Source organism: Francisella sp. AG1, assembly GCF_057683165.1.
Genome location: NZ_CM173135.1, coordinates 1,785,842 through 1,843,512, shown reverse-complemented (window position 1 = coordinate 1,843,512; position 57,671 = coordinate 1,785,842). Strand labels below are relative to the sequence as shown.

The window sequence follows — 57,671 nt, the reverse complement described above, 5'->3', positions numbered from 1 at the left end:
ATAATAATTACGATATTATAATAATTGGAGGAGGAGCAACTGGTTTTGGTTGTGCTATTGAAGCCGTTTCAAGAGGTTATAAAACCTTGCTTTTGGAGGCTTATGATTTTGGTAAAGGAACTTCTTCGAAATCTACGAAGCTTATTCATGGTGGTTTGAGATATCTTGAGAATTTTGATTTCGCTTTAGTTAAGGAAGGGCTTGAAGAAAGATTCTCTTTTTTACATAATGCTCCGCACATTACAAATAAGCAATCGTATCTTATTCCAACACGTAGTTATTTAGAAACTATTAAATATACTATTGGTGTGAAGCTGTATGAATTTTTATCAGGTAAATACAAGATAGGAAAAAGCTACAATTTAAATAAAAAGCAAACTCTAGCAACATTACCAAATATTGAAGATTCAAAACTTATTAAAAGTTTGGTTTATTATGATGGTCAATTTGATGATACGAGACTTTTGATATCATTGATGAAAACTTTTGAATCAAAGGGGGGTGTTGCACTTAATTACCATAAGGTTGATAGAATTTTTAGTTCGAATAATTGCAAGTTAGATACTGTAAAAGTTATCGATAGTTTAAGTGCTCAAGAGAAAGAATTTACAGCTAAACATATAATTAATGCTACTGGGACATTTAGTGATAAAACTATAGATCTTGCTAATCAGAATGATTTACATAAGTATGTGTCAGTTGCTCAAGGTACTCATATTGTGTTTGATAGAAAAAAATTTCCAACTGAGCATGCAATATTAATTCCTGAAACAGAAGATGGTAGAGTTTTGTTTATTCTTCCTTGGCATGATCATTTAATAGTTGGAACAACTGACATTAAAAAAGAGATTCCTAGTCTTGAGCCTAGGGCAGAAAAACAAGAGATAGATTTTATTTTAGAAACATTTAATCAATATGCTAAAAATAAAGCTACTATTGCAGATATTAGATCTGTATATTGTGGTCAGAGGCCTCTAGTTACGCCAAAAAAAGCTAAAAACTCTGCAAAAATATCACGCAAGCATGAAATTGTTGAATCAGAAGATGGTTTAATTACAATTGTTGGCGGTAAGTGGACTATATTTAGACGTATGGGGCAAGATGTACTTGATTATATTGAGAGTGGCAAGATTGCTCAAAAAATTTCTAAAACTTCTGATGAACTTTTGGTGGATGCTGTAGTTAGTGATGAAACCTATCCGCTTAGGGTTTATGGTAAAGATGTAAGAGTTGTTAAAAATATTCAACATGAATTGGATGATAGTAGTTTATTGCATCCTGATTTACCATATTACCAAGCAGAAGTTGTATATCATGTAAGGTATGAAAAAGCTCGTTGTGTAGAGGATATTTTAGCTCGTCGTACACGAGCAGCATTTTTAGATATTAAGGCTAGTATTGAGTGCGCACCTAAGGTGGCTGAACTTATGGCAAAAGAGCTTGGTAAAAATAAAAGCTGGGAAAGTAAGCAGGTGGAGAATTTTATGGAGTTCTCTAAGAATTTTGATGTAAAAGAATTATATAAATAAGAGTTTGTTATGATAGAAGCGTGTATTGCCGAGCTTATTGGCACAATGATTTTAATCCTTCTTGGGAATGGGGTTGTTGCAGGGGTTGTTTTAAATAAGACAAAATCTCATAATGGTGGTTGGATGGTTATTACTTTTGCTTGGGGTTTGGCAGTTTTTTTAGGGGTGCTTGTTGCTGGGCCAATTAGTGGAGCTCATTTAAATCCTGCTGTTACATTGGCTTTAGCTTTGGCTGGAAAATTTTCATGGGCTTGGGTTGTACCGTTTATTGTTTCTCAAGTTATAGGCGCCATGCTTGGCCAGTTTTTAGTTTGGATGATTTATTATCCGCATTATTCAGCAACTGCAAGTACTGATCTAAAGTTAGTTACTCACTGTACAGCTCCAGCTATTAAGCATTTACCATCAAATTTTATTAGTGAGGTTGTGGGGACTTTTGTGCTTATATTGGCGATTTTAGCTATGCATGGAGTTGTTGTTCAGGCAAATGACTCAAGCATGGTTACGGCTTACCCTATTGATATGGGCGCGCTTGGAGGGATTCCTGTGGCATTTGCAGTTATGGCAATTGGTTTATCACTTGGTGGTACTACAGGCTATGCTATAAACCCAGCTAGAGATTTTGGACCGAGGTTATTTCATGCTATTATGCCGATACAGGGTAAAGGATCTTCACAGTGGAATTATGCTTGGATTCCTGTTGTAGGACCTGTTGTAGGTAGTGTGTTAGCTACTGCTTTATATTTGTTTTTAAGGGCAAAAGGGGTTTTTTAAAATAATGTGCGAGTCATTTTTTGTTCCACTCTTAGCTGATGACCTTTTGAGACTGTTTACTTCTTTTATTCTGCTGATATGCTGCATTATTTTGAGTTATATTTTTGCTAAAAAGAAGCCTTGGGATGTAATTTTTTGGTTATGCTTTGCAATGTTTTTATTTAGCTTAGCTAGCTATGGTCATGTTATGCACCATATTTATTTAGCAAATACCTTTTCATATGATGGTTTTATTTCAGGGGCATCATTTATAACTATTTGTGGTCTTTTATTTTCAAGGCGAAGGTATATGGCTTTTTCAAATAGTTTTTTTAATAAAAAAACTCCTTTATTAATTGCTACATTTTTAATTTTTACTTTTATATATCTTTTGACTTTAAAATTTAAGAATAACTGTTACGTGTCTCTATATGATTTGTTTGTTAATATTTTACAAGTTGAGATATATCCTTTACTATTGTTATTAGGTATATCTATGTTTTTATATAGGTTCTCTATGTGTTTATCTGTATTTGCTGTAAGTATGGCGTTATTTTTGGTGCAGAACTTGACTTTTATAGCTAGTGCTTTTGTCGAAAATTCGGAGTATCAAGTGTTTGTTGAGGAGATAATCTGTGCGACATTATCAGCGATTTGTAGTGCAGTTGCTATTTATGTCTTAATTAAAGCGAAAAGAATTTATAAGGAGAGTTTGGATGATTGAGCAGGTAGAAGCTAGTTCATTTTTGCTGAATTTTTTTATTGCTGTTGCAATATTAATTGTTGGTTTTGGTATTTCAAAATATATTAAATCCTTTATATATCAAATGTTGAAAGGTTATGATAAAACTGTATCACAGTTTTTGGCTAGTTTAGTTTATGTGATTTTTTTAGTATTGGTTATAGTGGTAGCCTTGGCAAAGCTTGGTGTGCCTATTTCTCCTATTACTGGAGTTCTAACAGGTGTGGTATTTGGTGTGTCTCTTTCTTTGAAAACTTCATATAATGTCATTGCATCGGGAATTATATTAGCTTTTAGTAAACCTTTTGAGGTGGGTGAAAAAGTTGATTTGGGTGGCGTAGAGGGGACTGTTAAATCGATAGGGTTTCTATATACTAAGCTGGATAGTGAGTCTGGCAATGAGATAGTTCTTTCAAATAGTATTATTATGTCAAGAGTTATTACCAAGTTTGCAATAGATAAGTAATGCAAAAAAATCTTCTTTCATCTGATAAATCTTTATACCTATCTAATGGTCAAAAAATCATCCTTAATGATCAACAATTAGAGGTGGTTGCATTAATTAAAAAGTTTTTAAAAAATAAAGAAACCTATTTTTTACTTTCAGGTTTTGCTGGTACTGGTAAAACTACCGTTGTTAAAAAAATATTGGATGAATATTCTAAAAGATCGATAGTTTCTGCACCAACACGTAAGGCAAATGCTGTTATATCTCAGGCAACGATGTCTCAAGGCTATACTATTCATTCACTATTAGGTTTACAGCCGGATCTGAATTTGGAAGATTTTAATCCTAATGATCCAGTGTTTGGCCAGATTAAGAAAGCCACAATCCAGCGTTATAACTTAGTAGTTATTGATGAGGCTAGTATGATCAATAATGCTCTTTTTGAACTTATTGACTTAGAGATTAAGAAATCAGTGCAGACAAAAATATTATTTTTGGGAGATCAAGCACAGATTCCACCTGTTGGTGGGGATCTAAGCCCAATCTTTGAGTTAGAAAATAGCTACAAATTAACGACTCTGATGCGTCAAGCAAAAGATAATCCTTTAGCAAGTTTAAGTCAACAATTAAGAGAGGTTAATGAAGATTTACCAGTTTTTTTGTCTAAGAAAGAAACTATCTTGAGTGATTTGCTTGAGGGTGTAAAATTTGCTAGCTCGAATGAAGAGTTTCGTCAAGAATTAGAGAGTGTTTTTAAATCTTCTAATGCAAAAACTGATGCTGATTATGCAAAGCTCATAGCTTGGAGAAATAAAACCGTAATGCAATCAAACCGCATTATTAGAACTATAGTGTTTGGCGGTGATGCTATGCTTATTGAGAAAGGAGATGTTTTAACCGGATATAGAGCTATAAAAGCAAATTTAAAAGAATCTTTTCTAATTAATAATTGTATGGATTACAAAGTCATAAAAGTTTCTCGAAAACAGAAAAACTTAAACAATATATATGGTTATACGGTTAGGATTTTAGAAAAATCTAAAATTTTTAAAGGTTTTGATGAAAAAGATATATTTATTATAGATTCTGAAGATGTAGATAATTTACATAGCTATGCAAAAATACATGATGATTTATTAGCTATCGCAAGAGCTGATAGGCTGTGGAATGTTTATTATGAATTTCGTAAAAATAATCTCTTAATGATAGATATAGATACTTATAGTGATGGTGCTAACCGATCTAAAGGTGATGTAATTAAGAAAGATTTGGATTATGGCTTTGCTGTTACAGCGCATAAGGCTCAAGGATCAACCTATAAGAAAGTGTTTGTGTTGTTAAAAGATATTGTACTTAATAGAAATTTAGTAGAGAGAAATCAGATACTTTATGTTGCTATGACTCGAGCGCAAAAGCTATGTATAGTTTTATAAAAAAAGAGTTTATAGGCTTTACATTTGCTGCGGCGCATAGTAACATAGGCCTTAGTTTTTTATAGAAAAAATTTTTTATAAAAAAACACCCCGAGAATTAAGTGTAAAAAAGCTTGATTTTTAGTCAAAGAAACTTTATAGTTATCTAAAAGTTTTAGGGGAGGGATTCCCGAGCGGCCAAAGGGATCAGACTGTAAATCTGACGGCTCAGCCTTCGCAGGTTCGAATCCTGCTCCCTCCACCATGCGGGTGTAGTTCAATGGTAGAACTTCGGCCTTCCAAGCCGATAGTGTGGGTTCGATTCCCATCACCCGCTCCAACCTAAATCTAGTTTTTATAATATGTGCAAGTATAGCTCGCATGGCTCAGTTGGTAGAGCACTTCCTTGGTAAGGGAGAGGTCACCAGTTCAAGTCTGGTTGTGAGCACCAAGTTTTAATTTTTTGTTGAAAAAAAATGGAGTAAAAAAATGGCTAAAGCTAAATTTGAACGTTTAAAGCCGCATGTGAACGTAGGTACAATTGGTCACGTTGACCATGGTAAAACTACTCTTACTGCTGCTATTACTAAAGTTATGGCTGAGAAAAATGGTTCAGAGGTTAGAGATTTTGCTGAAATCGATAATGCACCAGAGGAAAAAGCTCGTGGTATAACTATTAACACTTCTCACGTTGAGTATGAGTCTCCTAATAGACACTATGCTCACGTTGATTGTCCAGGTCACGCAGATTACGTTAAAAATATGATTACTGGTGCTGCTCAGATGGATGGCGCTATTTTGGTATGTTCTGCTGCTGATGGGCCTATGCCTCAAACACGTGAGCATATTCTATTATCTCGCCAAGTTGGTGTACCATATATCGTTGTTTTCTTAAACAAGTGTGATATGGTTGATGACGAAGAGCTTTTAGAATTAGTTGAAATGGAAGTTCGTGAACTTCTTGATCAGTACGAATTCCCTGGTGATGATACTCCTATCATTACGGGTTCTGCTCTTAAAGCACTTGAAGGCGAAGAAGAGTATGTAAACAAAATTGTTGATCTTGTACAAGCTATGGATGATTACTTCCCAGAGCCTGAGCGTGATACTGATAAGCCATTTATTCTTCCAATTGAAGATGTATTCTCAATTTCAGGTCGTGGTACTGTTGTTACTGGCCGTGTTGAGCGTGGTGTAGTAAACGTTGGTGATGAAGTGGAAGTTGTTGGTATTCGTCCAACTCAAAAAACTACTGTAACTGGTGTTGAAATGTTCCGTAAGCTTCTTGATCGTGGAGAGGCTGGTGATAACGTTGGTGTACTAGTTCGTGGTCTTAAGAGAGATGATGTTGAGCGTGGTCAAGTATTATGTAAGCCAGGTTCAATTACTCCACATACTAAGTTCGAAGCTGAAGTATATGTATTATCTAAAGAAGAGGGTGGTAGACATACTCCATTCTTCAAAGGTTATAGACCTCAATTCTACTTCCGTACAACGGATGTAACTGGTGCTTGTGAGTTACCAGAAGGTGTTGAAATGGTTATGCCTGGTGATAATATCAAAATGGAAGTAACACTAATCAACTCTATTGCAATGGAAGAAGGTCTTCGTTTTGCAATCCGTGAAGGCGGAAGAACGGTTGGTGCTGGTGTTGTTGCTAAAATTATCGAATAATTGATAGTTTTTATTACAAAAGGTCAGTAGTTCAATTGGTAGAGCAGCGGTCTCCAAAACCGCAAGTTGGGGGTTCGAGTCCCTCCTGGCCTGCCATATAAAAGGCGGTGTTGTAATTTTACAGTGCCGCCTTTTTTATTCCTTGATATTATAATTATCATATGTTATTTTATAGCCTACGTTTATAAGTTTCCTGAGTGTAGTTCACTCTTTTTAAAGGATTATTTTGTGAAAAAGAATCAAAGTTTTAATAATAATAAAGTTTGGATAAGTGGAGCTACTAAATCCACTGAGGTTAAGAAGATTTCTAAGTCTAATAGTATATTGTTGTGGTTAATTGCTACAGCTATAATTATTCTTGGTGTTGTTGTTACAATGTATGCTGATGTTTTGGGGGCTGACTATAGTTCTTATGACTCTTCATTGGCTGTCGTAGTTGTTTTATTAGCTTTGGTTGTAGCAAGGTTTACTAATCAGGGCCGAAGTTTTTGGAGCTTTTTTCAAGCAGCTAAGTTAGAGTTGGCAAAAGTGGTTTGGCCTACTCGTAAGGAAACAATGACAATTACCGCGATGGTTATTGCAGTGGTTATAGTTTTTGCATTAATAATATCTTTGTTTGGTATTATATTTGAAAATCTTATTCAGTATTTTCTGAGTTAATATAAGGAAGTAAGTATGCTTTGGTATGTTGTGCAGGTGCACTCTGGTTATGAGAAGAGGGTGAAAACTCAGCTTGAAGAGAATATAGAGATTTCTGGCCTACAAAATAGTTTTGGTAGAATTCTGGTGCCGACTGAAAATGTTGTTGAAATGAGGGCTGGTCAAAAACGTAAGAGTGAGAGAAAATATTTCCCTGGTTATGTTTTGATTGAAGCTGATTTAACTACAGAGGCATGGGATGTGATAAAGGCTGTGCCTAGAGTGCTTACTGTTGTAGGTTCTCGTGGTAAACCAATTCCTCTTAGTAAGCCAGAAATAGAGAGAATACTCGGCTTTATGGAAAGTGGCGAGGATAAGGTCGAACCAAGATTGAGAAAATCATATCAAGTTGGTGAGGTTGTTAGGGTTCTTGAGGGGCCGTTTAATGACTTTACTGGAGTGGTAGAAGAAGTTAACTATGAGAAGTCAAGATTAAGGGTGGCAGTGTCTATATTTGGTAGATCTACCCCTGTTGAGCTTGAGTTTTCACAAGTTGAAAAAGAGTCTTAATTTACTTAAGACATAGGGAGCTTATATTAAGTTATAAGTGTTATTGACCTACATTTGGAGAAAATAAAATGGCTAAGAAAAAAATAGAAGCTATTATTAAGTTACAGGTTGCTGCTGGTAAAGCGAACCCTAGTCCACCAATTGGTCCTGCTCTGGGTCAACATGGTGTAAATATTATGGGATTCTGTAAAGAGTTTAATGCTAAAACTCAAGGTATGGAGCCAGGTGCTCCAGTACCAGTAGAGATTTCTGTTTATAGTGATAGAAGCTTTACATTTGAGATGAAAACTCCACCAGCTTCATTCTTAATTAAGAAAGCTGTTAAGGTTAAGTCTGGATCTTCTAACCCTTCTAAAGATTGGATTGGAACTATTACGCGTGAGCAATTGGAAGAGATTGCTAAGGTAAAAGATCCTGATTTAACGGCTGCGGACATAGATGCGGCTGTAAGAATTATCGCAGGTTCTGCTCGTAGTATGGGTGTAAAAGTAGAGGGAGTTGAATAATGGCTAAAGTTTCAAAAAGAATGAAAGCTATCGTTGCTAGGTTAGATGCTGAAAAGAAGTATCCAACTTCAGAGGCGTTTGATATTTTAAGAGAAGTTTCATCAGTTAAGTTTGTAGAAGCTGTAGATGTTTCTGTGGCTTTAGGTGTAGATCCACGTAAATCTGACCAGGTGGTAAGAGGGGCTTCTGTGCTTCCTAATGGTACAGGTAATACAGTTAGGGTAGCAGTATTTGCAAAAGGACCTGCTGCTGAAGCTGCTAAAGAAGCTGGTGCTGATATAGTTGGTATGGAAGACTTAGCGGACGAAGTTAAGAAAGGCAATATGGATTTTGATGTTGTGGTTGCTTCACCTGACGCTATGAGAGTTGTTGGTCAGCTAGGTCAGATATTAGGTCCTAAAGGGCTTATGCCTAACCCTAAGGTTGGTACTGTGACTATGGATGTTGCTAAAGCAGTTACTAATGCTAAAGCAGGTCAGGTTAGATATCGTGTTGACAAAGCTGGTATTATCCATACTACAATTGGTAAAGTTAACTTTACAACTGAAGCATTAAAGCAAAATTTAGAACAACTATTAGTTGATCTAAAAAAAGCAAAACCTGCAGTATCTAAAGGGATTTATCTGAAAAAAGTATCTGTATCCAGTACAATGGGTCCAGGAATAAGTCTTGACTTTTCAGATTTAACTATATAAAATACTGCTTTGCATTTCTTTGGGTTGTATGAAAATACAACGCTCAAAGACCGTAGGAGCCAAGCTAGCTTGGCTTAATATTTATCCTACGCAGACGATGTTGACAACCTTTTGGTCTAAATATCGTGTTAATTAAATAAAGTGTAGACAATAAATAAGGAGTCGATCATGGCACTTAGAATAGAGGACAAAAAAGCAATTGTCGCTGAAGTTGCTGAAAATGTATCCTCAGCGTTGTCTGCAGCAGTTGCAGATTACCGTGGCTTGACTGTTAATGAAATGACTTCATTAAGAAAACAAGCGCGTGAGTCTGGAGTTTATTTAAGAGTTGTTCGTAACAACTTAGCACGTTTAGCAATTAAAGGATCTGATTTTGAGTGTCTTAGTGATGTTCTTAAGGGTCCACTTGTTCTTGCTCTTTCTAAGGATGAGCCAGGTGCAGCAGCTAAGCTATTTAAAAACTTTCAAAAAGACCATAAGGCTTTTGAAGTTAAAAATTTAGCTATGTCTGGTGAACTATTTGGTTCGGAAAAATTAGAAGACTTTGCTAAGCTTCCTACTAGGGAAGAGGCACTTGCTACATTACTTAATGTTATGCAAGCACCAGTTACTAAGTTTGTACGTACTCTTAATGAAGTTCCATCTCAGGCTGTAAGAGTGTTCGCTGCTGTTGGAGATAGTAAATAATTGCTTGGGTAAAACCTAGAAAGCGTAAAATAAGAAATAATTGTTAAATAAATAGGAGTTAAATAATGTCTATTTCAAAAGAAGATATCCTAAATGCTGTTGCTGATATGAGCGTAATGGATGTATGTGATTTAGTTAAATTGATGGAAGAGAAGTTTGGTGTATCTGCTGCGGCTGCTGTTGCTGTTGCTGGTCCTGCTGCTAGCGAAGTTGCTGCTGTAGAAGAAAAAACTGACTTTGATGTGGTTTTAACTGAAGCTGGTTCTAACAAAATTGCTGCTATTAAAGCAGTAAGAGCTGTAACTGGTTTAGGTCTTAAAGAAGCTAAAGCTGCTGTAGAAGGAACTCCTTTCACAGTTAAAGAAGGTGCTGCTAAAGAAGAAGCTGAAGAGCTTAAGAAGCAACTTGAAGAAGCTGGCGCTAAAGTTGAGCTTAAATAATAATATTCTAAAAACTAGTTTTTAGAACTAAAAATATAGACTAGTGGTCAATTATTGGCCTCTAGTCTTTCTAGTATTGAAAGATACATAGATATTGGTGCAAATATACTCATATTTGCTTTTTGTTTTGTGTAAACAAAATCTTAGGGATGTTTTTGATGTCTTACTCATACGCTGAGAAAAAAAGAATTCGTAAAGAGTTTGGGGTTTTACCTCATATCTTAGATGTACCATATTTACTTTCTATTCAGACAGAGTCTTACAAGAAATTTTTGAATGCTAATGAAGCTAAAGGTAAGCTTCACTCTGGTCTTGAATTAGTGCTTAAACAGTCTTTCCCTGTAGAAAGCAAAAATGGTCAATATGAACTTCACTATGTTGATTACCAAGTAGGCGAACCAACTTTTGATGAAACAGAGTGTCAAGTACGAGGTGCTACTTATGATGCTCCATTAAACGTAAAGCTGAGGCTTGTTGTATATAACAAAGAAGCTCTTCCAAATGAAAAAGTAGTAGAAGATATTCGAGAAGAATATGTTTATATGGGAGATATCCCATTGATGACAACAAACGGTACCTTTATTATAAATGGTACAGAAAGAGTTGTTGTATCTCAGCTTCATAGATCACCTGGTGTGTTCTTTAGTAAAGATGACTCCGAAGACGGAGCATTTTCAGCACGTATTATTCCATATAGAGGTTCATGGCTTGATTTTGAGTTTGACTCAAAAGGTATTGTGTGGGCTAGAATAGATAGGAAAAGAAAATTCTGTGCAACAGTTATTTTAAAGGCTTTAGGCTTTACTCAAGAAGAAATATTAGAAGATTTTTCTGACAGTAAGACAATAACTTTTAATGAAAAAGGTTTTGGGCTTAAGCTTGATAATCTTTCAAAGATGAAAGGTGAGCTTCTAAAGTTTGATGTTGTAGATAGTCAAGGCCAAACGGTGGTTAAAAAAAATAAAAAATTAACTACTAGAGATATTAAAAAAATTAAAGAAGCAAAAATTGATTCAGTTGCGATAGACTTTGATTTAGTAAGTACCCTTAGAGTTGCGAAGGATATCGTGAATGAGGTTACTGGAGAAGTTATAGCTAGCGCTAATGATGATGTTACAGAAAGCTTGTTAGAGGCATGTGTAGGAATTGGCATGTTAGAGCTAGAGGTTCTAGACTTTATAACTACTGAAAGAGGTAGGTATATATCTGATACTTTAAAATATGATCTTACAAGAAATACAGATGAAGCTTTAGTTGAGATTTATAAGGTTTTAAGACCGGGCGATCCTCCAGCAGCAGCATCAGTTAAAGCATTGTTTGAAGGCTTATTTTTTATTGAGAGTAGATATAGTTTATCTGATATTGGTAGAATGAAGTTAAATGCTAGACTAGGTTCTGATAAGGTTTCTAAAGATACTTGTATTTTAGAGAATAGTGATATTGTTGGTGTACTAGCAGAGCTTATTAATATTCGTGATGGTAAGGGTAAGGTAGATGACATCGACCATCTAGGAAATAGACGTGTTAGATCTGTAGGTGAGATGGTTGAGAACCAATTTAGAATTGGTCTGTATCGTGTAGAAAAAGGTATTCGTGAGAGTATGTCTTTAATACATAAAGATAAACTTATGCCAAAAGATATTGTAAATTCTAAGCCAATTACTGCGGCTATCAAGGAGTTCTTTACATCTGGCGCACTATCACAGTTTATGGATCAGGATAATCCATTATCAGAGGTTACTCATAAGAGAAGAATCTCTGCATTAGGTCCCGGAGGACTATCAAGAGATAGAGCAGGTTTTGAAGTTCGTGATGTTCACGCTACACACTACGGTAGATTGTGTCCAATTGAGACTCCTGAGGGTCCAAATATTGGTCTTATTAACTCATTGGCAAGTTATGCTAGAGTTAATGATTATGGTTTCCTAGAGGCTCCATATAGGAAAGTAATTGGTGGCAGAGTTACTGATGATATTGAGTATTTATCAGCTATTGATGAAGATAATTATGTAATTGCACAGGCATCAACAGAGCTTGATAAAAATAATCATTTTGTTGAAGATCTTATTCAGTGTCGTTCTGGTGGTGAAGCTATATTTACGGAATCTAGTAGAGTTCAATATATGGATGTTTCTGCTAAACAGATGGTTTCAGCAGCTGCAGCACTTATTCCATTTTTGGAGCATGATGATGCTAACAGGGTATTGATGGGTGCAAACATGCAACGTCAAGCAGTACCTACTCTTAAATCTGATAAGCCACTTGTTGGTACCGGTATGGAGAAAATTGTTGCTAGAGATTCTGGTAACTGTATCGTAGCTAGAGATTCTGGTGAGGTTGCAGAAGTAGACTCAAATAGAATTGTAATAAAAGTAAATACTAAAAAATCAAAAACTAATAAGTTAGTTGATATTTATAGTCTTACGAAATTCAAGCGTTCTAATAAAAACACTTGTATTAATCAAAGACCAATTGTTAATGTCGGCGATAATATTGAAGCTGGAGATATTTTAGCAGATGGTTTTGCTACAGATTTTGGTGAACTTTCTTTAGGACATAACCTGATGGTAGCTTTCATGCCATGGAATGGTTATAACTTTGAGGATTCAATCTTATTATCAGAAAGAATTGTTAAAGATGATAAGTATACGAGTATCCATATTGAAGAGTTTACCTGTGTTGCTCGTGATACTAAGTTAGGCCCAGAAGAAGTTACAGCTGATATTCCTAATGTTAGCGAATCAAGTCTTTCTAAGCTTGATGAGTCTGGTATTGTGCATATTGGTGCTAATGTTGAGGCTGGAGATATTCTTGTAGCTAAAATCACTCCTAAAGCTGAGCAACAGCTGACTCCAGAAGAAAGACTTCTTAGGGCTATTTTTAATGAGAAAGCTTCAAATGTTGCTGATAGTTCATTAAGAATGCCAAGTGGAACTTCTGGTACCGTTATTAATGTTCAAGTGTTTGAAAATGATAAGGGTGGTAAGAGTCAAAGAGCTCTTCAAATTGATAAAGAGCTTATAAATAAGGCTCGTAAAGATTTTGATGAAGAGTTTGCTGTAATTGAGTCAGTTGTAAGATCATCAATAGAAAAAGATATAATTGGTGCTAAAATCCAAAAGGCTAAAGGGCTTAAAAAAGGCGCATTATTAACCAAGGAATTTTTAGAAAAATTCCCATTTGCAAAATGGTTAGAGATATCTTTTGAAGATGAGGAACTTAATGAAAAAATCGAGAAAGCTAAAGAATATTATGATGAAGCAAAAATTGCTATCGATGGTAAGTTCGAGATCAAGAAAAAATCTATAACTCAAAGTAATGAGCTGTCTCCAGGTGTCCTACAAACTGTTAAAGTTTTTGTAGCTATTAAAAAGCGTATTCAACCTGGTGATAAAATGGCGGGGCGTCATGGTAATAAGGGTGTTGTTTCACGAGTTTTACCAATAGAAGATATGCCTTATATGGAAGATGGTACACCAGTTGATGTGTGCTTGAATCCACTTGGTATACCATCTCGTATGAATATTGGTCAGATTCTTGAGGCTCATATGGGTCTGGCTTCTTACGGTTTAGGTAAACGTGTAGAAGAAGCGCTAGAGCAGACAAGAAAAGCCTCTGAATTGAGAGAAACCCTTGAAGAAGTTTATAATAGTGTAGGCGATAAGAAAGTAGATCTTAAAGCTTTAAGTGATGATGAGGTATTAACTCTTTGTGAAAACCTTAAAGAAGGGGTGCCTATTGCAACCCCTGTATTTGATGGGGCAAAAGAGGAAGATATTAAAGAACTTCTTAAGATTGGCGGTTTTGCCAGTAATGGTCAGATGAAATTATTTGATGGTCGAACTGGCCTGGCATTTGATAGACATGTAACCGTTGGTTACATGTATATGCTTAAGTTAGACCACTTGGTTGATGATAAAATGCATGCTAGATCAACTGGGTCTTATAGTCTTGTTACACAGCAGCCATTAGGTGGTAAAGCACAGTTCGGTGGCCAGAGGTTCGGTGAGATGGAGGTTTGGGCATTACAAGCATATGGTGCAGCTTATACTTTAAGAGAGATGTTAACAGTGAAGTCTGATGATATCGCTGGTAGATCTAAGATGTATAAGAATATAGTTGATGGTAAGTTGACAATGAGTGTTGATGTTCCAGAATCGTTTAACGTTTTAAGAAATGAAGTTAGAGCGTTGGGTATCGACATGGATTTCGATCATTCATCTGAGGAAGAATAAGACCTTAAAAAGTCACTTATTTTTGTTATTAAATAATAAAAAAATAGGAGAGTTACCAGTGAATAACGGTATCCTACATCAAAATTACAATAGTAAAAAATTTGATATTATTAAAATATCATTAGCATCTCCTGAGGTTGTTCGTTCATGGTCTCATGGTGAAGTAAAAAAACCAGAAACCATTAATTATAGAACATTTAAACCAGAAAGAGACGGTCTGTTCTGTGCTAAGATCTTTGGTCCTGTAAAAGACTACGAGTGCTTATGCGGTAAGTATAAAAGACTTAAGCATCGTGGCGTAGTATGTGAGCGTTGCGGTGTAGAAGTAGAGCAAGCTAAAGTAAGAAGAGAAAGAATGGGACATATTGATTTGGTATGTCCTGTTGTTCATATTTGGTATTTAAAGTCACTACCTTCTAGAATAGGCTTGTTTTTGGATATGCCACTAAAGAATGTAGAGAAAGTTTTGTATTTTGAATCGTACATTGTTACAGATCCAGGTATGACTCCTTTGGAGAAAAAACAGCTTCTTACTGATGATGAATATGCAGAAGCGCTAGAAAATTATGGTTATGAGTTTGAAGCATCAATGGGTGCTGAGGCTATCAGGGATCTATTGTCAGATACTGATATTGAATCAGAAATTGAGCGTTTACAGACTGAGTACGCAGAGAGTAAATCTACAGCTAAAAAAGAAAAAGCTATTAAAAGATTAAGGCTTCTTGAAACTTTCCAAGCTTCTGGGAATAAACCAGAATGGATGGTGATGACTGTGTTACCAGTACTTCCACCAGACTTGCGACCTCTTGTTCCTATCGAAGGTGGTAGATTTGCAACTTCTGATCTTAATGATTTATATCGTAGAGTAATAAATAGAAATAATAGGCTTAAAAAGCTATTGGATTTAAATGCTCCAGATATCATTGTTAGAAATGAAAAAAGAATGTTGCAAGAGTCAGTTGATGCATTACTTGATAATGGTAGACGTGGTAGAGCTGTAACAGGTTCTAATAAACGTCCTCTTAAATCATTAGCAGACATGATTAAAGGTAAGCAAGGTCGTTTCCGTCAAAACTTACTAGGTAAGCGTGTTGACTATTCAGGTCGTTCTGTGATTACAGTAGGCCCATCGTTAAGACTACATGAATGTGGTTTACCTAAGAAAATGGCTTTAGAGTTATTTAAACCTTTTGTATACTCTAAGCTGAGACTTGGTGGTCATGCTACTACGATCAAGCAAGCAAAGAGAATGGTTGAGCTTGAAGAAGCAGCAGTATGGGATATCTTAGAGATTGTTATTAATGAGCATCCTGTACTTTTAAACCGTGCTCCTACGTTGCATAGACTAGGTATACAAGCATTTGAGCCTAAATTAATTGAAGGTAAAGCAATTCAGCTTCATCCTCTGGTTTGTGCGGCATTTAATGCCGATTTTGATGGTGACCAAATGGCTGTTCACGTCCCCTTAACAGTTGAGTCTCAATTAGAGGCTAGAGTGTTAATGATGTCTACAAATAACATTTTATCGCCAGCATCAGGTCAGCCTATTATAACTCCTACTCAAGATATTGTATTAGGTTTATACTATATTACTAGAGAGAAAGAGGGTGCTAAAGGCGATGGAAAATTATACTCAGGATATGATGATGTAAGCAGAGCTTATAACTCAGGTACTGTTGATATTCATGCTAAAATAAAATTAAGAATAGATAGGCAAGTATTTGATACTAAAGGTAATACTTATAATGAAAAAGGAGTTGTAAATACTACAGTAGGTAGAGCTCTTCTTCTTAATATTTTGCCAGAAGGCTTGTCTTTCTCTTTAATTAACAAAGTTTTAATTAAAAAAGCCATTTCTAAGATTATTAATCAAGCATTTAGAGTCTTGGGTGGTAAAGCAACAGTAGTTTTGGCTGATAAATTAATGTACGCAGGTTTTAAATATTCGACGTTATCAGGTGTGTCTGTAGGTGTTGATGATATGACTATTCCTGATATAAAAGAAGCTAAAGTTGAAGAAGCAGAAAAAGAAATTAAACAAATAACAGAGCAGTATCAATCATCACTGATAACTGAAAATGAAAGATATAATAATATCATCAATATATGGAGCAAAACTTCAGATGAAGTTGGAGCTTCAATGATGGATGCTATATCTAAAGACACAATTATAGTTGATGGTAAAACAAAAGAGATTGAAGCATTTAACTCTGTTTATATGATGGCCAAATCTGGAGCGAGAGGTTCTTATAACCAGATGCGTCAGCTTGCAGGTATGCGTGGTCTTATGGCTAAGCCTGATGGTACGATGATCGAGACAGCTATTACTGCAAACTTTAGAGAAGGTTTGTCAGTACTTCAATACTTTACGTCAACGCATGGTGCTCGTAAAGGTCTTGCAGATACGGCGCTTAAAACAGCAAATGCTGGTTATTTAACACGTAGATTGGTTGATGTTGCTCAAGATTTAGTTGTAATTGAGGAAGATTGTGGTACTGATGATGGCTTGATGTTCTCAGCTATTGTTGAAGATGGCGAGGTAAAAGTACCTCTTGTTGAAAGAGCATTGGGCAGAACATTAGCTGCCGATGTTGTTACTGAAAAAGGTATGGTACTATTAGAAGAAGGGACTTTACTTGATGAGAATCTTGTTGAGCTACTTGATGATAATGGTATTGATATGATCAAACTTAGATCGCCATTAAGCTGTAAAACTCGTAGAGGATTATGTGCTAAGTGTTATGGTAGAGATCTAGCTCGTGAACGACAAGTTAATGTTGGTGAGTCTGTTGGTGTAATAGCTGCTCAATCGATCGGGGAGCCAGGTACACAGCTTACAATGAGAACTTTCCATACAGGTGGTGCAGCATCACTAGGTGTAACTATTTCTGATATTAAAGTTAAAACAGCTGGTAAAATTAAATTTAAAAATATCAGAACTGTGACTAACAAAGATGAGCAAAATGTGGTTATTTCTCGTGCTGGTGAGATTATTGTTTCAGATACGATGGGTAGGGTTAGAGAACAACATAAGATCCCAATGGGTGCGATTGTCCCATTAAATACAGGTAAAACTGTAGAAATTGGAGATGTTATTGCCACTTGGGATCCACATGCGCAACCATTGATCACTGATGTTGCTGGTAAGGTGGTATTAGAAGATGTTATAGATGGTATAACATCTAAACATACTTATGATGATCTAACTGGTCAGCAGACAATAGAAATAACATCTGTATCTCAAAGAACTACAGCTAAGAGTTTAAAACCGATTGTTAAAATTGTTGATGAAAAAGGAACTGAACTTAAATCAATATCTTTAGCAGTTGGTGCAGTTTTAAATGTTTCTGATGATACACAGCTAGAATTAGGTGATGTTGTTGCTAAAATTCCTTTGGAAGGTTCTAAAAACAAGGATATTACAGGTGGTCTTCCTCGTGTTGCTGAGTTGTTTGAAGCAAGACGTCCTAAAGAAGCTGCAGTTCTTTCTCCTTGTGACGGTATGGTAAGGCTTGGAAATAGAGATACTAAAGAGAAGCAGCGAATAGAAATTTTGGATAAAAGTGGTCACATTATTGAAGAGATTTTACTGCCTAAATCTCGTCATTTGGTTGTTTTTGATGGTGAAAATGTTTCTAAGGGTGATGTGCTTGCAGATGGCCCAACTGATCCACACGATCTTCTTAAATATAGAGGGTTAGAAGTTTTTGCTGATTATATTCTTGTTGAGGCCCAATCTGTATATCGTATGCAAGGTGTTGTGATCAATGACAAGCATATTGAGACAATTGTAAGACAAATGTTGAGAAAAGCTATTGTTATTGAAGAAGGTGATAGTAAGTTTGTTAAGAATGAAAGTGTTGAGTTAGTAAGGATATTGGAAGAGAATGATAAATTGCGTTCTGAAGATAAAAAAGAGGTGGTTTTTGATCCTGTATTAATGGGTATTACAAGAGCTTCTTTATCTACAGAGTCATTCTTATCCGCTGCTTCCTTCCAGGAAACAACTAGAGTACTTACAGAAGCATCAATACATTCTCAAGCTGATCAATTAAGAGGTCTTAAAGAGAATGTACTAATCGGTAGATTGATACCAACTGGTACAGGCCTAGCTGTAAGAAAAGAGTCTACTAAGATTGATAAGATGAGAGAAGAGTTGGGTGTTGGTGATAATGTAATGTTTAATAATGCATCATCTTTTAATACAGCTGATACTTCTTTTGAAAATACTCAAGTTGAAGAAGAAAAAGATATTAATGAAGATATTGAGGAGTCATTAAGAAGTGCTCTTGAATCTTTAGATTTTTAATACTATTCTTTCTTTCTAAAATAAAATTTCATTATTCTATTAATTTCAACTATAATATTTATCATATAATTTTATTAAATTTGTGGTAAATGTTTAGTATGTTAGCAAAGCTTTTTTGGCAAATATTTTTTGGTATAGTAATAATTCTTATAGTTATATTATCAATATTGAACACTGATAGAGTTAATTTCGATTATATTTTTGGTACGACTAAGTTACCGTTGATTGTTTTAATGTCAATAGCTTTTGTTTTAGGTCTTTTATTTGGTTCATTCATAACTAAATTCATCCAAATAACTAAAACAAGTGGTGGAGCAAAAAAATAATGCTTGTTCTTGGTATTGAAAGCTCTTGTGATGAGACTGGGCTTGCTATCTATGATTCTAGTTCCAATGTTTTGTTAGCAGATGCATTATATAGCCAAATTGATCTTCATCAAAAGTATGGGGGTGTGGTTCCAGAGTTAGCGTCACGTGAACATATAGCTAAGCTTAATGTTTTAGCCAAGCAAATACTCGAAGAATCGAACCTTAGCTTTCAAGATATTGATTGTATTGCATATACTGCTATGCCAGGGTTGGTTGGAGCATTGATGGTAGGGGCTACATTTGCTAAAACTTTAGGGTTTATTCATGATATTGAGACAGTTGCGATACATCATTTAGAGGGCCATCTTCTTTCTCCTTTTTTGGATGTTGATAGTAATATAGAATATCCATTTATTGCCTTATTAGTTTCTGGTGGACATACACAATTGTTTGAAGTTAAAGGTTTTGGTGAATATAGTTTGTTGGGAGAGTCAATCGATGATGCTGTTGGTGAGGCCTTCGATAAAACAGCAAAACTTTTGGGGATGAACTACCCTGGTGGAGTGGAAGTTGCAAGTTTAGCGGATCAGGCTCTTGATAAGAGTAAGTATTTGTTGCCACGGCCTATGAAACATAAACCTAATTTTGATTTTAGTTTTAGTGGGCTTAAAACTGCAGTTTTAAATGCTTGGTATAATGAGTCAGATCAATCTCAGAATAATAAAGCAAACTTATGTGCATCATTTCAAGAGGCAGCGGTAGATGTTTTGGTCTTTAAATGTGATAAAGCATTGCAGAAAACAAAGCATAAAAGATTAGTGGTATCTGGAGGTGTTAGTGCTAATAAACTGTTGCGAGAGCAATTGAATTCCTTATCGGAAAAGAGGGGGGTTGAAGTGTTTTTTCCACCGCTAAAATATTGTACAGATAATGGTGCTATGATTGCTTTGGCAGGCACTTATAGGTACTCTAAAGGGTTCAAAGACTCCTCTTTAGAGATAAATGTTAAACCCCGAGCTGCAGTCTAAGGATCTATAAATCCCTATTAAAAAAACAACTTATATGTTATCATAATGGCGTGGATATAGTTCCATATTTGCTCAAACAGTAAATTTAATTAAAAAAGGGCTTAAAAGGTTACGAATGAATAATAAAAAAGAAATCTACCAAATTAATCAAACAATCGAAAATGAAGGTAGCATTGTTTGGAAAAGTGTTTTTGGACTGTTGTTATTGCCAGTGGTTGCTCTGATAGCAATTCCTTGGTATGCAATGACTTATGGATTTTCAACATCTGATTATGTGTGCTTGTTTGTGTTCTATTGTTTTACTGGCCTTGCTATTACAATGGGCTATCATAGGCTCTGGTCACACAAGACTTATAAGGCTAATAAAATAGTTAGCTATGTTCTTTTGATATTTGGAACAGCAGCTTTACAAAACAGTGTGATTCAATGGGCTTCAGATCATAGAAAACATCATAAAGATGTCGATGATCCTGTCAAAGATCCATATGCGGCAACGAGAGGTTTTTGGTTCTCACACTTTGGTTGGTTGCTAAAGCATAATAATGCAGATGTTCAGGAGATACGTGGAGTGAATGATCTTCTAAAGGATAAATCATTGGTTTTTCAGCATAAGCATTATACTATTTTAGCAATTTTGTCGTGTTTTGGCTTACCTGCTTTGATAGGTTTTATGTTTGGTCTTTTGAGTGGCCATACTCTTACAGCTGCATGGCAATGTGCTTTAAGTTTTTTCCTTCTAGGAGGATTGCTTAGGGTTATATTAGTTCACCATGCTACTTTTTGCATTAATTCTTTAGCTCATACGATAGGAAGAAGGCCATACTCTACTAAAAATACAGCTAGAGATAGTTTTGTCACGGCTATGGTTACTGGTGGAGAGGGTTATCATAACTACCATCATGCATTTGCTGGAGATTATAGGAATGGTATTAGATGGTTTGATTTTGATCCATCTAAGTGGCTTATTCTGGGTTTATCAAAAGTAGGTTGGTGTTATGATCTTAAGGTTACACCTAAGCATTTAGTCGAAATTGCAAAAGCAAAAGTTAAGCTAGATGAGGCGCTAACTAAGAAGAGTAAGACTTCTCATCTTGGTATTGAGGAAAAGTACGCTAAATTGGTTGCTAATGTTAAGAGCATGTATAATGCTAAACAAGAATATCTTAAGGCTAAGAAAGAGAATGTTTTGTCTAAAGCAGATATTAAGGCTATCAAATCTAAATATAAAGATTTAAAAATAGAGTTTGTTCAAGCTAAGAAGAAATATAATAAAGCTAGTACTATTGTATAAATACTATTAATATTCATCATCTCTACACCATAAAATAATTTTCTTTTGTGAGCATTTTAAATGCTATTTTATGTTCGATAAAACTAAGAAATGTGGTGGATATAAACCTTTTGGTTGATTTGGTGTTTAAGTATTTATTTTAAAATCGATAAATTTTTTCTTTAAAGAAGGTATTCGATTGAGGAAATTATATTTTAGAGGTTGTTTTAAGAATTTCAGCTTTATCAATTTTTTCCCAAGTAAATTCAGGAAGTTCACGCCCAAAATGGCCATAGTTTGAAGTCTTTCTGTATACAGGTTTTAAAAGATCGAGGTTCTCAATGATTTTACCAACTCTGAGGTCGAAGACTTCAGAGACTAATTTTTCAATTTTATCGTCAGATATTTTTCCTGTACCAAAAGTATTAACCATTAAAGAAACTGGTTTTGCTACGCCAATGGCATATGCTATTTGGACTTCACATTTATCGGCTAATCCAGAGGCGACTATGTTTTTGGCTATGTATCTACCCATATAGGCACCAGATCGGTCAACTTTGGATGGGTCTTTACCTGAGAAAGCGCCACCACCATGATGAGCTGCACCACCATATGTATCTACAATAATTTTTCTACCAGTTAACCCACAGTCTCCTTGGGGACCACCTATTAAAAAAACTCCAGTTGGATTTATGTGGTACTTTGTACTCTTGGTTATAAGTTTTTTGGGGATAACGTCTTTTATAATCTCATCAATTACAGCATCGTGAAGATCTTTTTGGGATATCGATTCATCATGTTGAGTTGATAGGACTATTGTATCAATAAATTTTGGTTTATCATTTTCATAAGCTAATGTTACTTGAGCTTTAGCATCTGGTCTTAACCACTGTAGTTTACCAGCTTTCCTAAGCTCAGCTTGTTTTCTCATTAAAAGATGAGAGTAATATATGGCAGAAGGCATTAGTGTAGGAGTTTCGTTTGTAGCAAAACCAAACATTAAGCCTTGATCTCCAGCTCCAAGGTCTTCTAGGGATCCTCGGTCTACACCTTGAGCGATATCATTTGATTGTTTACCAATAGCGTTTATGACAGAGCAAGTTCTACCGTCAATGCCTTTATTAGCATTATCATAACCAGTTTCGGTGATTACATTTCTCACTAACTCTTCAATATCTACCCATGCAGATGTGGATATCTCGCCTGCTACTAGAGCCATACCTGTTTTAACAAGGGTTTCACAGGCTACACGTGCATTTTTATCTTGTTTTAATATTTCATCTAAAATAGCATCAGAAATTTGATCAGCAAGCTTATCTGGATGGCCTTCTGAGACTGATTCAGAAGTAAATAAATATTTTTTTGACATAATTTTATTCCTTTTAATATATAAGTATGCTAAAAGGTTTCTAGGAAATTTATTGGATAAAATCGAGTAGAAACGCTTTAGCTTATTGTTTAGCGTCGCAAGCAAGTTGTTTTTTAAATACAGCGACTTGAATTATTATAATATTATGTTTATATGAAGTCAACTATTGACTTTTGCGTCAAGAAACTTTAAAGTATTGCTATAAAATTTTTGCAATTTTTTGCTAAGTCTATATATGTTAAGCTTAGTTTATAAATTTAAATAATTAAAAGTTAAAACCGGAGAATAAATAAATGGTAGTAATTCGTATGGCTCGTGGTGGAGCTAAAAAGCGTCCTTTCTATAGAATCGTAGTTGCTGATAAAAGAAGTCCAAGAGATGGTAAATTCATCGAAAGATTAGGTTTCTTTAATCCTTTAGCAAAAGGTGGTGAAGAGAAGTTAAAGCTTGATGTTGCAAAAGTTGCTGAGTGGGTTGCCAAAGGTGCTCAACCTTCAGATAGAGTTGCAAGCTTAATTAAAGAAGCTAAAAAAGTAACAGTTTAGTTTTTACAATAAAACTTATATCGTATGTCACAGGAATTTGTAGAAATAGCTAAGATAGGTTCTACCTATAAGCTTGATGGTGAGCTTAATCTTTACCCTTTGGCAAACTCTATAGAGACTATTCTGAGTTATGGTGCTTGGTATATACAGTTGCCAGCATATGATAGATGGCAACCTCTTAGAGATGAAAGTGTTCTAAGACGTGCTGGTAAGACTTATATTAAACTTGCCAATATTGACGATGCTGAAACAGCTAAAAAATACGTTAATGCGCTAATTGGTGTACCAAAAGATGCTTTACCTAGATTAAGTGGTGAAGAGGTCTATTTCAAGGATCTTATAGGGTGTTGCGTAGTAAATACTAGTAATGATTCATTTGGTAAAGTTGTTGATATTATTGAAACGGGAGCAAATGAGGTTCTGGTATGCAAAACTGAAGCTTCTGAATATTTAATTCCATATGTAAAACAGCATATTCTTAATGAAGATCTTAGTTTAAAAAGAATAGTTGTTGATTGGGATTATGATTATTAAATTATGAAGTTTGGAGTGATAACCATATTTCCAGAAATGTTTAGCGCTATAAATGATTTTGGGATAACAGCAAAAGCTATAAGAAATTCAAAAGTATCTATAAATTGTTTTAACCCCCGTAATTATACTACAGATAGACATGCTACAGTAGATGATACTAGTTTTGGTGGTGGTGCAGGCATGGTTATGAAATATGAACCACTAGTAGCAGCTATAGAGGATGCAAAAAGATCTTTAGGTTGTAATACAAAAGTAGTATACTTGTCACCTCAGGGCGGTGTATTTAATCATGATAAAGCTTTAGAGTTTTTGAAAAATGATTCACTAGTATTGCTTTGTGGTAGATATGAAGGGGTTGATGAACGCCTAATACAAGAGTATGTTGATGAAGAAATTTCAATCGGTGATTTTGTGTTAAGTGGAGGAGAACTCCCTGCTATGATAGTTATGGATAGTTTAATAAGACTATTACCGGAGGTGTTAGGTAACAAAAATTCTGTTGTAGAAGATTCTTTTTATGATGGTCTTCTTGATTACCCGCATTATACAAAACCGGCAGTTTTACCTACTGGTGAGGCTGTACCAGATATTTTATTATCTGGTAATCATAAAGAAATAGCTAAATGGAGACGCAAACAAAAGTTAATAAGGACTTATGAGCGTCGTAAAGATTTAATAGAGTGCCTATGCCTATCTGAAGAAGATAAAAAAATTATAAAAGATTATGAAATTGATAAGGTAAGCACAAAAGGAGAAAAAAATGAAAAATAAATTTGTTGAATTAGTAGAAAAATCTCAAATTAGAACTGATCTTCCAGAATTTAATCCTGGTGATTCTTTAACAGTTAATCTATGGATTAGAGAAGGTGATAAAGAAAGAATACAGGCTTTTAAAGGATTTGTTTTAAGAAAGAGAAATAGAGGGCTTCATTCAGCGTTCACTGTTAGAAAAATGTCTTCAGGAATGGGAGTTGAGAGAACTTTTCAAACTCATTCACCATTAATTGATAGCATTAAAGTAGAGAAAAGAGCAGATGTTCGTAGAGCTAAATTATATTATATGAGAGGTCTTACTGGTAAGGCTGCTAGAATTAAAGAAAAAGTATAATTCTAGGAAAACTAAGTGTCTACAGCAGTTGATGCTTTTCTTGATAATCTTTGGCTTGAGCACGGCTTAAGCCAAAATACTATTTCATCTTATCGTACTGATCTTAAATTTCTACAAAATTATTTTTCAAAACTTGATTTGACTAATTTAGGTTTTGAGCAATTGTATGCTTTTATTTCTTATCGCTCTAAAAATGGCTATAGTAGTCGTTCTAATGCAAGAATGATCTCTACTTTGCGTAAATTTTATGCATGGTTAATATCTACAGGTCAAGTTGATAAAAATCCTACAGCAAAACTCACTTTGCCTAAGTTGGCAAGAAATTTACCTAAAGATATGACAGAAGCTGATATTGAGAAGTTAATTCAGGCTCCAGATTTAACGGTGGATATTGGTATCCGTGATAAAGCAATGCTTGAGCTAATGTATGCCACAGGCTTACGAGTTAGTGAGCTTGTAGGATTGAATATTGAGGATATTGATATGAATATTGGCGTGATACAGGTTTTAGGAAAAGGTTCAAAAGAGCGTATTGTTCCAATAGGTGAGTATGCTCTTGAATATTTACAGAAATATTTTAATGAATCTCGTAATATTCTATCAAAGAATTTTAAAGAAAAAGCAGTGTTCATCAGTAAACATTCGAGAAGAATAACACGCCAATCATTTTGGCATCGTATAAAGAATTATGCTTTTACTGCTGGGATAAACACAGATATATCGCCTCACACATTAAGACATGCTTTTGCTACTCATTTGCTGAATCATGGAGCAGATTTAAGATCAGTACAGCTATTACTTGGTCATAGTAATGTTTCTACAACTACGATTTATACTCATATATCACAAAATCGCTTACAAGAGATATATAGAAAGCATCATCCACGTGGATAATTTTTTTTAAAAAAATAATACTTAGCTGTACCGTAATGTAGTCATAATAATTGTTTGCTCTGCAGATCGTTCCACATAGCACAATCGATAAGATTTCTGATAGTGGATAGGTAATTTTGGCCTGCTTCCTATGATCTTGTAGGTTAGAAAAATGTTTGTCGAGTAAGTGAGGTAAGTCCTTGAGTTAGCACGGTACGATTCTTGTTTAAACTGACTTGATCACACACTATGATAATATCTTGTATATTAAATTACTTACCAGGTATATAAGGTATAATCCCCATGGTTAATCTCCTAATCATCCCTAATATAGGCATAACAGTAGTCCAGCCATGATTTCTCCAATACTCATTAGTATCGAATTCTGGATAATAATATTTGGTGTAATTAATAGTGGCCTGACTAAAAATCCATCATAAGATTGAGATGCTAAGCCTAAGCTTAAAAGTGCCACGGCAGCTATTAATCATCAACAGTCTCAAATCCATCTAGAAAATCAATAATTCCAAAATGTATTAAAAAATCGCTAAGTAATCTAAATACTCCATTCTTATTAGTAATATTCGTATTTTTTCCAACAATATTATACTTTGTACTAAAAATATATAATTCTTTCATTGAACTACCATTAGGTGAACTGATAGGTTGTAATTGTTCTCTAATATACTTTGCCGAGGTTTTGGATTTTCCAAAAATTAAATGAAATTTTAGATATTTCCATGCCTTTATTTTTAGTTGTTCAGAGCTATCAGAAAAAAAAGTTTTTTTTGCATCTTCTTTATATTTATTAACCATATCATTGGCTAACTTTATTGCCGCATGTGTGGATTCAAGATATTCTTGTACGGCTTTATCTTGTAAGTAGTTGTGAAAATCATTCCTTGAATTATATTCTTTTAAATTTAATAGATCTTTATATAAATTATAACCATTTTGATTGTATTCATCTTTAATGTTATTTTTGTGAATAAATTCTTTTATATTTGCTACTTTTAACAATGCTAACATTTGTTGATTATAGTTTTGAAATAGAAAAATAAGTATTTCTAATTTTTGCTCAACACAGAAATCTAAGACTGTTTTGGTATTACTTTTTATAGTATAAGCTTCTGTTAGTAGCGTTTTCTCAAATCCATATACATCTATCAGTAACTGCATTTGATATACCAAATTTTTCATAATTATTAAAAGAACAGGTTCGTTTCTTGGCAGCTGACTTGTCTGTGTAAACTTAGAAAGACTATTTGTATTAAAATATAATAAGAGAGAGTGTGGCATAGTTGATGCAACATGCTTATATTCATTTACATGACTACCAACATAATCAGGGTGAGTATACAATAAATTATTTCCTGAAATACAATCAGTAGCATTACTAAGAGCTAGTTTATGTAAAGCAAATGTTTTGCTATCTTGTGTTTTTATGTGCTTTGCAAATTCATAGTACTCGGTAAAGCTTTGTGTCATATATTGTATTGGAAGTATAGAATATAGTTCAGTTATATAGGATCTAAAATACTTATCACTACCTTCATCATAAGATTTATTAACTTCATCCGATATTGTGTAGTATATTTTTATTGCATCATCAGAATTTTCCTCAATGATTTTATCAAGCTTATCTTCTAGCTTCTTAATATTTAAATTTTGATTAGCATGTATTAATGATTTTAAATATTTGAAATTTTGATATATTAGAGTTATTTTTTTAAAATCTAAACCTCCTTTGTGGACAAAATGGCCATCGGCATATGCTTTTAAAGTATACAATCGTAAATCGGTAAATTTCATATAGTTAATTTCATCACAAGCTGTTCTAATTGCATCGAATGATTTTGAATTCTTTAAAGTTTCCTCTAGTATTAGAGGCTTATTTGTCTCTGTAGATAAAAAATTCGGATCAAATAGTAATATACCTTGTTTATTATCAAACCTTGCTCCAATGGTATGATTGTTTCCAGCGAGACTAAAAAACATACGAATGTCATCAACATCACCATCAACTTTGTGAGTTTCAATTTTTTCTTGTAGCTTAAATATTGGATCATGAAGATAACACCCTCCAATTTTAGTTATAGGAGGTTGTTCTTTTTGCTTATCTTTTACTCTAACTTTATTCAGGGCAATAGTCCTGCGCTGATTTTCTTCTGCATTCTCATAATCAATAAAACTAATATCATTATGAAAATGGTTAATTAACATGTTTTTTATAAATTCAGCAAGGGTTGGAGAGTCGTTAGAACCTATAGATTCATAACTTAATTGTAATTTTAAGTCCTCTTTAGATAATTTTTTTTCTGTTAGGATATTAATATATTTTTGAAAAAATATTTCATGTTTTCTTAAATACATAGATCCCCACATACTCACAAGACCGTAACAAAGCCCACGTTTGGAATCAAGATTAGTTAACAATTGTGAGCCTTTGGCTATTATCTCCTTAGATTCTTCTGCAATTGAGATATATTCTTTAATATTTAGATATAAGTTATCGTAGTACGTCATTTTTATAATTATTAATATATTTATATTAAATATATTAATAATTATACTATCTGTATTATATAAATCTCAAATTTATTTTACATTAATAATTATTAAAAATTTTTTATCCTGCACTACACTTCAAACATATTAAAAAATCTTCATATTTATATTATTATCTAACAGGTGCAACAAAGAGTTAGTATTGGTATAATATATGAAAAATAATATTTCCCCTCTAAAAGTATGGAGTAAAAATGAATATCCGAAGTGTTGACTATTATGCGGAAAATGCATCTGAAGAATTTACCAAGTCTTTAAAAGAAACCGGCTTTGCAGTTTTGAAAACTCATCCTATCGATTGGAAACTAATTCAAACAGTTTATACAGAGTGGGAATATTTTTTAAAATCAACTGACGTTGATAAGTATCTTTTTGATAAAGATAATCAGGATGGTTACTTTCCAAAAAATATTTCTGAAGTAGCAAAAGGAGAAACAATAAGAGATTTAAAGCATTTCTATCATCTTTATTTTCCTAATGGTAGATATCCTAGTGAAGTAAGTGATGCCGCCAGAGAAATGTTTGTGAATATGATGAAGTTGGGGGAGACTCTTTTAGAGTGGATTGACAAACATATGGATCCAGCTGTAGCGAAGAGACTTCCTCAAAGGTTAAGAGATACTATATCATATGAAGGAACACTACTCAGAATATTACATTATCCAGCTATTCAGGGTGATGAAGAACCAGGTGCTGTAAGAGCAGCAGCACATGAAGATATCAATTTGATTACATTATTACCAATAGCTTCTTCACCAGGATTGCAAGTTTTATCTCCGCTAACTAATGAGTGGTATGATGTACCATGTGATAGTGAGTCCTTGGTTATAAATATTGGAGATATGCTTCAAGAGATGACTCATGGTGAATATATTGCTACTAAACATAGGGTTGTTAAACCAGAGGATGAAAAAGAAAACCAAGATAGAGTTTCTACTCCTTGTTTTATCCATCCAAAATCAGAGGTGTATCTTTCTGATAAATACCCTAAAGCTGGAATTTTTCTTGAGGAAAGACTTAAAGAATTAGGTTTGAAATAAGTTTTATGAAAAAAAATGAAGTTACTTCTTATTATGAAAGCGTAATGCATGAGCAAGAGGTTGAGAAACTTCTTGAGCAGGCACGACTTGTTGTAGCATCTCAAAACTCTTGGCACAATAAGGCTGTAGTTTTTGATATAGATGAAACCTCTTTAAATCATTATTATCCTTTTAAGGAAGCAGGCTTTCCTCAAGATGAAAATCATCAAATTTGGCATGAGTTAATATCAAGTACAAAAGTAGTACCAATAAGAGCAACACTAGATTTTTATTTATACTGCCTTGATAAGGGCTTAAAAGTATTTTTTATAAGTGCTCGTTTTGCTAAATATTTAGATTCTACAAAGCAAGCATTACAAAATGCTGGTTATACTGATTTTGAAGATGTTTTTGTTTTTCCGGAAAATATTACAGAATATAAATCAGATAAATTCAAAAATTTTAAAGAAAAAAAGAGAGCTTTTATTGAATCTTTGGGTTACAAAGTGCTTATGTCAATAGGCGATCAACCTTCAGATTTAGTTGGTGGCTTTACTGAATATGTATTTAAATTACCTAACTATCTTTATGGAAAAGATTCAGTTTTTAAATAAATAATTTAAGTAAAAAGTTTAGTAAACTGATCTTGATTTAAATATTAGATAGTTCCCAGTGAAAATAAATAAAGCGCATATTATCAGCATTATTATACTAATATTTTGTCCAAATAATAAAAATGCAAACAAAGGTCCCCAAATTATATAGGTTATGTTTAGTGACATAGCTAGAGCTACATCTGAAAATTTAAAAGCTTGCATGTAGGCTAAATCTGCTATGTAGCCAACTATTCCAACAATAGCCATGAGCATTAGGATATAAGCATCAACAGTTGAAATAATAATAAAAGTAAATGGTAGAAATATGAAAAATGTAGAGAGCTTACGTAAAAACAATAAAGTATTTGCTGAAATATTGGCATTTAAAACCATTTTATATATGACTCCTTCTAGCCCCCAAAATATAGCAGCCATTATTGCAAAGCTAAGGCCTATAATACTGTTGGATTTATCAAAAAGTTCATTATAAGCAGTTAGTGAGATTCCTATTACTACAATTATAAAGCCTAAGATTTTAAGTGGTGTAAGGGTTTCTTTAAGACAGATTCTTGCTCCAACCATACCTACTGCAGGATAACATGATGAAATAATAATAGCAGCCCCTGTAGATATATCTTTAGTTGAAAGCATATACATAGTCATAGCTAGTCCACCTAATAGGGGGATACAGCAAATGCTTATAATTTGCCATATTTTAAGATCTTTTACTTTTTTAATAGAATTATTAGATACTATTCCTACTGTAGCAGCAACTCCTAAATCATGAATGGATGTTAACCACATTGAAACTAAAAATGTCATAGTTAATAAAGTGTGAATTTGTCCGGCTAATGTGTAGTCTAGTCCCCAAAATACACCTGAAAATGTCCCAAAGAAAAATGCTCGTTTTTTACATACCATTTACTAAATAATTAACTATTTTAAATATTATAAGTAAGCATACAATAGAGTATATGAGCGTTCATTTCAAGTCTATGACAAAATTGATACTATAAACAATTATAGAGTGATTGTTTTAAAAGCAGTGAGTATTTGGTAGTATTATCATCAATATTTCTATTATTTTATTATATAAAAATGCTCAAATATCAAAGTTTTGTGGATGGGAAATTTGTTTCAAATAATACTTGTAAAGTTTTTGATGTAGTTAATCCAGCTACAGGGGAAATTATTTATCAAGTAGAAGAGGCAGATAATTATATTATTGATTTAGCTATCTTATCAGCTCAAAAGGCATTTAAGCAATGGTCAGCAAAATCACAAATTCAACGAACCAGAATTTTACAAAATGTATCAAAAATATTACATGAAAAAAATAATTTGTTAGCAGAAATAGAGGTTTTAGATACAGGCAAGCCACTTCAAGAGGCAATAGAGGTTGATATCCAAACTGGAGCAGATGCTATTGAATATTTTGCAAATCTTGCTCAGAGTGTTTCAGGTGTTCAGCAACAAGTTGGTAATGATTTTTTTTATACACGTCGTGAACCATTAGGAATTACATTGGGGATAGGGGCATGGAACTATCCACTACAGATTGCATGTTGGAAATCAGCTCCAGCACTTGCTAGTGGCAATGTAATGATTTTTAAACCATCAGAAGAAACTCCTCTTGGAGCAATAAAGCTCGCGGAAATATTTATTGAAGCTGGAGTCCCTGCTGGAGTATTTAATGTTATACAAGGTGGAGCAGATGTAGGCAAAAAGCTTGTTGATTTGCCAGAAATTCAGAAAGTATCTTTTACTGGTGAGGTAGGCACTGGTAAAAAGGTAATGTCTGCTGCAGCAGCTAGTCTGAAAGAAGTTACGATGGAGCTAGGTGGTAAGTCACCATTAATAGTTTTTGATGATGCAAATATTGATGAAGCAGTAACTGCTGCGATGCTTGGTAATTTCTATACACAAGGTGAGATTTGTACTAACTGTACTCGTGTATATTTACATGAAAATATTTATGATAAGTTTGTTGAAAAATTGCTAGAGCGGACACAGAGAAATATTATTATTGGTGATCCATTAGATTTAAAAACTAATTTTGGTGCACTTATTAATAAAAAGCATATGTCTTTGGTGTTGGAGTATATTGAGAATGCCAAGAATCAAGGCGCAAAGCTTATATGTGGAGGTAATAGAGTTAGTTTACCAGCTTGTAAAAATGGTTATTTTGTAGAGCCAACAATATTTATTGATTGTAATGATGATATGAATATTGTCAAAGAAGAAGTGTTTGGCCCTGTAATGAGTATTTTAAAATTTAAAGAGGAAGAAGAGGTTATCTTACGTGCAAATAATACTAAATTAGGCCTTGCTGCAGGGATATTTACAAACGATATACGTAGAGCTCATCGTGTTATTCATCAAATTCAAGCGGGTATATGCTGGGTTAATGCGTATGGGGCTTCTCCAAGCGAAATGCCTGTTGGAGGGTATAAACTATCAGGAGTAGGGCGTGAAAATGGTATTGAAGCTTTGAATCACTATACACAGACTAAGTCGGTCTATATTGGAATGTCTAAACTTGAAGGGCCATTTTAATAAATGCAAAAAAAATATGATTATATAATAATTGGAGCTGGATCAGCAGGGTGTGTATTAGCAAATAGGCTCTCTGCAGATGAAAATAATAGCGTGCTATTAATAGAAAGTGGTGGAAGTGATAAAAGTGTATTCATCCGCATGCCTACAGCATTATCGTATCCCATGAACACCAAAAAATATGCTTGGCAATTTCATACTGTAGCTGAACCATATCTTGATAATCGTGTAATGCATTGCCCACGAGGTAAAGTACTAGGCGGGTCATCATCTATAAATGGTATGGTGTTTGTTAGAGGGCATAGAAAAGATTTTAATCAATGGGAAGAAAGAGGAGCTAAAGGCTGGAATTATCAAAATTGTTTACCATATTTTAAAAAAATGGAGAGTTATTTTAAAGGGGCTAATGATTATCGAGGTGATAAAGGGCCAATAAATGTTACTAATGGTAATAATATGCAAAACCCTTTATATAATGTTTTTATTCAAGCCGGAGTGCAGGCTGGGTATCCACGTATAGATGATTATAATGCTAAAGAGCAGTATGGATTTTCACCAATGCAGATGACTGTAAAGAATGGTATACGCAACTCGACAAGTTATGGTTATATTGCGCCTGTGAAAAAGCGTGAGAATCTAACAATAATAACCAAAGCTACGACACAAAAAATTATTTTTCAAAATAAAAAAGCCATAGGTGTTAAGGTTAAGCATAAAGGTAAAATTTTTGAATTTAATGCTACAAATGAAATTATTTTAAGTGCTGGATCTATAGGATCACCTCATTTATTACAAGTTTCAGGAGTTGGTGATATAGGTGAGCTTAAGCAAGCTGGGGTCAATATCATCCATCATTTACCAGGTGTTGGTAAGAACCTCCAAGATCATTTAGAGTTTTACTTTCAATTTAAATGTAAAAAACCAATTACACTTAATTCTAAGCTAGGTTTATGGTCTAAATTTAAAATAGGTTTAAATTGGATGTTATTTAAAAAAGGTCTTGGTATTACTAATCATTTTGAGGCCTGTGCATTTATACCTTCTAGCCTGAGTGATGAATCATGGCCTGATGTTCAATATCATTTTTTACCTGCGGCAATGCGTTATGACGGTCGAGCTGCTTTTAAAGGCCATGGGTTCCAAGTACATGTTGGTCAAAATAAACCTAAAAGTAAAGGATATGTTAAGTTATTAACTCCTAATATTAATGATGCCCCAGAAATTAGATTTAATTATTTGGAGCATCAGGATGATATTATTGGGTTTAGAGACTGTGTGAAGCTAACGCGTGAAATTATTAACCAGCCAGTGTTTGATGAGTATAGAGCAGGAGAGATTCAGCCTGGAGATCATATACAGAGTGATAGCCAAATTGATGAATTTGTGAGAGCAAATGTTGAAAGTGCCTATCATCCATCATGTAGCTGTAAGATAGGTTTAGACGATATGGCAGTGGTCGATGAGAACCTAAAGATTCATGGCTTAGAAAATATTCGTATAGTTGATTCATCAGTTTTTCCAACCATTCCCAATGGTAATCTAAATGCTCCAACAATTATGGTTGCTGAAAGAGCTGCTGATATTATTTTAGATAAAATATAGTTTTTAGCCACTTATAGGCTCTTTTTGGGGCTCTATAAGTAATTCATTTATAACTATATTATTAGGTTGTTCCATTGCAAATAAAATTGTTTGAGCTATTTGTTCAGGCTTTATAAAGTCTTCAAAATCGGAACTTGCATATTTATCGACAGCTTGACTATCTGATGACATATCTTGTAAAGGCGTAGCAACATTACCAGGTTGAATATTAACAACTCTAACTCCTTTCTCTATTAGCTCTATGCGAATGGCTCTAAGAGTATATTCCATATATGCTTTTGAGCCTGAATATATTGCTAACCCTGGAAATGCTTGACGAGCAGCATCAGAGGTTATATTTATGAGCATGCCTTTAGCTTTGATGATTGAAGGTAACGTTGAGTATAAAATATTTGTAAAACCTATAATATTAGTATTAATGGTTTCTAACCATTCTTGGTAGTTTCTATTTTCTATAAGTTGATAATACATTACTCCAGCACAGTTAATAACATAATCAAAATCACCAAAATTTTCTATAGCTTTATTTATAAAAGTATTGACACTATTATGATCTTTAATGTCCACCGATTGGAAAAAAACATTTCCACCACTAATACTTATGTTGCGGCGTGAGCATAGAGAAAGCTTTACTGCTTTTTGTGAATACAAAAGTTCAGATATAGCTTTACCCATTCCACTAGATGCTCCTATAATTAAAATATGCTTGTCTTTAATTAAATTCATTGTTTTCTTTTCCTTTTAATATTTTATTTAAATAGGTTTTGGTGATTTCTGGATAGTCTATATTTATATTTTTCATTAAGCTTTTATAATTTGCTTGTTCATACTTATTTTTAGACGAGTTTATATTTACCTCATCAGCAGCAAGATATCTAATTGAATCATCTGTAATCATCTCGACCCATTTATCACTTGGTATGATCTCATAATTAAATATTTCTGTTAGTGTTTTGGATTCTAGGAAATTTTTATTGGTTATATTATAAATATATTTAGAGTTTGGTTCCGCAGTAATAAAATACTCGATAACTTTAGCAATATGATCGATAGGTGTCATTTCTAGACTTATATTTTTTGGAATTTTTTTTTGAGAGTATATTTCTTGAAGTAAAAGCCAATTAGTATCTGAGTTGTTGATATAATTACTATTTAATGGAGCTATATTTCCAAGTCTTAATACAGTTGTATGCAGACCTTTTTTTACAGTTTTATGGACTAGTTTTTCTGCTGCCCATTTACTTTGTGAGTATCCAGACTGCAAAGAATCAAGCCAGTTAATATCTTCAGACTCATCAAACTGTCTATTTAAATGAAGAGGAAAAATACCATTAGTTGATATGTGAATTAGATGCTTGCTTTTGTTAGTTAGACAAAAATTTATAGTATTTGCGGTTCCATCAAAATTGCTAGGTTTTAGAATATTATAAGGTAATAATAAATTTACAGAGGCCGCTGTATGGATAACTGTATCAATCTTTTTAGAAAGCTCTTGCCATTTATTTAATTCCCATCCGAACTCTTTCTTAGAAATATCTCCAGTTAAGCAAATTATTTTATTAGTCACTTTTGTATTAAGTTTTTTCAATAGTGTCTCTATACGTAATTTTGCTTGTTTCTGATTTTCAGCTCTAACGAAGCAAAATATAGTTTCTATTTGTTTATTTGATTTTAATAAACTAATTAGGTGTGAACCAAGAAAACCTGTTGCACCTGTAATTAATATATTTTTAGAATAGATAGGTTGTTTTTCTAGAGTAATATTAGGTTTTATATCGTTAAATAGATTATTTATATTAGTCAAAATTTCTTGAGTTATAGTCGAATTTCTATGGTTGTGTTTTTTGATTAAAAAGCTATAACTTTCATTAAGTGTACTTTTTTCAATAAAATTACTTATTTTGATATCAAATCCAAAGTCTCTTAATTTACTTATAAGTAGCATTGCTGATAAAGATGATCCACCAAGTTCAAAGAAACAGCTATCAGGAAAAATAGATTCATTTTGAATACTTAGTATATCTGACCAGAGATATTTATAGTCTTCTAAATTATTAATAGTTTTTAGATCATTGGTTCTTGAGGGATGATCTTCTAATTTTAATACATTTCTATCTAATTTGTTTGAGTATCTATTTAGAGGTATTTTATTTAGTAAAACTATATATTTAGGGAGCATATAATGAGCTAGATACGGAGATATTTTATCTAGAAGTATTTTCGACGGTTTATCATTTTTAAGTTGCCATTTGTCACAAAATTTTTGTTGTTGATCGTTTGGAACTTCTAAATATGCGACTAAAGATTCTGACATCCTAGTGTTGCCAGTTTTATTAACTACGCAGTGCATAATATTAAGTTTATCTTTAATGGTGGCTTCTATGAATGGTAAAGAAAGCGTATATCCTCTTAATTTAATAATATAATCACACCTTCCATAAACAGTTATTAACTGTCCATCATTAGAAAGTTTTCCGTAATCACCTGTTTTATATAGTCTCTTCCCAATTGGACTATCTTTTGAAGATATAAATCTTTCTTTATTTAAATCAGGTCTATTTATATATTCATTGGCTAGTCCTACTGCATGTATATAAACTTCTCCTTTACTATTATTCTTAATTACTTCTTTATTCTCATTAAGTATAACAGCCTCTACTTTAGGTAAAACATGGCCAACAGGAACAATTCCATCTTTTTCAAGAGTCTGGTCATTTTGATGCAACTTATATACAGCTACATCATGACATTCAGAAATTGAGTAAAGATTATATATATTCGTACTAGGCATAAATTTTTCTAAACTATGCTGTAGCCAACTAGAGACAACTTCACCATTAAGCCAGCATGTATCTATATATTTAAATATTTCTATAGCAGCCTCTTTTGATGTTGATAGTAAAGTTTCCAGATATGAAGGCGTAAATAGAATTTCATTAATTTCTTTATCTTTTATATAAATTGAGAGGGCTTTGAAATCATAAAGAATATCATCGGGTATTATGTTTGTTCTACCTCCTTTAAGCAGAGGTCTAAATGCCTCCCAAAGATAATAAATATTACATCCAATAGAGCTATTTTCATTATAGGGTTTGATTGTTGCTCTAATTTCATAAGAAGCTAATATTGCTCTATGGGATATAGAGATCCCTTTATTTTTTCCAGTGGTTCCTGATGAATAGACTAGCCAAAAGCTTTTATCAGGATCAATAAAATTACTTTCAAAATTTTCTATAGGTTCTTCGTCATATTGAGATAGCATATTAATATAGTCCATACATATCGAGATCTCAACATCTGGAATTTCATCACAAAGTATTAGGTCGGAGCTAGTATCTTTAATTATATTTTTTAGTAATGGTAAAGGAAATGATTTGTCTAGTTGGACACAACTAGCTCCTATACTAGAAATAGCTAAAAAAGCTATAATAATTTCATGGCGTTTGGAACTATATATTGAGATTATACTTTCAGAGCTATAGCCATAGTCAGTAAGTTGTTTAGCTAAGAATTTTATTCTATTAGCAGTCTGTTGATAAGTTAAAGCAATATTTAAATCTGTAATTGCTATATTTGTGGGTGTCAATTTAGCTTGTTTAAAAAAACAACTATTAAGTGTATTTGAAATCACTAGCCTATATTTGTTTAATATTTCTCTTAGAGATATGGTAAATTATTTGAGTAGCTAAGTTAAGCATTTAAGTGCCTAGTATGTCTAATAATTTATATAGTTTAGAGAGTAAGGAATATCTCAATTTAATTTTTTAGTTATAAGTTTGACTTAGTTTTATAAAAATAGCACCGTCTTTTTTGATTATTGCACCTTCTTTGGGAAAGATATTAAGGGATTTACTCATTTCTTTACCAAGCTCTATTTGTTGAGAGTTTGGAAGTTTATAAAATAGTCCAAGCCACCGCATAAAATAATATGCTCGATGATTTATGTTGCTTGTCTGCCATTTTTGGTCTGGAAATATATTACTAGAAAGATCTAATTGACTATCAATGTAAAATGGCTGAGAATATATACTTTTTATATAAAAGCTATCATCAGCTTTTGAGCTAGTAATAAAAACTACAGGTGTTTTATATAATTTTTTGCCAAACTTTGTATATAAAGTAGAGTAAATATATTTTAGCTTATATTCATTATATTTTTGAGTCATATTTTGACTGTAGGTTAACTCGCATATTTGTTTGAAGCTAATAAATAGAGCTAGGAAAGTCATGATTAGCAAGATGTTTTTTTTTGAAGATAATTTTAGCAATGAAATTATAACTATAGCTGTGCTTAAAGGAATTGAAAATAGTATTCTGAAAGGCATAGGAGTAGCTAAGGTGATGATGAGAGCAAAAGGTAGGAATAAACACATTATTAGAGAAATTGTAATAAAAATAGGAATTCTTCTGATAAAAATAATAAGTAATAATAATGCTATTAAATAAGTATAATTAAAAGGTGAAGTTAATAGTTCAATAAAGTACGTGTACAGATTTTTTATTGTATGGAAAAAGGTATCACCTCCCCAGCCACTATACATATTTGATAAATAGACTGATTTTCCAGTGAATAAATAAAAAAAGTTAGAAGTTAGATAGTAGATAATTAAAGAGATTAATGAAATGAAAGTGATTCTTAGTATTGTTTTGCTAAATAGCTTAAAACAATGTGTGTCAAGTTGTTCTATGATGGTTAAGAATATAACCCCTTCCAAGAATAGTATTATAAATGATTGATATATACCAATTGATAGTGATAAATAGATTATAGTTATTACATAATTTTTTGATTGATTTTCATCAGAACTAATTATTAAAGAAAAATAATATATAGCTAAAGTACTAAATAAAAACCCAATTCCAATTCCAATGATTTGATTGATGAAATTAAATTGAAATATATAAATAGGAGAAATAAGGTAAAGGCTGCAAAAAACAATAATTTCAGTTAGGGTGAAATTTTTCTTTTTAAGAATAATAATCCATACTATACTTGATGAAAAGAGTAATAATAGACCAGTTAACTGGCTAAAATATGGTAATGCTACTTCACCTGATATTTGGGTTATCACTCCCAATATAGGTCTACCTAAACGATAAAATTGTGTATCTAAAGGAAGTAAGAACTCACTGTTGCCTAAACCATATGTCGCTAGTTCGGTATCTATACTAATATTCCATGAAAAAATAAAATATGCATATACTATTAAAAATATAGAGAGCAGTAGTAATACTGTTTTTATAATATTATTTGGTAAGTCTTTTATATCTTTTATTAAGTTTTTCATTTTTTTAGCTAAATAATATAATTATTAGTTGGTAATATCTTATTTTTATTGTAAATGACAATATTTAATATTTATACAATCTTTAAGAAATACGATATAAAACCTAAAGGAATTAGTTTAGAATAAAAAGCTAGGTAGAAGAAATTATTCTTTGAAATGATAGATAAAAGTGGCTATAGAGCAAATGTTGCGATAGTTTTGCTCAATAGGCAAAATAGAATATTTTGGGGGCAAAGGAAAAATAGATCTTCTTGGCAGTTTCCACAAGGTGGTATTTCCGTTGGTGAGACTCCTTTGCAAGCTATGTATAGAGAGCTCCATGAAGAAGTTGGATTGCGTCCTCATGATGTAGAAGTTTTAGCTTCAACTAGAGATTGGTTTAAGTATGATATTCCTGAGTCTTTAGTAAGAAATAGAGAACCTGTTTGCATTGGTCAGAAACAAAAATGGTTTTTGTTACGGTTAAAAAGTTCAGAATGTAGTATAAATTTAGAGGCAAATAGCTCTCCAGAGTTTGATAATTGGCGTTGGGTAAGTTATTGGTATCCTATTAACCATGTGGTTTATTTTAAACAAGATGTATATCGTAGAGCATTAACCTATTTTAAAAAGTTTATTGAGTGAGCAAATATTTAATGATTTATAGGTTACTTGTTTTTTTAGCTTTAGAGTAAAAAAAGGTAGTTTTATGCTTGTTGATTTTCTACAAATGACTTTGACCATAAGTATGTAAATATTCCGATATAAGCAGCTATGATTACATCAGAAACATAATGATCTAAAATTATAACTCTACTTATCGCAACTAGACAGCCTATAAATATAGCTAATAGAGTAAGATATTTTTTGTTGAAAAAGTTAGCTATAGCTAGAAGGCCGGCAAAAGTAAATGCCGTATGTCCAGAGGGCATTGAGTTTAAGGAGCTCTTAAATGAAAAGAAATTAAAGCCATATTGATTATCAAAAATTAGTAATTCAGGCCTACTTCTTGCTAAAATGACCTTTAGACTTCCAGTGATAAAAAAAGTAAGAATTAGTGCTAGCGACATTGTGTATAGCTTGCTAGATGGTTTCTTAATAATGTATTTATAAATGCAAGTAGCGGTTACTATTATGGTAATTAACATCCATATACTAGGAGAAAATAACTTTGAAAATAAAGATGAGAATGTACTGATCTTTATGCCAAAAAAATCACTGCTATGAATAAGCATAACAATCTTGATATCTAAGAAGTTATAACTAAAAGCTACAGCAAATAAAGTAAGAATACCGTATATAATAGTATTTTTTATAAGTTTACAATCTAGACAATTCATAATTAAAATTTCAAAACCAGCTAATTAGTTGATAAAGTATAATATTAGCATAACTTAAATTTAAAAACTAAAATGTTTAAACAAGGTTGGTATGAAAATGCTAAGTGTATTAGGAGTAATAATTTTAATAGTCGACCCAAAAAAAGTAATATTAGCTTAGTAATAATCCATTGTGTTAGTTTACCTGAAGGTGTTTATGAAAATACTAATGTTGAAAGCCTATTTACTAATAGATTAAATTACGATTGTCATAAGAGTTTTGAAAGTTTAAGAGATATGACGGTATCAGCACATTTTTATATAAAACGTGATGGTAAGATAATTCAATTTGTATCTGTTGATGATAGAGCTTGGCATGCTGGAATTAGTTCTTTTGAAGGTAAGTCTAACTGCAATGATTTCTCTATTGGTATAGAGATGCAGGGTACTGATAAAACTCAATATACAGTAAGTCAATATAGGAATCTAAATCTTTTGTTACAGGATTTAAAAAACTCGTACCCTGCTTTAAAAAGCATAGCAGGCCATGAGGATATCGCACCAGGTAGAAAAACAGATCCAGGTATAGGTTTTGATTGGTCGAAAGTAAAGTTTTAAATTTATTCTGTTTCTGCCTTATCACCATGACTTTCTAACCAGTCGCGGCGATCTTTAGATCTTTTTTTAGCTAAAAGTTTATCTAGGATCTCAGAATCATTACTAATATCTGAAATTGTAAGTTGTAGTAGCTTTCTTGATGAGACATCCATAGCAGACTCACGTAACTGAATAGGATTCATTTCACCAAGTCCTTTAAAACGCATAATATTTATCTTACCAGCGAGTTTGGCATTTTCTGTAAGTATAGTATCTTTTTCATATTCATCTAAAGCATAGAAAGTATTTTTACCTATATCTATTCTAAATAAAGGTGGTTGTGCTATATATATATGACCATTTTCAATAAGTTTTCTAAAATGTTTCAGAAACATTGCACATAAGAGGGTAGCTATATGTAATCCATCTGAATCTGCATCTGCTAAGATACAGATTTTATTGTACCTTAGTTTAGATATATCGTCATTATCAGGATCTACACCAATAGCTGTAGCTATGTTATGAACCTCTTGAGAGTTCATGATGGTATCAGCATCAAGTTCCCAGCTATTTAGTATTTTACCTTTAAGCGGCATTACTGCTTGGAAATTTTTATTACGCGCTTGTTTTGCTGACCCTCCAGCAGAATCTCCTTCGACGATAAAAAGTTCAGTAGAATTGACATCAGAGCTGATACAATCGGTAAGTTTGCCAGGTAAACGAATTGATGTGTTCATTATGCGTTTGCGGGCGGTTTTTTTATCAGCATTTATTCTTTTTTGAGCTATATGGTTGATATTATCTATTATTAGACGAGCTTCTTCAGGATGCTGGTTAAGCCAAATAGTTAGTAAATCTTTAACAGCTGTAGCAACAAATGTTGTTACATCTTTATTTGATAGTTTTTCTTTTGTTTGTCCACTAAATTGAGGGTTTGTTATTTTAGTTGAGATCACATAATTTAATTGAGCAAAAGCATCATTTGTAGAAATTTTGACATTTTTTATTGCCAGTGAATTTTTTTCAACATAGGTTTTGATGGCTTCATATACGCCATTTTTGAGGCCGGTTACGTGAGTACCATCTTGAGGAGTTGGAATTAAATTTACGTAACTATTTTTTATGCTTTCTATAGGTGTCTCACACCAGCAAAATACAGCATCAAGAAAAGAATCTCCATTTGAGAAATCATCAATCATAAAAGGTTCTATTGGAAGTGTTTTAGTACCTAATTTTTGATCAAGATAACCTTTTAAACCAGTTTCAAAATGCCAGTTCGCTCTTTCTTTTTTTATTTCATTAGAGTATTTAATTGTAAGATCTTTACAGAGTATGGCTTTTGCTTCTAGTAAATTTTTTAGAGCTTTAATATTAATTTTTGTTTCATCAAAATATTTTTTGTTGGGCCAAAATTTAATTTTTGTACCAGTATTTTTTTTGCCTACGGAGTCTATAACTTCTAGATCTTTAACTTTGTAACCATCTTCAAATACTATATGATGAACTTTACCATCTCTTTTAATTTCAGCTTCTAGTCTATTTGAGAGAGCATTAACAACAGAGACTCCTACACCATGTAAACCTCCAGAGTGTGTATAGTTTTTATTATTGAACTTTCCTCCAGAGTGAAGTTTTGTCATGATGAGCTCGATTCCTGACATTTTGTGCTCAGGATGTATATCTGTTGGCATGCCTCTACCATCATCTGATATTTCTATGCTGTTATCAGTATGAAGTATGATATCAATTTTATTAGCAAACCCAGCAAGAACTTCATCGACACTATTGTCAATAATTTCTTGAACTAGATGATTAGGGTTTTCGGTATTTGTGTACATTCCAGGTCTTTTTTTAACTGGATCTAGTCCTGTAAGAACCTCTATGGATTTAGCATTATAGTTTTGCATTTATAGCTTATTTAGATAAGTTAGATTATGTTATTTAAACTAGATTTTATCATATTATTACTCTAATTCGGAAGTATAGAAGTATTGTGTGAATTTATTTTTTTAGAAAATAACAGCTATATGGTAAAAAGATTATTAGTCCTATGAGTGGCAGTAAAACAAATGCAAAAGCTAAAGTAAACTCACTACCAAAATTAATCTGACTCATGATGGCTGTCGTTATAGAGGCTATGCCCATTTGCATAAACCCCATAATTGATGAAGCTGCACCTGCTGTGGTTGTGAAGTTTTCAAGTGCGATAGGAGTAAGTAATGGCACACTAAATGAAACGCCAATGAAAGTCAGAGATAGTACACCGGTTAATGCTAAAGATAATTCTGTGCCTGTAAGGTTCTTAAATGTATATATACAGAGAATGCCGGAAATTAATGTGCAAGCCATCCCAAAGTTAATTAAGTGTTTGTATGCAACAACACGACTTAATTTTGAACATATCAGAGAACCAGTGACAACTGCTGAAACCATTATTATTAATAGATATAAAAAGTTTGCCTTTTCTAATTTTAGTATATTTACAAATATATCAGGAGCAGTAACTAAACAAGCATATATTACACTAATATTTATGCCTAAGATGAATGTGGCAAAGAAAAACTGATGATCTTTAAAAAGTAAGAAATAGTTTTTGAATAATGACTTTAAGGTTAGGGCATCAAGATTTTTTTCCCTAATAGTTTCTGGAAAAAAAATAATTACATTGAGAAATAGTAGAGTTGCTGCAATCAACAGTATCCAAAAGATTAGCGAAGGGCTAAGAAAAACTCCAAGCACAGCTCCAAAAGCTGGAGCTAGAGCAAAAGCTATATTCATAATAGCAAAAATAGCTCCTTGTTCATTAACTCTGAAGGCATCTTTAACAGCAACAGTTGCAATAACTCCTCCAGATGCTGCCCCAAACCCTTGTAATAGACGAGCATATATAAGAGAGTCGATATTTTTACTAAGTAAGCATATTATTGAACTTATAATAAAAAAAAGAGAACCCATTAGCATAATTGGTTTACGCCCGAATCTATCGGAAAATGGGCCGTATAATATTTGGCTAATAGAATAGCCAAGGAGATAAGAGGTGATTGTTAATTGTACATGATGATAGTCGGTAGCTAATATTTTTTTAAGTTCAGGTAGAGCCGGAGCGTATATTGTGTCTCCAAAAGGTCCTAAAGAAACCATTAGGATTAATATAAATATGGATGGTCTTATACCTTTATACATCAGCTAGGTTTACCTTTACTAAAATCCCCAATTACCAAATCAACATTTTTGTTCTTATTCGCAACTTTTGGTTTATCTGTAGACAGCACAGAGGTAGTTGCTATTTTTTTAGACTTACCTTGATTTAAGGGGTAAATATGATCCACATTTTTACCTTGATCAACTTTATAGTCACTTAGTATACTATCATATATGACTTTATTACTATAAGCATCAATTAAATAAGTAGTTCCATTTTCAGCTTCAATAATAATTCCTTTTTCAGTTGGTAGTAGTTGTCCTGAAATTCCATAATCAAAGATTTTACTTTTAGGAGTAAGTTTATATCTTCCTAGATATTTACCACTAAGAGAATTGAAGAAATGTAAATAACCTTGATAGTCAGCAACAATTATTAAGCCTTTATAGTATATAGGACTAGTTATTTTGCGCCATTTTAAAATATCTTGTGACCAAACAGTTTCTCCGTTATGTATGTCATAAGCTTTTAGTTGGCTATCAGCTTGAGTAGTAAAGATAATGCCGTTATTAATACTCATGTTTTTTATAATAGAGGCTTTTTTTGCCCAAAGCATTTTACCTGAATCTTTATCTAATGCAACGATAGCTCCTTGATATGCTGCAAAAATAAGATAGTTGTTATAAAGCATAGGGTTTGATGTAATATCTACCATTTTATCAGCTGGTGATGATCCGTGGGATATGGCAATGGGAATATTAATGGTTCGATCACCGTTTTCAATAGTGAATCCTAGCACTGTGCCAAAAGCAGTTCCTACCATTACGGTATCATTTAGAATTATTGGAGAAGAGTTTCCTGGGAGTGTTATTTCTGGAATAGTGTTTGAGACACTCCATTTCTTTGACCCATTTCGAGCATCAAATGCAGAAACAGAACCATTATGGGTATAGGTATATATTTGGTTACTGTATATTGTTGGTTTGGAGAAAATACTGCTAGGAGCATCAGTTCTCCATAGGGTTTGACCATCTTTTTCATCTATGGCTGTTAGCACTCCTTTAATAGAACCTAAAATAACTGCATTAGCGATAGTATTTGGCTCGGAGGATAAGTTTGTTCCAGTATTATTTTTCCAAATAACACTACCATTTGTAATAGCTAACCCATATACAAAACCATTCTGGTTTGGAACAAATACCGTATCATTTGAGTATGCTGGGGCTAGGTTATAGTTTTCTAATCCACCATTTCCATTACCAGTTTCTTTTTTCCATATTGTTTTTACATGAATTTGTTTTGGAGGCTTGAGATTTAGTGGGGTTGGAGGTGGAATGTTACTTTTAGAGCAGCTAGTAATTAGTACCAATAATAGTAGAGATGCTATAATAAAATATAATTTTTTCATAATAATTAGTTAGAATTGTTAATGAACTGAGTTATTATTTGTTTGAATTCTTGAGAACCATTGGGATTTTGTATGGCTTTTTGCCAGACTTGAACAGCTTTAGTTTTATCGCCTTCGTCATTGTAGGCTTGACCTAAGAGTACTAGCGGGTATGAACTATCTTCTAATGAGCTAATACTTAATAATATTGTTATAGCCTGTTTAGGTTGCTTGGATACTATATAAAGTCTTGCTATTCTGACCTTAGTTATATTTGTTAAATTATCTTTGGGGTTTTTATCTACACTTTGTTGTAAGATATCTATAGCTTTGGGTATATTGGCTATATTTATATTGAAGCTTGTTGTATCTAGCTTAGTTGGGGTTATGTACAGATCAGCTAATTGCCAGCTTGCAAAAATTCCAAAGCTAGTGTCTGGATAATTATTAATGACTAGTTGATATTGATCAACTTTACTCTCTAGAGAGGATTTAGTATTTTCTCCTGTTATTAATGCTTTTTGATAAGCAGAAGAGGCTGCAAGCATTTTATTATCATTATTTGAGCTATAGAGTTGAAATACTGCTACACACACTATTGTTGCTATTAGTATTGCTGCAATTGTATATAGAATTAGACTTTGTTTTTTAGATAAGTTCTTAATATTCATTTGTAAATAATTCGTTACTAATAAACTTACAACATCTTATCATAAAAGAACTTATGATGTTAGGCTGTTATGGATATTAGAATTCACTATAAGAAAAATATAAAAATTATGCGCTAGAATAATATTAGAATTTAATGCCAATGTATTTTGTGCTAAAATAAATAACGTTTTTCTGAATTTAATTATTTACTTATTATTTTATTTTAAAATTATGGCTTTAATTTCTCTAGCAATTGACTATAAAAAATCCCCCATAGAGGTGCGCAGTGAGTTTGCTTTATCAGGGCTAGATGTGCCTATGCTATACAGGTCTGTGTTGGCAATAGATAATGTTGAACATGCTGTGATATTATCAACTTGCAACCGTACAGAGGTGTATTTGGAAATATCTGAATTACAAGTTGTTGATGATATTTTGGAATGGTGGCAGAGCTATGTTAGGAACCCTAAATATAAAATAAAAGATTACTTTAAGCTAAGGCAGGGGACAGAGGTGATTATGCACCTAATGAAGCTAGCTTGTGGCTTGGAATCCATGGTTTTGGGTGAACCACAAATATTGGGTCAAGTTAAAGAATCATACACACTTAGTAAAAAAAATCATGCTTTAGGTAAAGAGTTAGATAGACTTTTTCAAAAAGTTTTTGCGACAGCAAAGCAAGTTCGTAGTGAAACTAGGATAGGACATTGTCCAGTATCTGTGGCATTTTCAGCAATTTCATTAGCTAAAAAACAGCTTGATAATATTACAACTAAAAATGTACTTATTTTAGGGGCTGGACAAACTGGGGAATTATTGTTTAGACATGTGACTGCACTTGCACCAAAGAGAATTATGTTAGCAAATAGGACTATTGAAAAAGCAGAAAGAATTACATCAGCTTTTAACAATGCTAGTTCTCATTGCATTACAGATTTACCAGAATTAATTAAAAGTTCAGATATTATAATTGCAGCATTAGATGTCAAAGAGTATATTGTTACTGTGAACGATATTGATCTTAAATCTAGAATTTTTATCGATATATCTATACCTCAAGCTTTAGATCCAAAATTAGGTGAAATTGGGCAAAATATTTATTATTGTGTTGATGATATTAATGCTGTGATAGCGGATAATAAAGATAAGAGAAAGTATGAAAGTTCAAGAGCACAAAAAATTATTGTAAAATCTTTAGAAGAATATTTGGCGAAAGAAAAGGCGATTATATCAAATACAGCAATTAAAGAACTCTTTGATAAAGCTGATGGTCTTGTGGATTTGTCATTGGAAAAAAGTTTATCTAAAATTAGAAATGGCAAAGATGCTGAAGAAATAATGAAAAGATTTGCCTATGAAATTAAAAAGAAGGTTCTTCATTATCCTGTTGTAGGAATGAAAGAGGCTTCTAAGCAGGGCAGAAGTGACTGCCTTATATGTATGAAACGGATGTTTGGTTTAAATGTGGAAAAATAAATGAAAGATTCTATTAAAGCAAAATTGCAAAGTTTGATAGAAAGGCACGAAGAAGTAAGTGCCTTATTAAGTGATGCTGATGTTATTTCTAATCAAAATAAGTTTAGAGATTTATCAAAAGAATACTCTCATCTTGAGCCCATAGTCAAAGCTTTTAAAGATTATTCTCAAGCATTAGAGGATAAAGAGACAGCTTTACAAATGTTGGGGGAGAAGGATGCTGATTTGATAGAAATGGCAAAGGAAGAATTGAAATTATCTGAGGAAAGTATTCAAGAGCTTGAAGGGCAGCTACAAATACTTTTACTACCACGTGATCCTAATGATGATGCCAATGTTTTTTTGGAAGTTAGAGCTGGAACCGGTGGGGATGAGGCTTCTATATTTTCTGGAGATCTTTTTAAAATGTATTCTAAATATGCAGAGCAAAGAGGATGGAAGGTAGAGGTTGTATCTGCGAGTGAAGGAGAGCATGGTGGTTATAAGGAAATTATTTCAAAAATTAATGGTGAAGGTGCCTATTCACAATTGAAATTTGAATCTGGAGCCCATAGGGTGCAACGTGTACCTGCAACAGAGTCTCAAGGTAGAATACATACCTCAGCATGTACGATAGCTGTAATGCCAGAGGTTGATGAGGTTGAGGGTATAGAGATAAATGCAGCAGATCTTAAAGTTGATACATTTAGGGCATCTGGGGCTGGTGGTCAACACGTTAATAAAACAGATTCGGCTATTCGTCTGACACATATTCCTACGGGTGTTGTGGTTGAGTGTCAAGATCAAAGATCGCAACATAAAAATCGTGCCGCAGCAATGTCTATGCTTAAATCAAGGCTACTTCAGGCAGAGATTGATAAGCAACAAAAAGAGCAATCCGATGCACGCCGAAGTTTGGTGGGAAGTGGTGATAGGTCGGAGAGGATTAGGACATATAATTATCCACAAGGTAGAGTTACAGATCATCGTATTAATTTGACACTCTATAAACTTGATGAAATTATGGAAGGAAATTTAGACAGTATAATTCAACCATTAATTTTAGAACATCAAGCTGATCTTTTAGCAACTATGTCAGATGACTAATGATATTACTATTTCTCAATTATTAGCTAATAGTCTAGTTAAATTTAATTCACAAGAACGTATATTTATCAGGCAAGATTTGCAGATGATTGTTTGTAAAGTTTTAAATGTTGATAAGACTTATTTGTACTTAAACTCTGATACGACTTTAGAAATCAGTCAGTTTCAAGAAATAAACTCTATGATACTACGTCTTTTAAAAGGTGAACCTTTGGCTTATATCTTAGGCTATAAATATTTTTGGAAGCAAAAATTATATGTAACTATAGATACTTTAATACCACGTGCTGATACTGAGACTTTAATAGAGGAGATTTTGCGTAAAGTTGAAAATAAAAAAACGACACGTTTAGAGATACTTGATTTAGGGACTGGTACAGGCGCTATAGCTTTAGCATTAGCAGGTGAATTGCCTAATAGTGATGTGCTAGCAATAGATTTTTCAGAGAAAGCCTTAGAGATTGCCAAAAAAAATGCTAAAGAAAACAATATAGGTAATGTAGATTTTGTGCAGAGTAGTTGGTATGAGAATCTAAGTAATAGAAAGTTTGATATTATAGTTTCAAACCCTCCATATATTGATCTATCTGATACACATATAGATGATGAGGTTAAAAAATATGAGCCAGTTAAAGCCCTGTTTGCTGAAGATAATGGTTTGGCAGATATTAAGTTGATAATTTCACAAGCCGCAACTTTTTTAAAAAAAGGAGGTTTAATTTATATTGAACATGGATTTGCTCAGGCACAACAAGTTAGAGATATTTTTAAAACATATGGCTTTGAGAAGATTATTACTATTAAAGATTTAAACGATAGAGATAGATGTACTTTAGCAAGAGTTACTTTTTAGTATTTTTAGCTATTTCTTTTAGATTTTCATTAATTTTGAAAAGTACTATAAGTATTTCACAACAAACTTTTGTAAAGATACTTCCTAAAACTATTCCTATAATGCCCGCTATAAAGTGCCCTGAAATAATAGATACCAGACTACTAAAGCATATAGAAATAATGCCAATCCAAAAAATAAACACAATTATATTGGGTGTAAGAAAATCATTAAAGCTTATAAATTTTTTAAAAAAATTTATAATATAGTTCTCATTAGGTTGTTTATGTGTTTTATCCATATTAATCTTCAACCAAGTTTTTCTCATTGGCTGTTTTTTTGCAAAAAGCCACATAACGTTTGTCAGTTATAGTTAATCTGATAATATTGTGCTAAAGACGTGAGTAATAGCATCAGATAAATTATCAAAAGAATTATTTACTTTTCTTAAAATTCTTTTAAAATTGGCCCAAATTTTTTCTATAGGATTTAAATCAGGAGAATAAGCAGGAAGGTATAGTATCTGTATATCAAACTTCTCTGCTATTTTAGCCAATTTAGGAGACTTATGAAAACTAGCATTATCCATAACAACAGTAGTCTTTGGAATTAACTCAGGACATAAATGCTCTTCAAACCACTGATTAAAAATTTGAGTATCTGTATATCCAGTATACTCTAGCGGTGCTATAATCTTCTTTTCTAAATAGTTATAACCAGCAACTATACTTTTTCTCTGAGTTTGATAAGCAATAACTTCACCATAGCTAGGTTTACCAACAAGAGACCATCCTCTTAGTACAGACTGTTTATTATCCATACCCATTTCATCTAAATATACAAGTTTGTTAGGTTCAATAGTCTCAACAACCTCTATAAAACTTTGCCTATCTTGTTCTTTTCTTTGCTTATATTTAGGTGTCTTTTTTTAAAACTAAAACCAAGTCTGGTAAGACAATCATAAAATGTGCTTCTAGGTATTTCAGGAGCTAATGCTTCTCTAATATCTAAAGCCATTGCATCTGGATATGTTCTTAAGTAGCTTTCTATCGCTTCCTTATCTGTAAAGGTTGCTACTCTACCGCAACCCAAGCCTTGCTTAGATTTATAATCACCAGTTGTCTCGTATAAGTTTATCCAAGATCTAGTAGTACGGATATCTATATTAAAAAAATTACTTAGCTCTTTGTCTGTTAGGCCTTCTTTATATTTAGTTATTACGATATCTCTGAAATCTTGGCTATATGATGACATTTTTTCTAAATATTATAACATTATTGTCAAATAACTATCGGATTAACTATATTATTAAGTAGAATATAGCACCAATAACACCTTCAAGAATTGTCTGATTTATTGGTGAAACAATACAAACAAAAATTATGAAAGGTAATGCTAGGGCTAAAAGGTTTTTGATTCCAACTCTTTTATACTCAAATACGCTAAAAATTGCCATCAAAACTACAAGGATTATACTTAGGTGAATATTTGTGACCACTTCTACAGTATTTAGTAACATCGTTAATAGTACAAAAACAATCATGCCGAAAATACGTGTTTTAGGAGCAATGGCACCCATACTAACTGGTGCAGCCATGTAACCAATGATATTGAATCCGGTTACGATAAGCATTAATGCTGTCCAGCTATCTGAAAATATTAAAAATACGGCACAAATTAAAAAGTTTGCAATAAGGGCACGGCGAGAAATATTTACTTTTTGATTTAGTTTAGCAAAGTAGCGTGGCATTTGACCTTCCGCTGACATAGCGTATAACATTCTAGAAGAAGCTCCAAGATAACTATATCCTGTTGCTGAAGGGCTAACGATACTATCAATAATTAATAATACAGCGATGTATCCAAGACCAATTAAACTTGCTACTTGTAGTAATGGAGATTCAAAATCTAAACCACTCCATCCACCTTTTGAAACTAGATAATCATGAGGCACTGCTTGCATAAAGGCATATTGTAATCCCATATAAAGAATTAAGACGAAGCTTAATGACATTATGATAGCTAGAGGGACATTACGAGATGGATTTTTAATTTCACTGCTATATGCGACTACTATTTGGAAGCCGTTAAATGTGTATACTAAACCTCCAGCAACAATAGCAGTTAAGGCATTAGAAATGGAGAAATTATTGTTGGGAATATCTGTGGCAAGTAAACTATGGTGGTTTTCTGAATGTGTAAAAGCATATGCTAAAAAGATAATTACAATAATAGCTGGTACAAACATTTTAAATATAGTTATACCATTATTTACGCTAGTTAAGAGTTTAACACCATAAAAATTGATTATTAAGTATATTACTAGTATAAATAGCGATAGAGCCACACCATAATGTGTCATTACTCCATTACGCATAAGTCCATGAAAGCTCTCTAATCCGGCAAGATACTGTGTTGTAACTTGTGCCTCTGTAGATATCATTACAACAATACCAAACCAGTTAGCAAAGGCGAATGGCATTGCAAATACACTGTTATGTGAAAGTGCGCTTGATCTGGTCGTTGCCCCTCTTACTGGAAATACAGAAACTACTTTAGCTAAACATAGTCCTACCATCATAATCATTATGGCAGCTAAAATCCATGCTAAAAATGCCCAGTTACCAGCAGCTTTTGCAGTAAGTTGGGCGCTAAATAGCCAACCAGAGCCAACCATTGATGTTACTCCGATAAGAATAGCACTAAATAAAGACATCTTTTTAGATGTATTAATTTGCATAAATTTTCCTAGGTTAAAAAAGTGATATAGTTAATCCGATAGTTATTTGACAATAATGTTATAATATTTAGAAAAAATGTCATCATATAGCCAAGATTTCAGAGATATCGTAATAACTAAATATAAAGAAGGCCTAACAGACAAAGAGCTAAGTAATTTTTTTAATATAGATATCCGTACTACTAGATCTTGGATAAACTTATACGAGACAACTGGTGATTATAAATCTAAGCAAGGCTTGGGTTGCGGTAGAGTAGCAACCTTTACAGATAAGGAAGCGATAGAAAGCTACTTAAGAACATATCCAGATGCAATGGCTTTAGATATTAGAGAAGCATTAGCTCCTGAAATACCTAGAAGCACATTTTATGATTGTCTTACCAGACTTGGTTTTAGTTTTAAAAAAAGACACCTAAATATAAGCAAAGAAAAGAACAAGATAGGCAAAGTTTTATAGAGGTTGTTGAGACTATTGAACCTAACAAACTTGTATATTTAGATGAAATGGGTATGGATAATAAACAGTCTGTACTAAGAGGATGGTCTCTTGTTGGTAAACCTAGCTATGGTGAAGTTATTGCTTATCAAACTCAGAGAAAAAGTATAGTTGCTGGTTATAACTATTTAGAAAAGAAGATTATAGCACCGCTAGAGTATACTGGATATACAGATACTCAAATTTTTAATCAGTGGTTTGAAGAGCATTTATGTCCTGAGTTAATTCCAAAGACTACTGTTGTTATGGATAATGCTAGTTTTCATAAGTCTCCTAAATTGGCTAAAATAGCAGAGAAGTTTGATATACAGATACTATACCTTCCTGCTTATTCTCCTGATTTAAATCCTATAGAAAAAATTTGGGCCAATTTTAAAAGAATTTTAAGAAAAGTAAATAATTCTTTTGATAATTTATCTGATGCTATTACTCACGTCTTTAGCACAATATTATCAGATTAACTATATAATTAGAATATATACTTATGCTGAGGTGATTATCAATAGAATTTTCACTAAAAAAGAAAAAATTAGTTTCAATACGGCGAAATTGATTTTGATTTTGATGTTTTTATCACAGGTTTAATTTTATTATATGTTTTTTATATTGAATAAAATAATAAATTTAAAGGAGAGAAGATCAAGGCCTCTTTGAATGGGTTACTAGTATTTTTCAAAAATTTCTTTACCATTTTTAAATGAATTTTATTGACTGTTTCTAAGGGTTTAAGTTTCTTATTAACTGTTTGTGTTTTATATAATTTTAACCATTGAGATGTTATTTTTTTTAAATCTTCATTAGATATATTGGGAGTTATCTTGCTATCAAAAGAAATTTGGTTATAAAAATGCTTTGGCATACAAAAAATATGTCTAATTATTTCATTATTAGCATTAATTTGTTGTATTTCATTTTCATCAAGGTTAGATGAGCCATTTAGATAGATGGCTTTGAGCATCTCTATGCCTAAAAAACTTTGAGAAATATGCTCTGCGAAATTTCTTTCAGTAGAACTACTATTATCTATAGAGATACTTATATCGTCGATGAGTTTTTGATAGAGAATTTCTGTATCAAATATTTCAGATAATTTTTTAAGCTGGGGCGATGAAACTACTTTATTATTTTTTAAATTATTTATTTCTTTAAGCCACCAATTCATTTTTTCATTAGCTACTTCTATATTATTATATAGTTCAGTGCATGATATTATTTTCGATTTTAGTTGATCTAATAGGTAAAGATTTTCTTTTTGTTTATCATTTAGTTTTCGGTAAGCATAATACATGACTGACCCATATGGAGGTATTTTTTCACTAGGGTAATTAAAATAATTATACTGCATATTTATACCTTTTTGAATGCAATAATATAGTTAACATCAGCTCCCTTACCTAGCTTAAAGCTACCAGAAATTGGGTTGTAATGTACACCAATTATTTCTAGAGCAGAGAAACCATATTTTTCAGCTACTTTTATAAGTTCATAGGGTTTGATAAATTTGCTATATTGATGAGTCCCTTGAGGAACCATTTTTAATATATGTTCAGCTGCAACTATTGAGAGTAAGTATGATTTGAGGTTTCTATTTAGTGTTGATGCAAAGAAAACGCCTCCTTTTTTGATAAGCTTAGATATGCAAGCTATTATGCTTTCAGGGTTGGGAACATGTTCTAACATTTCCATACAAGTAATAATATCAAATTGATTATCATTATTTATAGCAAAGTTTTCGATAGTTGTATTTACGTAGTTAATATTTAATTTGTTTTTAAGGGCATGATTTTTAGCAATATTAATTGCTTCTAGAGAAGCATCTAAACCAGATACTTTATTATTTTGAGTTACTAGAGATTCAGTGAGGATACCACCACCACATCCAATATCAATAATTTTTTTATTGTTTAAAGATGTGAATTTTTTAATAAATTCAAGACGTAAAGGATTGACTTGGTGTAGGGTTTTAAGTTCGCCATCTTGGTCCCACCAATTATTAGCAAGGCGAGAAAATTTGTTAACTTCATTATTATCTATATTATCCATTATATTGGAGCAGTTTAAAATACTATTATTCTAAATAATATCAAAGATACTCAGGTAAGAAAATTTTTATTAGAGTTTTATAGACTAATTTACTATAATTAAACAGAGTGCTTTGTTAATTTAAATATAAAGAGAAAATTTTGATGAAATTAAATACTAAGGCCGTTTTATTATTATCAGTTATTGGTGGGTCTTTGAGTGGTTGCTCAAGTTGGAAAACTACTACTGATAATCGTGATCCTTTTGAAAACTATAATAGAAAAATGCATGCTTTTAATGATAAAGCGTATGATACTTTAACGCCAGCAGCTAAAGCTTATGACAATACTGTCCCTGAAACTGTTAAAAGTGGTATTTTTAATATTTTTCAGAACCTTGCAGAACCAGCTAGAGTTGTTAATGACATGTTTCAAGGTGAATGGGACTATGCTGGAGATGATGGGGTTAGATTTTTGACTAATACAACTCTTGGTGTAGTTGGATATTTTGATGTTGCAGATAATTGGTTTGATAAACCAATGCGGTATCATCAAAGTTTTGCTGTTACCTTACATAAATGGGGAGCTTATGATGAGAATGAAGCTTCACCGTATGTTGTTTGGCCTCTTTTAGGTCCTGGAACATTGGAAGATGTTACTACAGGTGTCGATGCTTTGTTTAATCCATTAACATATGTTTTCTTCTTTACTCCAATAGGTACTGCAGCTTCATATGCTATAAGCTGGGGCACTTATGGTGCTTATCAGATTAATCAAGGTGTATCATATTTGCCGTCATATTCTAATCTGAAAGAAGTATCAATTGATCCATATATAGCGATGCGCAATGCATATCTACAAAATTATGATTATGGTATGGCTAAGATACTTAAGCAAGAATTACGTAAAGATGCTGCAACTATCCAATCAGATCAAGCAGTTTTGGGAGTGCTTGGTTTGGATAGTGAGAATGCTGAATCACAAGTTGCTGCTTCAGGTACTACTGAAAGTAAATCATTAGAAGCGCCTGTTCTTTTCAAAAGTAAGCTTAATACTATCAATAAAGCCTCACAAGTTGAAGAGGCTTTTGATCAAAGCTATTCAGATGATAGTACTGCTATTGATTTGGCTAATGCTGATAAAGATGATACTACAGAGAGTGAGGCTAACAAATTAGATACTCAGATAATAGATGCTCAAGCAGATCTTCCTGGTGATGCTGATTCTCCAGCAACAGCAATTCAAACTCTGAAAGAGCAAGAATAAAAAATATTACTTAGAATTTATAAGTATCAATAAGTAATGTGAATTAGGTTATTTTAGATAAATTGTTATTTGACTTCATTTGTTGCTATAGTCTTCATTGATAAGGCATGCAGCTCGCCAGATAAAATATATTCATTAATTTTAGAGTAGACAAGTTGTTGCCTTTTGACTTTACTTTTTATTTCGTTAAATTCTCCAGCAATGATAGTAGCTGAGAAATGCACATTATCGTCACTTTGAACATCTGCAGAACAGTTTTTAAGTGTTTTTTCTAAAATATTTTTAAGTTGTTCTTTTGTCATATTATTCTATTTCCGTTAGTTAGTATATTGCTCTAAGATTTCTTTTATTCCATGAATTTTTGCTAAAGAAAGAGTTTTGGAATCAATGTTTTTTAGTTTAAGTTCGATATTATTTCTTTTTGAGTGCTTTATATATTCAATTACTAAAGATAAGCCTGAACTATCAAGCTTATTGACTTTAGAAAAGTCAATGCACCATTTGCCAGATAAGATATTTAAGTCCTTAGCAAATTTTTTATATATTATAGAAACAGTTTTGAAAGTTAATTCAGTTTCTATTACCCATATGCTGTTGTGTATTGATATCATTTTAAGTTCTGAAGGTTGTAATCTTTATCTAATAGTTTTGGATAAGTTTTTTCTTTAATTTTAGTTGTTACTTTTTCTGCAGCCTTTGTCATATCTGTTACATTTGAGTATGATTCAAATTGTTGTTGATAGGTTCTTAAAATACTAACTCCAGCGACATCAAAATCGTAAATATACCATTTATCATTTTTTTGAAACATTTTTACTGCAAAATCAGAGCTTTGGTTATTATCGGTATTTGTGATTTTGCCATTAACTATTACAATAGGTTTTTTCTGCCAGCTATTATCTTCTTTGTTAAAAGGAAAAAGTTTAAGCCTATATTTACCGGCATAAGCTACATTTTTAGCATACATGAAAGTAAGCATTTCAGTAGCCGAGCGGATAAATTCTTTTTGTTGTTCAGCAGGGGCTTTATTCCATTTTGGAGTACCCACAATAAGTTGTGCTATTACTTTAGGTGCTACTATTGGAATAATTTCACCATCAACCAAACGAAGTAATTCGTATGGATTTTTTTTATATTCAGCAGCATTTTCGATTAATTTATTTTGAGTTTTAACTATCGTTCTATTAAGCATGTGGACTGGATTTTCAATAGCCCAAGCACTAGAGATAGCTGATATTATTAAGAAAAATAAAATTGTAATTTTGCGTAGCATTATTTATAAGTCTCTTAGTTGGTTTATAGTTTTAAATTCTAATATAAAAATGTTGTATTTGAAAGAAGCAATATTTACTGAATTATTTATTATCAGAACTATT

The 57,671-nt window shown here is 32.7% G+C and carries 54 protein-coding genes, 4 tRNA genes and 2 pseudogenes (2 of these 60 running past the window's edge); 38 read left to right on the top strand and 22 right to left on the bottom strand.

The genetic code is table 11. The annotated features are described in order from the left end of the window. The 21 genes from ACR0PV_RS09610 to ACR0PV_RS09510 form a co-directional block, all read left to right on the top strand. Positions 1 to 1,529 carry the 3' portion of a glycerol-3-phosphate dehydrogenase/oxidase gene (locus ACR0PV_RS09610; protein WP_488173992.1) on the top strand. 7 nt of this gene lie to the left of the window's left edge, so 1,529 of the gene's 1,536 nt are visible here — the last part of the coding sequence; the start codon falls outside the window, past its left edge; the stop codon is at positions 1,527 to 1,529. A gap of 9 nt (positions 1,530 to 1,538) precedes the next feature. Next, entirely contained in the window at positions 1,539 to 2,303 is a 765-nt protein-coding gene (locus tag ACR0PV_RS09605) for an MIP/aquaporin family protein (RefSeq protein WP_488172860.1), read from the top strand. 4 nt (positions 2,304 to 2,307) lie between these two features. Next, positions 2,308 to 3,006: a hypothetical protein gene (locus tag ACR0PV_RS09600; RefSeq protein WP_488172859.1), complete on the top strand. Its 699-nt coding sequence runs from the start codon at positions 2,308 to 2,310 to the stop codon at positions 3,004 to 3,006. Then, positions 2,999 to 3,490: a mechanosensitive ion channel domain-containing protein gene (locus ACR0PV_RS09595; RefSeq protein WP_488172858.1), complete on the top strand. Its 492-nt coding sequence runs from the start codon at positions 2,999 to 3,001 to the stop codon at positions 3,488 to 3,490. Before ACR0PV_RS09600 ends, ACR0PV_RS09595 begins: the two co-directional genes overlap by 8 nt. Continuing rightward, positions 3,490 to 4,905: an ATP-dependent DNA helicase gene (locus ACR0PV_RS09590; RefSeq protein WP_488172857.1), complete on the top strand. Its 1,416-nt coding sequence runs from the start codon at positions 3,490 to 3,492 to the stop codon at positions 4,903 to 4,905. The genes ACR0PV_RS09595 and ACR0PV_RS09590 overlap by 1 nt, the downstream gene beginning before the upstream one ends. A gap of 159 nt (positions 4,906 to 5,064) precedes the next feature. Then, positions 5,065 to 5,149 (top strand) — tRNA-Tyr (locus tag ACR0PV_RS09585). Position 5,150: 1 nt separating this feature from the next. Continuing rightward, positions 5,151 to 5,224: transfer RNA gene (locus tag ACR0PV_RS09580), tRNA-Gly, on the top strand. Between the two features lie 35 nt (positions 5,225 to 5,259). After that, positions 5,260 to 5,335, top strand: a tRNA-Thr gene (locus ACR0PV_RS09575). A gap of 38 nt (positions 5,336 to 5,373) precedes the next feature. Next, complete coding sequence (gene tuf / locus ACR0PV_RS09570) at positions 5,374 to 6,558, top strand: elongation factor Tu (protein ID WP_488172856.1); 1,185 nt, start codon at positions 5,374 to 5,376, stop codon at positions 6,556 to 6,558. Positions 6,559 to 6,578: 20 nt separating this feature from the next. Continuing rightward, positions 6,579 to 6,654, top strand: a tRNA-Trp gene (locus ACR0PV_RS09565). Between the two features lie 75 nt (positions 6,655 to 6,729). Next, entirely contained in the window at positions 6,730 to 7,218 is a 489-nt protein-coding gene (gene secE / locus ACR0PV_RS09560; protein ID WP_488173991.1) for a preprotein translocase subunit SecE, read from the top strand. A gap of 15 nt (positions 7,219 to 7,233) precedes the next feature. After that, positions 7,234 to 7,767 (top strand): transcription termination/antitermination protein NusG, encoded by a 534-nt coding sequence (gene nusG, locus ACR0PV_RS09555; protein WP_488172855.1) that lies wholly within the window; start codon positions 7,234 to 7,236, stop codon positions 7,765 to 7,767. A gap of 68 nt (positions 7,768 to 7,835) precedes the next feature. Then, the gene (rplK, locus tag ACR0PV_RS09550; protein ID WP_488172854.1) at positions 7,836 to 8,273 is read left to right on the top strand and encodes a 50S ribosomal protein L11; all 438 of its coding nucleotides are present in this window, start codon (positions 7,836 to 7,838) and stop codon (positions 8,271 to 8,273) included. After that, entirely contained in the window at positions 8,273 to 8,968 is a 696-nt protein-coding gene (gene rplA / locus ACR0PV_RS09545) for a 50S ribosomal protein L1 (RefSeq protein WP_488172853.1), read from the top strand. The genes rplK and rplA overlap by 1 nt, the downstream gene beginning before the upstream one ends. A 168-nt stretch (positions 8,969 to 9,136) precedes the next feature. Beyond that, positions 9,137 to 9,655, top strand: coding sequence for a 50S ribosomal protein L10 (gene rplJ, locus ACR0PV_RS09540; protein WP_488172852.1), 519 nt, complete (start codon positions 9,137 to 9,139; stop codon positions 9,653 to 9,655). Positions 9,656 to 9,720: 65 nt separating this feature from the next. Then, the gene (rplL, locus tag ACR0PV_RS09535) at positions 9,721 to 10,095 is read left to right on the top strand and encodes a 50S ribosomal protein L7/L12 (RefSeq protein WP_488172851.1); all 375 of its coding nucleotides are present in this window, start codon (positions 9,721 to 9,723) and stop codon (positions 10,093 to 10,095) included. Between the two features lie 158 nt (positions 10,096 to 10,253). Beyond that, on the top strand, positions 10,254 to 14,330 hold the full coding sequence (rpoB, locus tag ACR0PV_RS09530) for a DNA-directed RNA polymerase subunit beta (RefSeq protein WP_488172850.1): 4,077 nt from the start codon (positions 10,254 to 10,256) through the stop codon (positions 14,328 to 14,330). Positions 14,331 to 14,388: 58 nt separating this feature from the next. Continuing rightward, positions 14,389 to 18,639, top strand: coding sequence for a DNA-directed RNA polymerase subunit beta' (gene rpoC, locus ACR0PV_RS09525; protein ID WP_488172849.1), 4,251 nt, complete (start codon positions 14,389 to 14,391; stop codon positions 18,637 to 18,639). An 89-nt stretch (positions 18,640 to 18,728) separates the two neighbouring features. Continuing rightward, on the top strand, positions 18,729 to 18,965 hold the full coding sequence (locus ACR0PV_RS09520) for a lipopolysaccharide assembly protein LapA domain-containing protein (RefSeq protein WP_488172848.1): 237 nt from the start codon (positions 18,729 to 18,731) through the stop codon (positions 18,963 to 18,965). Further along, positions 18,965 to 19,975, top strand: coding sequence for a tRNA (adenosine(37)-N6)-threonylcarbamoyltransferase complex transferase subunit TsaD (tsaD, locus tag ACR0PV_RS09515; RefSeq protein WP_488172847.1), 1,011 nt, complete (start codon positions 18,965 to 18,967; stop codon positions 19,973 to 19,975). Before ACR0PV_RS09520 ends, tsaD begins: the two co-directional genes overlap by 1 nt. Positions 19,976 to 20,090: 115 nt before the next feature. Beyond that, the gene (locus tag ACR0PV_RS09510) at positions 20,091 to 21,266 is read left to right on the top strand and encodes an acyl-CoA desaturase (RefSeq protein ID WP_488172846.1); all 1,176 of its coding nucleotides are present in this window, start codon (positions 20,091 to 20,093) and stop codon (positions 21,264 to 21,266) included. A gap of 187 nt (positions 21,267 to 21,453) precedes the next feature. Here ACR0PV_RS09510 and metK read toward each other — a convergent pair whose 3' ends face one another. After that, complete coding sequence (metK, locus tag ACR0PV_RS09505) at positions 21,454 to 22,614, bottom strand: methionine adenosyltransferase (protein ID WP_488172845.1); 1,161 nt, start codon at positions 22,612 to 22,614, stop codon at positions 21,454 to 21,456. A gap of 293 nt (positions 22,615 to 22,907) precedes the next feature. Here metK and rpsP point away from each other — a divergent pair, with 293 nt between their 5' ends. From rpsP to xerD, 5 genes are read left to right on the top strand one after another with little or no spacing between them, the layout of a single operon-like run. Continuing rightward, a complete protein-coding gene (gene rpsP / locus ACR0PV_RS09500; RefSeq protein ID WP_488172844.1) occupies positions 22,908 to 23,159 on the top strand; it encodes a 30S ribosomal protein S16 in 252 nt (83 codons plus the stop codon). A 24-nt stretch (positions 23,160 to 23,183) separates the two neighbouring features. Then, positions 23,184 to 23,693, top strand: coding sequence for a ribosome maturation factor RimM (gene rimM / locus ACR0PV_RS09495; RefSeq protein ID WP_488172843.1), 510 nt, complete (start codon positions 23,184 to 23,186; stop codon positions 23,691 to 23,693). 3 nt (positions 23,694 to 23,696) lie between these two features. Next, complete coding sequence (gene trmD, locus ACR0PV_RS09490; protein ID WP_488172842.1) at positions 23,697 to 24,464, top strand: tRNA (guanosine(37)-N1)-methyltransferase TrmD; 768 nt, start codon at positions 23,697 to 23,699, stop codon at positions 24,462 to 24,464. Next, positions 24,454 to 24,801 carry a 50S ribosomal protein L19 gene (gene rplS, locus ACR0PV_RS09485; RefSeq protein WP_488172841.1) on the top strand — a complete coding sequence of 116 codons (348 nt, stop codon included), beginning with the start codon at positions 24,454 to 24,456 and terminating at the stop codon, positions 24,799 to 24,801. The genes trmD and rplS overlap by 11 nt, the downstream gene beginning before the upstream one ends. A gap of 15 nt (positions 24,802 to 24,816) precedes the next feature. Beyond that, positions 24,817 to 25,695 carry a site-specific tyrosine recombinase XerD gene (gene xerD / locus ACR0PV_RS09480; RefSeq protein WP_488172840.1) on the top strand — a complete coding sequence of 293 codons (879 nt, stop codon included), beginning with the start codon at positions 24,817 to 24,819 and terminating at the stop codon, positions 25,693 to 25,695. Here xerD and ACR0PV_RS09475 read toward each other — a convergent pair. Together ACR0PV_RS09475 and ACR0PV_RS09470 are read right to left on the bottom strand one after the other, a co-directional pair. Beyond that, a pseudogene (locus tag ACR0PV_RS09475) lies at positions 25,625 to 25,840 on the bottom strand (transposase family protein); the annotation flags it as partial. The gene xerD and the pseudogene ACR0PV_RS09475 overlap by 71 nt on opposite strands. A 317-nt stretch (positions 25,841 to 26,157) precedes the next feature. Further along, positions 26,158 to 28,200 carry a hypothetical protein gene (locus tag ACR0PV_RS09470; RefSeq protein ID WP_488172839.1) on the bottom strand — a complete coding sequence of 681 codons (2,043 nt, stop codon included), beginning with the start codon at positions 28,198 to 28,200 and terminating at the stop codon, positions 26,158 to 26,160. A 236-nt stretch (positions 28,201 to 28,436) separates the two neighbouring features. Here ACR0PV_RS09470 and ACR0PV_RS09465 point away from each other — a divergent pair, with 236 nt between their 5' ends. After that, the gene (locus tag ACR0PV_RS09465; RefSeq protein WP_488172838.1) at positions 28,437 to 29,282 is read left to right on the top strand and encodes a 2OG-Fe(II) oxygenase family protein; all 846 of its coding nucleotides are present in this window, start codon (positions 28,437 to 28,439) and stop codon (positions 29,280 to 29,282) included. 5 nt (positions 29,283 to 29,287) lie between these two features. Further along, the gene (locus ACR0PV_RS09460; protein WP_488172837.1) at positions 29,288 to 29,875 is read left to right on the top strand and encodes an HAD family acid phosphatase; all 588 of its coding nucleotides are present in this window, start codon (positions 29,288 to 29,290) and stop codon (positions 29,873 to 29,875) included. A gap of 18 nt (positions 29,876 to 29,893) precedes the next feature. Here the strand turns inward: ACR0PV_RS09460 and ACR0PV_RS09455 are convergent, their stop codons facing one another. Then, positions 29,894 to 30,778, bottom strand: a complete 885-nt coding sequence (locus tag ACR0PV_RS09455; protein WP_488172836.1) for a DMT family transporter — start codon at positions 30,776 to 30,778, stop codon at positions 29,894 to 29,896. A 177-nt stretch (positions 30,779 to 30,955) separates the two neighbouring features. Here ACR0PV_RS09455 and betB point away from each other — a divergent pair, with 177 nt between their 5' ends. Next, the gene (gene betB, locus ACR0PV_RS09450; RefSeq protein WP_488172835.1) at positions 30,956 to 32,413 is read left to right on the top strand and encodes a betaine-aldehyde dehydrogenase; all 1,458 of its coding nucleotides are present in this window, start codon (positions 30,956 to 30,958) and stop codon (positions 32,411 to 32,413) included. Positions 32,414 to 32,416: 3 nt separating this feature from the next. Next, on the top strand, positions 32,417 to 34,015 hold the full coding sequence (gene betA, locus ACR0PV_RS09445) for a choline dehydrogenase (protein ID WP_488172834.1): 1,599 nt from the start codon (positions 32,417 to 32,419) through the stop codon (positions 34,013 to 34,015). Between the two features lie 3 nt (positions 34,016 to 34,018). Here betA and ACR0PV_RS09440 read toward each other — a convergent pair whose 3' ends face one another. The 3 genes from ACR0PV_RS09440 to ACR0PV_RS09430 all read right to left on the bottom strand — a co-directional run bounded on the left by ACR0PV_RS09440 (position 34,019) and on the right by ACR0PV_RS09430 (position 38,181). Continuing rightward, positions 34,019 to 34,741 (bottom strand): SDR family oxidoreductase, encoded by a 723-nt coding sequence (locus tag ACR0PV_RS09440; RefSeq protein WP_488172833.1) that lies wholly within the window; start codon positions 34,739 to 34,741, stop codon positions 34,019 to 34,021. Beyond that, complete coding sequence (locus tag ACR0PV_RS09435) at positions 34,728 to 37,646, bottom strand: non-ribosomal peptide synthetase (RefSeq protein ID WP_488172832.1); 2,919 nt, start codon at positions 37,644 to 37,646, stop codon at positions 34,728 to 34,730. The genes ACR0PV_RS09440 and ACR0PV_RS09435 overlap by 14 nt, the downstream gene beginning before the upstream one ends. A gap of 133 nt (positions 37,647 to 37,779) precedes the next feature. Continuing rightward, the gene (locus ACR0PV_RS09430) at positions 37,780 to 38,181 is read right to left on the bottom strand and encodes a hypothetical protein (protein ID WP_488174009.1); all 402 of its coding nucleotides are present in this window, start codon (positions 38,179 to 38,181) and stop codon (positions 37,780 to 37,782) included. A 31-nt stretch (positions 38,182 to 38,212) separates the two neighbouring features. On the opposite strand from ACR0PV_RS09430, the gene ACR0PV_RS09425 reads away from it, so the two are divergent. Next, on the top strand, positions 38,213 to 38,461 hold the full coding sequence (locus ACR0PV_RS09425) for a hypothetical protein (protein WP_488174008.1): 249 nt from the start codon (positions 38,213 to 38,215) through the stop codon (positions 38,459 to 38,461). Here the strand turns inward: ACR0PV_RS09425 and ACR0PV_RS09420 are convergent. Next, positions 38,353 to 39,303 (bottom strand): annotated as a pseudogene (locus ACR0PV_RS09420) (glucosyltransferase domain-containing protein); the annotation flags it as partial. The gene ACR0PV_RS09425 and the pseudogene ACR0PV_RS09420 overlap by 109 nt on opposite strands. A 156-nt stretch (positions 39,304 to 39,459) precedes the next feature. Between ACR0PV_RS09420 and ACR0PV_RS09415 the strand changes: the two are divergent. Beyond that, positions 39,460 to 39,927 carry an RNA pyrophosphohydrolase gene (locus ACR0PV_RS09415; RefSeq protein WP_488172831.1) on the top strand — a complete coding sequence of 156 codons (468 nt, stop codon included), beginning with the start codon at positions 39,460 to 39,462 and terminating at the stop codon, positions 39,925 to 39,927. A 62-nt stretch (positions 39,928 to 39,989) separates the two neighbouring features. Here ACR0PV_RS09415 and ACR0PV_RS09410 read toward each other — a convergent pair whose 3' ends face one another. After that, positions 39,990 to 40,622: a phosphatase PAP2 family protein gene (locus ACR0PV_RS09410; RefSeq protein ID WP_488172830.1), complete on the bottom strand. Its 633-nt coding sequence runs from the start codon at positions 40,620 to 40,622 to the stop codon at positions 39,990 to 39,992. A 72-nt stretch (positions 40,623 to 40,694) separates the two neighbouring features. Here ACR0PV_RS09410 and ampD point away from each other — a divergent pair, with 72 nt between their 5' ends. Next, the gene (gene ampD, locus ACR0PV_RS09405) at positions 40,695 to 41,219 is read left to right on the top strand and encodes a 1,6-anhydro-N-acetylmuramyl-L-alanine amidase AmpD (RefSeq protein WP_488172829.1); all 525 of its coding nucleotides are present in this window, start codon (positions 40,695 to 40,697) and stop codon (positions 41,217 to 41,219) included. Positions 41,220 to 41,221: 2 nt separating this feature from the next. Here the strand turns inward: ampD and parE are convergent, their stop codons facing one another. The 4 genes from parE to ACR0PV_RS09385 form a co-directional block, all read right to left on the bottom strand. Continuing rightward, on the bottom strand, positions 41,222 to 43,105 hold the full coding sequence (parE, locus tag ACR0PV_RS09400) for a DNA topoisomerase IV subunit B (protein WP_488172828.1): 1,884 nt from the start codon (positions 43,103 to 43,105) through the stop codon (positions 41,222 to 41,224). Between the two features lie 94 nt (positions 43,106 to 43,199). Continuing rightward, positions 43,200 to 44,381 carry a multidrug effflux MFS transporter gene (locus ACR0PV_RS09395; protein ID WP_488172827.1) on the bottom strand — a complete coding sequence of 394 codons (1,182 nt, stop codon included), beginning with the start codon at positions 44,379 to 44,381 and terminating at the stop codon, positions 43,200 to 43,202. After that, positions 44,381 to 45,748, bottom strand: a complete 1,368-nt coding sequence (bamB, locus tag ACR0PV_RS09390; RefSeq protein ID WP_488172826.1) for an outer membrane protein assembly factor BamB — start codon at positions 45,746 to 45,748, stop codon at positions 44,381 to 44,383. The genes ACR0PV_RS09395 and bamB overlap by 1 nt, the downstream gene beginning before the upstream one ends. A gap of 5 nt (positions 45,749 to 45,753) precedes the next feature. Next, entirely contained in the window at positions 45,754 to 46,392 is a 639-nt protein-coding gene (locus ACR0PV_RS09385) for a YfgM family protein (protein WP_488173990.1), read from the bottom strand. Positions 46,393 to 46,609: 217 nt separating this feature from the next. Here ACR0PV_RS09385 and ACR0PV_RS09380 point away from each other — a divergent pair, with 217 nt between their 5' ends. From ACR0PV_RS09380 to prmC, 3 genes are read left to right on the top strand one after another with little or no spacing between them, the layout of a single operon-like run. Beyond that, positions 46,610 to 47,854, top strand: a complete 1,245-nt coding sequence (locus ACR0PV_RS09380; RefSeq protein ID WP_488172825.1) for a glutamyl-tRNA reductase — start codon at positions 46,610 to 46,612, stop codon at positions 47,852 to 47,854. After that, the gene (gene prfA, locus ACR0PV_RS09375; RefSeq protein WP_488172824.1) at positions 47,855 to 48,940 is read left to right on the top strand and encodes a peptide chain release factor 1; all 1,086 of its coding nucleotides are present in this window, start codon (positions 47,855 to 47,857) and stop codon (positions 48,938 to 48,940) included. After that, a complete protein-coding gene (gene prmC / locus ACR0PV_RS09370; protein ID WP_488172823.1) occupies positions 48,933 to 49,793 on the top strand; it encodes a peptide chain release factor N(5)-glutamine methyltransferase in 861 nt (286 codons plus the stop codon). Before prfA ends, prmC begins: the two co-directional genes overlap by 8 nt. Here the strand turns inward: prmC and ACR0PV_RS09365 are convergent. From ACR0PV_RS09365 to ACR0PV_RS09355, 3 genes are all read right to left on the bottom strand, one after another. Further along, entirely contained in the window at positions 49,783 to 50,073 is a 291-nt protein-coding gene (locus ACR0PV_RS09365; RefSeq protein WP_488172822.1) for a DUF4282 domain-containing protein, read from the bottom strand. The genes prmC and ACR0PV_RS09365 overlap by 11 nt on opposite strands. Positions 50,074 to 50,145: 72 nt before the next feature. Beyond that, positions 50,146 to 51,026, bottom strand: a protein-coding gene (locus tag ACR0PV_RS09360) for an IS630 family transposase (protein WP_488172194.1) whose coding sequence is annotated in 2 segments (ribosomal slippage) — positions 50,146 to 50,702 and positions 50,702 to 51,026 — 882 coding nt in all. Because the reading frame shifts where the segments join, the coding sequence is not laid out codon by codon here. 46 nt (positions 51,027 to 51,072) lie between these two features. Further along, entirely contained in the window at positions 51,073 to 52,512 is a 1,440-nt protein-coding gene (locus ACR0PV_RS09355) for an APC family permease (RefSeq protein WP_488172821.1), read from the bottom strand. Between the two features lie 76 nt (positions 52,513 to 52,588). Here ACR0PV_RS09355 and ACR0PV_RS09350 point away from each other — a divergent pair. Then, positions 52,589 to 53,469 (top strand): IS630 family transposase gene (locus tag ACR0PV_RS09350; RefSeq protein WP_488172194.1). Its coding sequence is split into 2 segments (ribosomal slippage): positions 52,589 to 52,913 and positions 52,913 to 53,469, totalling 882 coding nucleotides; the frame shifts between segments, so codons are not numbered across the junction. Positions 53,470 to 53,609: 140 nt separating this feature from the next. Here the strand turns inward: ACR0PV_RS09350 and ACR0PV_RS09345 are convergent. Together ACR0PV_RS09345 and ubiG are read right to left on the bottom strand one after the other, a co-directional pair. Beyond that, the gene (locus ACR0PV_RS09345) at positions 53,610 to 54,353 is read right to left on the bottom strand and encodes a hypothetical protein (protein WP_488172820.1); all 744 of its coding nucleotides are present in this window, start codon (positions 54,351 to 54,353) and stop codon (positions 53,610 to 53,612) included. 2 nt (positions 54,354 to 54,355) lie between these two features. After that, the gene (ubiG, locus tag ACR0PV_RS09340) at positions 54,356 to 55,051 is read right to left on the bottom strand and encodes a bifunctional 2-polyprenyl-6-hydroxyphenol methylase/3-demethylubiquinol 3-O-methyltransferase UbiG (protein ID WP_488172819.1); all 696 of its coding nucleotides are present in this window, start codon (positions 55,049 to 55,051) and stop codon (positions 54,356 to 54,358) included. Positions 55,052 to 55,194: 143 nt separating this feature from the next. On the opposite strand from ubiG, the gene ACR0PV_RS09335 reads away from it, so the two are divergent. Then, complete coding sequence (locus ACR0PV_RS09335; protein ID WP_488172818.1) at positions 55,195 to 56,295, top strand: MlaA family lipoprotein; 1,101 nt, start codon at positions 55,195 to 55,197, stop codon at positions 56,293 to 56,295. A 65-nt stretch (positions 56,296 to 56,360) separates the two neighbouring features. Here the strand turns inward: ACR0PV_RS09335 and ACR0PV_RS09330 are convergent, their stop codons facing one another. The 4 genes from ACR0PV_RS09330 to mlaD all read right to left on the bottom strand — a co-directional run. Then, entirely contained in the window at positions 56,361 to 56,597 is a 237-nt protein-coding gene (locus ACR0PV_RS09330; protein WP_488172817.1) for a BolA family protein, read from the bottom strand. Between the two features lie 15 nt (positions 56,598 to 56,612). After that, positions 56,613 to 56,906 (bottom strand): STAS domain-containing protein, encoded by a 294-nt coding sequence (locus ACR0PV_RS09325; protein ID WP_488172816.1) that lies wholly within the window; start codon positions 56,904 to 56,906, stop codon positions 56,613 to 56,615. Next, on the bottom strand, positions 56,903 to 57,568 hold the full coding sequence (locus ACR0PV_RS09320) for an MlaC/ttg2D family ABC transporter substrate-binding protein (protein ID WP_488172815.1): 666 nt from the start codon (positions 57,566 to 57,568) through the stop codon (positions 56,903 to 56,905). The genes ACR0PV_RS09325 and ACR0PV_RS09320 overlap by 4 nt, the downstream gene beginning before the upstream one ends. An 82-nt stretch (positions 57,569 to 57,650) precedes the next feature. Further along, positions 57,651 to 57,671, bottom strand: the final stretch of a protein-coding gene (mlaD, locus tag ACR0PV_RS09315) for an outer membrane lipid asymmetry maintenance protein MlaD (RefSeq protein ID WP_488172814.1). 510 nt of this gene lie beyond the right edge of the window; the window shows 21 of its 531 coding nt (coding positions 511–531); its start codon lies beyond the right edge, outside the window; it ends in the stop codon at positions 57,651 to 57,653.

Excerpts from the sequence above, each read along its gene's own strand:
- rpsP (WP_488172844.1), top strand. The coding sequence starts at position 22,908 with ATGGTAGTAATTCGTATGGCTCGTGGTGGAGCTAAAAAGCGTCCTTTC.
- prmC (WP_488172823.1), top strand. The coding sequence starts at position 48,933 with ATGACTAATGATATTACTATTTCTCAATTATTAGCTAATAGTCTAGTT.
- ACR0PV_RS09470 (WP_488172839.1), bottom strand. The coding sequence starts at position 28,200 with ATGACGTACTACGATAACTTATATCTAAATATTAAAGAATATATCTCA.
- ACR0PV_RS09330 (WP_488172817.1), bottom strand. The coding sequence starts at position 56,597 with ATGACAAAAGAACAACTTAAAAATATTTTAGAAAAAACACTTAAAAAC.
- rplL (WP_488172851.1), top strand. The coding sequence starts at position 9,721 with ATGTCTATTTCAAAAGAAGATATCCTAAATGCTGTTGCTGATATGAGC.
- rplA (WP_488172853.1), top strand. The coding sequence starts at position 8,273 with ATGGCTAAAGTTTCAAAAAGAATGAAAGCTATCGTTGCTAGGTTAGAT.
- ampD (WP_488172829.1), top strand. The coding sequence starts at position 40,695 with ATGTTTAAACAAGGTTGGTATGAAAATGCTAAGTGTATTAGGAGTAAT.
- parE (WP_488172828.1), bottom strand. The coding sequence starts at position 43,105 with ATGCAAAACTATAATGCTAAATCCATAGAGGTTCTTACAGGACTAGAT.
- tsaD (WP_488172847.1), top strand. The coding sequence starts at position 18,965 with ATGCTTGTTCTTGGTATTGAAAGCTCTTGTGATGAGACTGGGCTTGCT.
- nusG (WP_488172855.1), top strand. The coding sequence starts at position 7,234 with ATGCTTTGGTATGTTGTGCAGGTGCACTCTGGTTATGAGAAGAGGGTG.
- ACR0PV_RS09345 (WP_488172820.1), bottom strand. The coding sequence starts at position 54,353 with ATGCAGTATAATTATTTTAATTACCCTAGTGAAAAAATACCTCCATAT.
- ACR0PV_RS09365 (WP_488172822.1), bottom strand. The coding sequence starts at position 50,073 with ATGGATAAAACACATAAACAACCTAATGAGAACTATATTATAAATTTT.
- ACR0PV_RS09595 (WP_488172858.1), top strand. The coding sequence starts at position 2,999 with ATGATTGAGCAGGTAGAAGCTAGTTCATTTTTGCTGAATTTTTTTATT.
- rpoB (WP_488172850.1), top strand. The coding sequence starts at position 10,254 with ATGTCTTACTCATACGCTGAGAAAAAAAGAATTCGTAAAGAGTTTGGG.
- ACR0PV_RS09325 (WP_488172816.1), bottom strand. The coding sequence starts at position 56,906 with ATGATATCAATACACAACAGCATATGGGTAATAGAAACTGAATTAACT.
- ACR0PV_RS09395 (WP_488172827.1), bottom strand. The coding sequence starts at position 44,381 with ATGTATAAAGGTATAAGACCATCCATATTTATATTAATCCTAATGGTT.
- ubiG (WP_488172819.1), bottom strand. The coding sequence starts at position 55,051 with ATGGATAATATAGATAATAATGAAGTTAACAAATTTTCTCGCCTTGCT.
- rplK (WP_488172854.1), top strand. The coding sequence starts at position 7,836 with ATGGCTAAGAAAAAAATAGAAGCTATTATTAAGTTACAGGTTGCTGCT.
- ACR0PV_RS09460 (WP_488172837.1), top strand. The coding sequence starts at position 29,288 with ATGAAAAAAAATGAAGTTACTTCTTATTATGAAAGCGTAATGCATGAG.
- tuf (WP_488172856.1), top strand. The coding sequence starts at position 5,374 with ATGGCTAAAGCTAAATTTGAACGTTTAAAGCCGCATGTGAACGTAGGT.
- ACR0PV_RS09415 (WP_488172831.1), top strand. The coding sequence starts at position 39,460 with ATGATAGATAAAAGTGGCTATAGAGCAAATGTTGCGATAGTTTTGCTC.
- bamB (WP_488172826.1), bottom strand. The coding sequence starts at position 45,748 with ATGAAAAAATTATATTTTATTATAGCATCTCTACTATTATTGGTACTA.
- ACR0PV_RS09455 (WP_488172836.1), bottom strand. The coding sequence starts at position 30,778 with ATGGTATGTAAAAAACGAGCATTTTTCTTTGGGACATTTTCAGGTGTA.
- trmD (WP_488172842.1), top strand. The coding sequence starts at position 23,697 with ATGAAGTTTGGAGTGATAACCATATTTCCAGAAATGTTTAGCGCTATA.
- ACR0PV_RS09590 (WP_488172857.1), top strand. The coding sequence starts at position 3,490 with ATGCAAAAAAATCTTCTTTCATCTGATAAATCTTTATACCTATCTAAT.
- ACR0PV_RS09440 (WP_488172833.1), bottom strand. The coding sequence starts at position 34,741 with ATGAATTTAATTAAAGACAAGCATATTTTAATTATAGGAGCATCTAGT.
- betB (WP_488172835.1), top strand. The coding sequence starts at position 30,956 with ATGCTCAAATATCAAAGTTTTGTGGATGGGAAATTTGTTTCAAATAAT.
- ACR0PV_RS09510 (WP_488172846.1), top strand. The coding sequence starts at position 20,091 with ATGAATAATAAAAAAGAAATCTACCAAATTAATCAAACAATCGAAAAT.
- ACR0PV_RS09320 (WP_488172815.1), bottom strand. The coding sequence starts at position 57,568 with ATGCTACGCAAAATTACAATTTTATTTTTCTTAATAATATCAGCTATC.
- ACR0PV_RS09410 (WP_488172830.1), bottom strand. The coding sequence starts at position 40,622 with ATGAATTGTCTAGATTGTAAACTTATAAAAAATACTATTATATACGGT.
- prfA (WP_488172824.1), top strand. The coding sequence starts at position 47,855 with ATGAAAGATTCTATTAAAGCAAAATTGCAAAGTTTGATAGAAAGGCAC.
- ACR0PV_RS09380 (WP_488172825.1), top strand. The coding sequence starts at position 46,610 with ATGGCTTTAATTTCTCTAGCAATTGACTATAAAAAATCCCCCATAGAG.
- ACR0PV_RS09600 (WP_488172859.1), top strand. The coding sequence starts at position 2,308 with ATGTGCGAGTCATTTTTTGTTCCACTCTTAGCTGATGACCTTTTGAGA.
- ACR0PV_RS09465 (WP_488172838.1), top strand. The coding sequence starts at position 28,437 with ATGAATATCCGAAGTGTTGACTATTATGCGGAAAATGCATCTGAAGAA.
- rplS (WP_488172841.1), top strand. The coding sequence starts at position 24,454 with ATGAAAAATAAATTTGTTGAATTAGTAGAAAAATCTCAAATTAGAACT.
- rimM (WP_488172843.1), top strand. The coding sequence starts at position 23,184 with ATGTCACAGGAATTTGTAGAAATAGCTAAGATAGGTTCTACCTATAAG.
- ACR0PV_RS09430 (WP_488174009.1), bottom strand. The coding sequence starts at position 38,181 with ATGACTCAAAAATATAATGAATATAAGCTAAAATATATTTACTCTACT.
- ACR0PV_RS09605 (WP_488172860.1), top strand. The coding sequence starts at position 1,539 with ATGATAGAAGCGTGTATTGCCGAGCTTATTGGCACAATGATTTTAATC.
- betA (WP_488172834.1), top strand. The coding sequence starts at position 32,417 with ATGCAAAAAAAATATGATTATATAATAATTGGAGCTGGATCAGCAGGG.
- metK (WP_488172845.1), bottom strand. The coding sequence starts at position 22,614 with ATGTCAAAAAAATATTTATTTACTTCTGAATCAGTCTCAGAAGGCCAT.
- ACR0PV_RS09335 (WP_488172818.1), top strand. The coding sequence starts at position 55,195 with ATGAAATTAAATACTAAGGCCGTTTTATTATTATCAGTTATTGGTGGG.
- ACR0PV_RS09355 (WP_488172821.1), bottom strand. The coding sequence starts at position 52,512 with ATGCAAATTAATACATCTAAAAAGATGTCTTTATTTAGTGCTATTCTT.
- rplJ (WP_488172852.1), top strand. The coding sequence starts at position 9,137 with ATGGCACTTAGAATAGAGGACAAAAAAGCAATTGTCGCTGAAGTTGCT.
- ACR0PV_RS09520 (WP_488172848.1), top strand. The coding sequence starts at position 18,729 with ATGTTTAGTATGTTAGCAAAGCTTTTTTGGCAAATATTTTTTGGTATA.